Genomic DNA, 57,671 nt, shown 5'->3' on the forward strand with positions numbered 1-57,671 from the left:
CAACGGCCCAAGCGTCGTTCGGCGTTGGCGGGCGACCCCACGCCGATTTTCACGCCCGCGAGGCGTCACCCGCAGGTGAACGGCTGACTCCTATGGATGTCAGTCCTTGTAGACGTGGAGGATCTTCCCGGTCGGGCCCGCAGTGAGGTAGCCGCCGCCGTCGTAGTTGTCCGTCAGGTAGTAGAGCAGGGTGATCCCGTCGGCGAACCAGCCGTACCGCACGGTGATGTAGCGGGACTTGGGGTTCGTGACCCCCAGCTCGGTGGTGGCGGTGGCGAACACGCCCGGGGTCTGGTTCCAGTCGATCTGGCTGAGGTCCGCCACCTTGTCGAGGCTGTTGACGGTGCCTCCCGGCTCGGAGGTGACCGTGCCGTTGCGGTAGCTGACCTCGTCCCAGTGCTTGGGGTTGTCCTTGTTCACCACCTTGGCACTGGCGTAGTCCGGGTAGATCGTCATGTCCGTGACCTCGGTGCTGCCGGTGGCCTTGCGGATCGCCTCGACCAGGCTGCGGGCGCCGTCCGGGGAGAGCAGGTCCTTGCCGGCGGCGACCGTGGCGCTGGTGGCCGCGGGCGTCGGCGCGGCGGCCTTGGGGGCGCTGGAGGAGGCTGCGCCCTGGGGCGGGCCGGACACCGAGGGTGTGGTGCCCGGGCCGGTGGCGGCGTGGTTGCCGGAGCCCGGGGTGTCGTGGTTGAGCGACCAGATCAGCAGGCCGCCCGCCAGCGCGGCGCCCACCACGGCCGCCACGGCCGGGACGGCGTGCCGGCCGATGCTGCCGCGCTCGGGCTTCCGGTCGGTCAGGTCGACCGGCGGCACGGGCCCGGCCGGCCCGGCGGGCTCGGCGGGCCGCAGGGCGTAGGTGGGCGTGCCGGGGTAGCTCGGGTGGCCGGCCTGGCCCGGGTACCCGGCTTGGCCCGGGTAGCCGCCCTGGCTCGGGAGAGGGGCCTGGCTCGGGTGGGCGGGCTGCGGGATCGCGTCATTGAGGTAGGTGGGGGAGTAGGACGAGCCGCCGAGGGTGCCGTCGATGCCCTGCTCGGCCGCGGCGAGCAGCCGGTCGAGCTCTGCGGCGTCGGGCCGGGTGGCGGGGTCGCGGGCCAGCAGCGCCGCCAGGGTCGGCCCGAGCGGGCCGCAGCGGGTCGGGGGCGGGAGGGGCTCGTCCATGATGGCGGCCAGGGTCGCCAGGGTGGTGGCGCGGCGCAGCGGGTGGTGGCCCTCCACGGCGACGTACAGCATCATGCCGAGCGACCAGAGGTCGGAGGCCGGGTTGCCCTCCTGGCCGCGGATCCGCTCGGGGGCGATGTACTCGGGCGATCCGATCAGCGAGCCGGTCGCGGTCAGGCTGGTGGACTCGCTGAGGGCGGCGATGCCGAAGTCGGTGAGCACCGGGGTGCCGTCGGCGCGCATCAGCACATTGGCCGGCTTGACGTCGCGGTGCTGGATCCCGGCGGCGTGGGCGGCCCGCAGGGCGGCGAGCACGCCGCGGCCGATCCGGGCGGCCTCGGCCGGTGCGAGCGGGCCCTGCTTGAGCCGGTCGTACAGCGAGCCCCCGCGCACCAGCTCCATCACCAGCCAGGGGTGCGGGAGTTCGGCGCTGTCCACGATGTGGTAGATGATCACCACGTTGGGGTGCTGGAGCCGGGCCAGTGCCTGGGCCTCGCGCAGCACCCGCTCGCGCAGCTCGTACGCGGCGGCCGGGTCGGCGGCGAGCATGGCCGGATCCGGCGGGCGGACCTCCTTGAGCGCCACCTCGCGCTTGAGCGCGGTGTCCCGGGCACGCCAGACCAAGCCCATACCGCCGCCGCCGAGTCGTTCCAGCAGCTCGAAGCGGCCGTCGACGAGCTGGGCGTCCGCCCACCCTGTAGTCATGGCGGTCATCGTAGGGGCTCCGGCGGACAGCTTCCGAACTCGCGATCGGGCCGTACCCGGAGGACCGAACGGGCCTCCGGATACGGCCGCGAAGGCGCTCAGCGGGCCGTGCCGGTGATCTGCGCGAGGGCCGGGCTCGCACCCGGGTAGGGGATCAGGCCGGTCCGGTTGGGGCCGACCCCGTCCAGTGAGGTCACGAGCGTGTTGCCCGGGTCCGTCCAGGCGACCACCCAGCCGCCGCCGGCCGCCGGGGCCACCGCCGGGCTGGTGCCGGGCTGGTACCCGGAGCCGTTGATGAACGCGGAGCCGCCGGGATCCAGTACCCAGGTCCAGCCCTCGACACCGTTGGCGGCGATGTCGATCTCCCCGGAGGGCAGGGTGGTGATCGCCGGGCTGGTGCCGTACGCCGCCGTGATCGTGGTCGGGAAGGTCTGCGCGTGGCCCCAGTCGGCCGTGCGCACGCTGTGGTCGGGCGCCTGGTAGGCGATCTCGTAGGCGCCCTTCTGCCCGGGGACGTACGTGATCGCGGGGCTGGTACCCGGGGCGACCGGGGCGTGCGGAGTGCCGAGCCCGCCCCAGCCGCTGACGGGGTCGATCACGTCCAGGTTGCCGTTCTGGTCCGCGTACGCGATCGCGACACCGGCCGAGGTGAAGGTCACCGCCGGGCTGCTACCGGCGGCCATCCCGAAGCCGGTGCTGCGTCCGCCGGTGGCGGGCGAGTAGGTCCACAGGACGCTGTTGTTGGCCTGGAACGCGACGGTGTAGGTGTCCGGGCCGGTGGCGGTGAGGCTCGGGCTGGTCCCCGCGGCCATCCCGAGGCCGGTGTCGGCCGCGGCGCCGCTGGGCGCCACCACCCACAGGTCGCCGTTGGTGCCCTGGTAGGCGGCCTGGTAGTCGCTGCCGACGTTGGCCAGCGCGACCCGGGTGCCCGGGCTCACCGGGGCGCCCCGGCCCGGCACCCGGGCGTGGGTCTCCACCTTGGTCTCGGTGCCCGAGTCGTCGGGGAAGGCCAGCGCGGCCCCGCCCAGCCCGTTCACGGTGTACTGCGTGACGGTGACCGACTTCGAGTACAGCTCGGTCTCGCCCCCGCTGTTGGCCGCGCTCAGGGTCCAACTCGCCACGCTCGGCCCGTCCTGCGTGATCTGGACGGTCCGGGTGCCGGAGGCCGGCACGGTCTCGTCGCCGTCGAAGCCGGGGCCGGACATCCGCTCGGAGGTGATCGGGCACCCGGCGGTCCCGCTCGCCTTCCAGCTGACGGCCACCTTGCCGCCGGACATGACGGTGTTCGGATTCACCATGACCGTCCCGACCGGCTCGCACAGGGCGGCGGCCGCAGTCGCGGGGCCGGCCGCGAGGGCCAGGCTCCCGGCGGTCAGGGCCAGCGCGGCGACGAGGCCGCCGCGTCGTGCTGATGATATACGCATGTTCGTTCCTCTGATCAGTGGTAGAAGTACGGGTCGAGCACGCGGACTTCGGTGACCTGGCCGGCGGGCAGCCCGGCAGCCCGGCAGCCCGGCGGCTGGGACCGCGCCGCGGACGGCAGCGCCCGGCGCCCTTCGGGGGGCGGCCGGGGTGTGCAGCCCGTCGGCGAAGCTCCGACGGACGGGGTGTCGCGGCAGGTCGCACGCTCCTTCCCGGCCCAGAGCATCCGCCCGGCGGCGACCCGGCCGCATCGGGAGCGCCTCCCTACCTTGGGATCGCGAACTCCCCATGCCAGGCGGTGAGTCGGCGAACCTAGACTTGGCCGGTATGGGGATCCTGGAGCGGGAGGGCGAGCTGGCGGCCTTACGGGACTGCCCGCCGGGCCGGGTCGTCCTGGTCACGGGGGAGGCGGGGATCGGCAAGACCTCGCTGGTGCGGGCCTTCTGCGCCCAGGCGGGACGGCCGGTGCTGCGCGGCGCCTGCGACGCGCTCCGGACGCCCCGGCCGCTCGGCCCCTGGTACGAGCTGGCCGCCGCGGCGGGCGGGCGGCTGGCCGGGCTGGCCCGCACGGGCGGGCCGCGGCACGCGCTCTTCACCGCGCTGCTGGCGGAGTTGACGGAGCGTCAGTGGCTGACGGTGGTCGAGGACGCGCACTGGGCGGACGAAGCCACCGTCGACCTGCTGGTCTTCCTCGGGCGGCGGATCGCCACGACGGGCAGCCAACTCGTCGTCACCTACCGGGAGGAGGAGGTGGGCCCCGCCCACCCGCTGCACCGGCTGACCGGCGCACTGGCCACCGACCGGACGGTGCTCCGACTCCGGCCCGCGCCGCTGTCGGCCGCGGCCGTCGGTGAACTGGCCAGCCAGGGCGGCCCGCACGCCGCCGAACTGCACGCCAGGACCGGTGGCAACCCGTTCTTCGTGACCGAGGCGCTCGCCGACCCGGGGCGGCGCCTGCCCCGGACCGTCCGGGACGCCGTACTGGCCCGGGCGGTCGCCCTCGGCGCCGCCCGGCGCGGCGCGCTGGAGGCGGTGGCGGTGTTCCCCGACGGCGCACCGGCGGCACTGGTCCCGGCGCCGGCGGAGGCCGTCGACGCCTGCGTGGAGGCCGGGGTGCTGGAGGCGGAGGGGAGCCTGGTCCGGTTCCGCCACGAGCTGGCGCGGCTGGCTGTCGAGGAGAGCATCCCGCCCGGCCGGCGCGCCGCGCTGCACCGGCAGGCCCTGACCGGCCTGGCCGCGGCCGGTGCCGCACCGGCCCAACTGGCCCACCACGCGGAGGGATCGGCCGACGGGCCGGCGGTGCTGCGGCACGCCCCCGAGGCCGCCCGCTGCGCCGCTGCGCTCGGGGCCGACCGGCAGGCCGCCGAGCACTACGCGCAGGCGCTGCGGTTCGCCGACCTGCTGCCCCCGCCGGAGCACGCCGGGCTGCTCGAGTCCTACGCCGAGTCCTGCGGGCGCCTGTGCCGGGACGAGGAGGCCGTCGAGGCGCTGCGCAGGGCGCTGAGCCTGGGTGCCCGGCCCGAGCAGGAGGCCGCGCTGCTCGCCAGGTGCGCCTACCACCTGTGGCGCGGGGGGCAGGGCGCCGAGGCGCTGGAGACCGGCCGCGCCGCCCGCACGGCGGCCGACCGGATGCCGCCGGGGCCCGCCCAGGCCGCCGCGCACACCTGGTCGGCCATGCTGCTGATGCTGGCGCGGGAGATCCCCGAGGCCGTCCGCACCGGCTGGCGGGCGGTCTGGCTGGCCGAGCGGTACGGGCAGCGGCAGTTGCTCGCGCAGGCGCTCAACGCGATCGGCTCCGCCCAGTGGTTCTGCGCGCCCGAGGCGGCCGAGGAGACGCTGGCCCGGAGCATCGAGGCGGCCAGGAGCGCCGGGGACGACGTGGCGGTCGGAGCGGCGCTGACCAACCTCGGCTCGGGTGCCGGGGAGGTCCGGCGGTACGCCGTGGCCCAGCCCTGGCTGCAGGAGGCGGTCAGCTGGTGCGGGGACCGGGACTTCGACGGCCACCGGGCCTACGCCACCGCCTGGTTGGCGCGCTGCCTGTTCGAGCGCGGCCGGTGGGAGGAGGCCGAGGCGGCGCTCGGCGAGGTCGACACCGGCGCGGGCGCCGGCGCCCGCACGGTGGCCCTCACCGTGCTCGGCCGGCTGCAGGCCAGGCGCGGTGACCCCCGGGCCGCCGCGACGCTGGACACCGCGTGGGAGCTGGCCGCGCGTGCCGAGAGCCTGCAGCGGCTGTGGCCGGCCGCCGCGGCCCGCGCCGAGCTGCACTGGTTGGCCGGGCGGCCGACCGACCGACTGGTGCGGCCCACCTACGAGTTGGCGGTCCAGCTGGGGCATGGTTGGGCGGCCGGTGAGCTCGGCCAGTGGCTCGACCCGGCGGCGCCGCCGTCGGAGCAGGGCGGCGCGGCCGAGCCGTACCGGCTGCCTCCGGCCGAGGCGGCGGCCGCCTGGGAGCGGCTCGGCTGCCCGTACGAATCGGCGCTCGCCCTGGCCGGGGACCCGGATCAACTCCACGTGGCACTGCGGAGGTTGGAGCGGCTCGGTGCCGGCCCGGCGGCCGAGCGGATCGCCGGGCGGCTGCGCGGGCAGGGGCGGCGGCCGCCCCGCCGGTCGACCCTCGCCGACCAGGACGGGCTGACCGCCCGGCAGGCCGAGGTGCTCGCACTGGTGGCGGCCGGGCTGAGCGATGCGGAGATCGCCCGGCAGCTCGGCATCTCCCCCAAGACCGTCGGCCACCACGTCTGCGCGGTGCTCGCCAAGCTCGGGGTGCGCAGCCGGCGGGAGGCCGCCCGGCGGGCGGCGGCTCGGGCCGGGGGGCTTGACGGCTGAACGCTACGGGCCGCACGCTCTGCCGCACATGACGGCGGGGAGTGGGGAGGCGCGTGGTGGGCGGGCGGCGGTTGTGGCGGGGCGTGCTGATCGGGCTCGGAGTGCTGGCCGGGCTCTGCCTGGTGGCGGCGGTCGTGGTGGCGGCGGTGGCGGTCCGGGTGGACGGGCACAGCATGCAGCCGACGCTGGCGGACGGTCAGCGGCTGCTGACCGTGCCGGGGACGGGCGGCACGGCGCACCGGTTCGACGTGGTGCTGCTGCGCACGCCGGGGCGGGAGACCACCATCGTGAAGCGGGTGATCGGGCTGCCCGGCGACCGGGTGGAGATCACCTCGACGCCGGACCAGCCGTTCACCGTGCTGGTCCAGCCCGGCGGCAGCGGGCCCTGGTACCGGGTGGGCCAGCCGAGCTGGCCAGGCCAGGCGCACCGCAGCAGCAACTGCTGCCTGCCGGACGGGCGCCGGGACGCCACCGCGCACGCGCAGACCGTGCCGCCGGGCAAGCTGTTCTTCCTGGGCGACAACCCCGACGGCTCGGACGACGCCCGCAGCTTCGGCTGGGGTGAGCTGGCCACCGTCAGCGGCCGGGTCGGCCTGCGGGTCTGGCCGCTCGGCGCGCTGGGCGCACTGCCGGCCGCGCCCACCCTCACCGCGGTGCCGGTGCCGGTGCCGGTGCCGGTGCCGGTGTCGGCGTCCTGACCGCGATTGCGATACGGCGGGGAGCGGAATTCATTACCGTACGACCCGGAGCGGAAATACCGAACCGGCGGTGTCCGGGAGGAAATGCGAAACGCCGGGTAGCGGAATTCGGGGTCAGCCGGGGTCGACCACGCCGGAGACCCGCATGACGATCTCGGCGATCCGCTGCGCCGCCGCGGTGATCCCGTCCGGCTCCGGGTGGGCCGAGGACTGCAGCAGGTGGCTCGCGGTGAGCCGGACCACGGCCTCGACGGCGAGCGAGCGGGAGAGGGTGTCGACCTCCGGCCAGACCTCCTCGGTGTAGCCGACCAGCAAGCCGGAGAAGGTGTCGAAGGCGGCGTCCGAGCGGGTGGTCAGATAGGTGAGCAGGCCGCCCTCGTCCTCCCGGCCGGCCGTCAGCACGGCTCTGAGCAGCGGGTTCTCGGCCGCCTCGAGGAGGATGAAGCCGACGCCCGCCTCGGTGGAGGCGCGCAGCCGGCCGCGGTGCGCCTCGAGTTCGGCCAGCACGCCGAGCGCGATCCGCCCGAGCTCCCGGTTGAAGAGCTCCAGGCCCAGGCCCTCCTTGGAGCCGAACTCGTTGTAGACCGTCTGCCGGCTGACCCCGGCCTGGGTCGCGACCGCGGTCATGTGCAGCCGCCGGAACCCGCGCGCCACGATCAGCTCGGCCGCCGTGTCGAGCAGCCGGGTGCGCAGCGGCGAGCTCTCGGGTTCGTGGTGCGGGGCGGGGAGTTGAGCCATTCACGGAGTCTAGTCAGCGAATCCTGTTCATCTTATTGACGCCATGTCTGATAGTGCCTAGCGTCTGGACACACTGCCGAATGTGTAAACCAGTTCGGGTGGTTTCCAGGCGGATCCTCCCGTAATCGGCAGCTCCCTCACCCACCCCCCCGCCCCGGCGGGAAGAGAGTCGGAGTGACTCATGCTGGACAGATCCGAGGAAGGCACAGCCCAGGGCACAGACGCACGGCCGGCCGCGCAGCCCCGCGGGGTGACCCGCTGGCGGCGCAGCGCGGTGGTGGCCGTCCCGGCCGTCGTCGCGATCACCGTGATGGCGGTGGCGATGACCGAGGGTGCGCTGGCGGCGAACCTGTCGCTCACCGCCGTCCCGTTCACCCTCAGCTCGAACACCGTGGCCGCCCCCAAGGGCCTCGGCGCCGTCATGACCACGGTGAACGCGGGCACCAGCCCGACCGCCGTGACCGAGGTCGGCCTCGCGAAGGCGGGCCTGGACGGCATCTGCATCCACGCCACCCAGTCGGTCAACCTGCCGGTGGTGGGCACCGTCGGCACCTGGTCGCTCAACATCACCTCGCCGGCGGCCACCACCCCGCTGACCACCGCCCAGCTCGACGCGGGCCAGGGGCTGCAGGCCAGCAACCTGATCCTGGACGGCGGCGCGATCACCGGCGCCAGCGCGACGCTGAACGCCACCGCCACCACGCCCAACCAGATCGGTGCGGGGGCCGACAGCGCCAACATCAAGAACAGCGGCATCACCGACGGCTCCACCGGCCAGTTCGGTCTGGACGCCACCGGTGGCGAGACCGACATCAGTGGTCTCAAGGCCCACGCGAACGGCGCCACCCTGGGCGGGGCGATCACCCTGCCCAACCTCAACATCGCGCTCGTCAACGGCGACACCGCCGGGAAGGGTGCGGGCGGCGGCGACTGCTGATCCGCCGGCGGCGCGGGGGGTGGAATGAATGTTCATTCCCCGCTGCCGCTGCCGCTCCCGGTGTGTGGAATGAACATTCATTCCACCACTGGCATGCCCGGGCGGGGCGGAATGAACATTCATTCCGCCCCGCTCGAGTGGAGCCCGCCCCGCCAGGGTGGAGCCCGCACCACCGGGGCTCCACCCGTACCGACCCCCGACCCCGATGAGGTTCACGATGGCTGACGACCACCCCGGCGCCCTGAGACGGGCCCGGCTCGCCTTCCGCGGCTGGCGCCGCACCCGGCCCTTCTGGGCTGCCGTCTGGACGGCCCTCGGCGGGTTTGTCATCTTCTACCTGCCCCTGGCCCCGGTCACCGCACTGCTGCACGTGGGCCTCGGCGGCATCACCGGCATGGCCGGCGGCGCGATCCTGATGGCGCTCGCCCTGCTGATGCTGCTGCTGCCGAGCCAGCGCTACACCGCCGGGATCATCACGGTGATCGTCGGCGTCGCCTCCTTCCCGCTGACCAACCTGGGCGGGTTCTTCGTCGGCATGTTCTGCAGCGTGCTCGGCGGGGTGATGGCGGTCGGCTGGATGCCGGCCAAGCCGGCCCGCAAGTGGCGCCGCCTCCGGCGGATCGCGGCCGCCGAGGCCGCCGCCCCCAACTCCTGACACCCATTCGGACGGTACAGATGAACCTCCGTCAGTCAACGCGCCAGTGGCACACCCGCGGCCGCACCGCCGCCCTCGACTGGAACCGGCGGATGCTCGAAGAGGCCGCCGACGGCACCCGGCGCGGCACCTGCTGGGGCCGCTGTGCCGCCGTCCTGCTGCCCGCCGGGCTCGGTGCCGGGGCGCTCGGGGCGAGCATGGCCGCCGGCGTGCTCGCGGCGAGCTTCAACGTGACCAACACGCCGTTCACCCTGATGTCCAACGGGGTCTCCGGTACCGGCTTCGGCGCGATCCTCAACACGCCCACCATCGAGTCGAACACCGGCACCACCTCCAACTCCACCGCGATGGCCCGGGTCGGCTTCGCCAGCGCCAACCTGGCCGGGCTGTGCGGGATCGTCCACCAGTCCTTCGCCGGGGTGGGCTACTCGCTGCTGCTGACGGCCGGCCAGCAGGTCACCGCGACCCCGCCGGCCACCTTCACCACCGACCTGAACGCCTCCAACCTCTACATCGAGGCGCCCTCGCTGAACGCCAGCGGCAGCACCACTCTGCAGAACGCGGTGCTCGGGATGGCCGCCGACCAGGTGATGGTGGCGGGCTCCCCGCTCACCGGCGCCCAGGCGGGCGGCTTCGGCCTCGGCTCGGCCGGCTCCGGGCCGGGCGGCAGCACCGTCACGCTGGCCGGGCTCAATGCCACCGCGAACACGGCCGAGATCGCCGGTTCGCTGACCCTGCAGTCGCTCTCGATCAGGGTCGTCCCCGGATCGGCGACCTCGTGCTGAGCCGGGCCCGGGCCGGCTGGGGCTGGTTCCGGGCGTTCCGGCGGACCAGGCCGTTCTGGGGCTCGCTCTGGCTGGTGGTCGGCGGCTGGACGGTGCTCAAGTTCTCGCTCGGCGCGATCCGCCTGGTGACGGTGACCGGTTTCAACGCGCTCTCGGGCTACCTGGTCGGCGGCGGCATGATGCTGTGCGGGCTGGTCCCGCTGGTGCTGCCGCGGCAGCGGTACACCTTCGGGCTGATCGGCGTCGTGCTGGCGGTGGTCTCGCTGGTGCTGTCCAATCTCGGCGGCTTCCTGGCCGGGATGCTCTTCGGGGTGCTGGGCGGGGCGATGATGGTCGGCTGGGGGCCGCGTCGGGAGCGCAGGGTGCGGGGTGCGCAGTGAACCGGTGGCGTCAACTCCTGTCCGTCGCAGGGGCGTTCGCCCTGCTGGTCGCGGTGGCGGTGCTGCCCGGCGAGGGCCACGCGCACGCCGCCGCCCCGCAGGTGCTGCCCGGGGAGCCGGCGCCGCTCGGGATGCCGTACCTGCCGACGCCGAGCGCGATGCACGTGACCATCGACAACCTGACGGCGATCGGGCTGACGGTGAAGAACAACGTGACCATCCGGCTCTCCGACGGCACCACCGTCACCACCACCCAGTACACCTTCACCCAGCTGCAGGTGAACAGCCATATGCACGTCACCCACACCGCCCCCGACGGCACGGCGCTGACCATCGACATCCCGGCCGCCGGCTCCCTCGGCGGCCTGGACACCGCCGGGCAGCCGGAGACCACCGTGATGTGGGGCACGATCGACAACATCTGCGTCACCGTGCTGATCCCGATCTGCGGGGTGCAGGGCCTGCTCAACTTCTTCGGCTCGTTCATCAAGCTGAACGCCGGCGCCAGCGGCTTCGACGCCCGGGTCTACGGCATTCAAACCATCGACAACCACGCCGCGCTGAGCTCCACCGACAACCCCGTCCACCTGCCCGGCACGATCACGGTGACCACCCCGTGAGCGCCCCCGGGGGCGAGGAAGGCCGGACGCACTGGCGGCAGGCCTCGCTCGTGCTGCTGCCCGCACTGGTCGCGGCGGGCGGACTCGGCGGGGCGCTGGCCGACGGGGCGCTGGCCAGTTCGCTGCTGGTGCAGAGCGGCACCATCCAGCTGACCACCACCAGCCTGTACGGCACCCACTACGCCGCCGCCCTGGTCGACCAGACCTACGAGACCGCCACCGGCGCCACCGGCACCGCCCACCCGCTGCGGATGGGCTTCGCGAACGGCCTGCTGAACGGCCTCTGCCTGGCCCAGCAGCAGCAGATCCTGGGCGCCACCTACACCTTGATGATCACCCTGGGCGACACCGACCCGGGCAGCTGGGAGATCAGCACCCAGAACACCGTGCTCGACCTGCGCAGCGCCACCGGTGTGCTCGACATGGACGGCCTGGTCGATCTCAACATCAACGGCCCGGACGTCACCACGGTGAACGACGCGAACGGCGTGCCGGTGCCCAACCCGCTGCTCAGCCCCGAGCACCGCTTCGGCATCCAGGCCGGGTACGCCAAGTTCGACCGGGTGACCGCCACCGTGGACGACCTGCAGGTGCCGGGCCTGCTCACCACGCCCGGGCTGAACATCTCCGTCCATCCGGGCGCGGCGAGCTGTCCGGCCCCGCCCGCCCCGACCGGGACACCGGGCACGCCATGACCTGACGGAGCGTCAGGAAGCCTTCGGCAGGGCGCCGGTGATCTGCTGGGCGAACTTGCCGGCGGTGGCCGCACCACTGTCCTTGGGGCTGCTGGCGAGGACGGTCACCACGGCCGCACCCTTGCGCGCGGCGATCAGGGTGGTGCCGCCCTTCCAGGCGGCGCTGGTCATGGTGATCTCGTAGGCGCCGTCACCGAGGCCCGTGAGGGGCTTCTCGGTGACGCGGACCTTGGCGTGGGTCTGGTCGTCGGTGTAGGAGGGGCAGACCTTGTCGAGCATGCCGAGCGCCTTCAGCACCGTCTGGGCGGTGTCGCCCTGGTAGACGTCCACCTCCTGGGCGATCTCGGCGGAGGCGTTCTTGTCGATGTAGTCGTTCTGCGCGAACGAGACGCCGTCGATGCCGGTGATGGCCGACCAGGAGGTGCCGCCGAGCTTGGTGCAGTCCGGCTTCGGCACGTCGGCGGTGGTCGGCTCCTGGAAGGTGTCGCCGGTGTCCCGGCTGCCCGAGTCGTCCAGGGCGTAGCCGGCCGGGAAGGCGGCGGCCGGGACGAGCGCCTGCTTCAGCTGGGTGCCGGTCGGCAGGTGGGCGTTCGGGCCGGCCGGCTGCGAGGCGGTGGCCGTGGGATCCGCCCCGGCCGCGGTGGTGGCGGCCGCTGGGGCGGCGGCGGGGGCGGCGCTCTTGGCGGCGGAGGAGCAGGCGGTGAGGGCCAGTGGCAGCAGGCTCGCGGCGAGCAGACGGCGGGAGAGGGTGCGCAGGGGCATGGCGGATCGTCTTCCGGTCGGGGATGCGGAGGGCATGCGGGGGGCATGCGGGAGGAGGGGTCGCTGCGGGGGTGCGACCGAGGCGGCATCCTATAGCCGGTGAACGTCCCTGCGAGAATCGGGTCTTCGCAGGTCAGATGGGGTGTGGAGGGTGTGCGCGTGGAGTGCTGGCGCCGGGACCGGCCTTCGCAGATCGTCCCCGGGCCGTCAGGTGTCGGCCCGGGGACGGGAGGTTCAGCTCGGGGATTCGGCGCCCTTGCGGGCGTAGTACCACCAGGTGAGGGCCAGGCAGCTGAGGTAGAAGGCCACGAAGCCCCACATGGCGCTGGTGACGGCGAAGTTGGCGAACATGGCCGGGATGAAGAAGAAGCCGTAGGCGGCGATCGCGGCCGTGAAGCCGGTGACGGCGCCGGACTCGGTCTCGGCCTGCTTCAGCGCCTGGTCGTGGGCGGGGGTGCCCTCGGCCAGCCCCTTCAGGTGGCGGCTGCGGAAGATCACCGGGATCTGCCGGAAGGTCGAGCCGTTGCCGAGGCCGGAGAAGAGGAACGCGGCCAGGAAGCAGGCGAAGAAGCCGTAGAAGGAGCCCTGGTCACCGCCGGACGGCAGGAAGGCGATCACACCGACGATGGACAGCGCCATCCCCGCGAAGGACAGCAGGGTGACCCTGGCCCCGCCGAGCCGGTCGGCGATCCAGCCGCCGCCCCAGCGGGCGAGCGCGCCGAGCGCCGGGCCCATCCAGGCGTAGGTGGCCACCGAGTAGGCGGGGAAGGTGGTCTTGATGAGCAGCGGCAGGGCGGCCGCGAAGCCGATGAACGAGCCGAAGGTGCCGACGTACAGCCAGGTCATCAGCCAGGTGTGCTTGCGCCGGAAGATGACCTTCTGCCGCTTGAACGGGGTGGCGGCGGCCTTGAGGTCGTTCTGCCCGAACCAGCTGACGGCGGCCAGCAGCACCAGCAGCGGGATCCAGACGAAGGCGGCGTTCTGCAGGAAGACGGGGGTGCCGTCCGCCCTGTGCTGGGCCGAGCCGATGGCGAGCGCGGAGGAGGTGATCAGGATCGGGGTGAGCAACTGCACCACCGAGACACCCAGATTGCCCAGGCCGCCGTTGATGCCGGTCGCGCTGCCCTTCTCCCGCTTGGGGAAGAAGAAGCCGATGTTGGCCAGCGAGGAGGAGAAGTTCGCGCCGCCGAAGCCGCAGAGCGCCGCGATCGCCGCGAGCTCCAGGTAGGAGGTCGAGGTGTCCTGGATGGCGAGGCCGAGCCAGAGCAGCGGGCCGACCAGGACGAGGGTGGAGAGCGCGGTGAAGCGGCGCTGGCCGATCCGGGGGCCGAGGAAGGTGTAGAGGATCCGGGCCGTGCCGCCGGTGAGGCCGGGGATCGCGGTCAGCCAGAACAGCTGCGAGGTGGAGAGCTGGAAGCCGACGTCCTTGAGGTTGGTCGCGGTGACCGACCAGACCTGCCAGACCACGAAGGCCACCAGCAGTGCCGGGACGGCGATCCAGAGATTGCGGGTGGCCACCCGGCGGCCGACGGAGCGCCAGAAGACCTGGTCCTCGGGATCCCAGTCGGTGACGGTACGGCCCGGCCGGTACTGCTCGAGGCCGGGCCGGTCGTCGGCGGGCGGGCGGGCGGAGTGTCTGAGCGAGGTACTCACGGTGCGTCCCCTGCAATCACGAGGCATCGGTGGACTTGTCTCCACCGTGCGCCTTTACCGGGGCATTACCGAGAGCCGTAGGTCGCGTCCACCCCGGCCGAAGGTCCCGTCGGATCAGCCCAGGGTCACGCCGCGCTCCTCGGCGAGGGCCTCCAGGCCGTAACGGGCGACGTGCTCGGCGTTGCCCAGGTCGACGGTGCGGAAGCCCGCGGCCGCCAGCCGCTCGTTGATCTCGTCCAGGTGCTGCTGCACCAGCAGCTTCTCGGCATCCGTGGTGCGGCCCTTGTGCGGCCGCCCGGCGAACTCCACGCTCGCGTAGTTGACCCGCTCCTTGGCGGCGGCCGGGGCCGCGGCCTGGCCCGGCACGGTGGCCGCCACCCGCTTGGCACCGCGCAGCACCTCGGCCATCGAGCCGGCCACGGCCAGCCGGTCGAAGGTCTCGGCCTCGAGGACCATCGTCTGCGGCTCCGCCGAACCCGGCCGGTGCAGCTCGACCGTCACCAGGTCCAGCGCCAGCTCCTCCACCGAGGCCAGCTCCTCGGCCAGCGCCTCGATCTCGACCGGCCCGTGCTCCAGTTCGGGGTGCTGGCGCACCACGACGCGCACCAGGTCGTCCTCGTCCTCGACGTGCTTGCCCGTCAGGTCCGAGAACCGGATGATCTTCTGGCCCATTGTCTGCTCCTCCTGCGACTGCGATCGGCCAAGAGCCTAAGGCCCCGGGGTGGGAGCTGTTCGAGTACCAGGGGGAGCGGATGCGGGACCTGTCGTGGAGCGGGCCGGCCGGGGCACCGCGCAGGTGGCGCAGGTGGCGATCAGACAGAACACGCCGCCCCGTCCGACCGGGCCGGGCGGTCGTCGTACGGTCGCACGGACTCGGGGCGGAACGTGATCGGCGAGAACGTCGTGAACTGCCGTCAGCCGACCCGCGACCGGTTACCGCGCCTGCGCCTGTGCGGCCGGGGTGCGGGTGGTCCAGGCGACGGCGGCGAGGAGCAGGAGGCCCGGGGTGATGCCCGCGACCGTGGCGATGGCGGGGGTCGGGGCGTCGGCGAAGGCCAGGGCCAGGCCGCCGGCGCCACAGGCGCTGAGGCCGGCGGCGAGCCAGTGGACCGAGGGCATCCGCCAGACGGCCGCCAGGCCGAAGAAGTGCACGCCGACCACCAGGGCGATCCAGCCGACCGCCGCCTTCGGGGTGTCCAGCACCTGGCCTAGGACGAACAGCCCGGCGGCGCCGGCCACCACCTCGGCGGCCACCACCAGGCGGTAGCCCCGGCCGAAGGTCGCGGCCGCCTGCCCGGTCTCGGCCGGGGCGCTGCGCCGGATCAGCAGGAACAGCCGCAGGAAGGCGAGGATCGCCAGCACCCGGAGCGGGATACCGGCGCCGGAGGGGAGCTCCCCTGCGTTCCGCAGGACGAAGACGAGACCGAATATGGCGCCGATCAGGCGGCCGAGCTGGTTCTTCTGCACGGCGCGCAGGTTCTCATCCAAGTGGATCATCGTGCAAAACACTTCGGACGGCGGGCCCGGCGGGTGGCCGGGCCCGCCGGGGTCACTTGACGGTGAAGGTGGTGCCGGTGGTGCTGTCCCCGGTCAGCAGGGTGTAGGAGCCGGGGGAGACGGTGGGGCGGCCGGCGCCGGTGATGTCGCCCTGGGTGTGGGCGAGGAGGGAGACCGGGACGGTGACGGTCGCGGTGGTGGTGGCACCGGCGGCCAGGTGGACGCGGGTGAAGCCGACCAGCCACTTCGGCGGCGTGAGCACCTGGCTCACCGCCTGCGACACGTAGACCGGGACCACCAGATCGCCGTCCCGGGCCCCGGTGTTGCTGACGGGGACGCTCACCTTCAGGGTGCCGTCGGGGCGCACGGCGGTGCGGTCGAGGCTCGCCGAGCCGGTCTGCCAGCCGGTGTAGGACAGGCCCGCGCTGAACGGGAAGAGCGGGCTGTAGCCGGAGTCGGTGCCGCCGTTGGTACCGGGCAGCTGGGTGTAGAACTCCGGCTCGTTGCCGATCGCCTTCGGCCAGGAGACGGGCAGCCGGCCGGAGGGCTCGGCCTTGCCGTACAGCAGGTCGGCCACCGCGTCGCCGCCCTCGGTGCCGGGCAGCCAGGCCATCAGCAGCCCGGCGGTCGTCGCCGCGCTGCCGAGCACCAGCGGCCGGTCGGCGACCACCACCACGACCACCGGCTTGCCGGTGGCCTGGAGGGCGGCCACCTCGGCCTGCTGGTCGGCGGCGAGCGAGGGGTTGGGCTGGTCGTTCGGGCCTTCGGCGCCGGGGGTGTTGCCGACCACGACCACGGCCGCGTCGGCCGACTTCAGGGCGGTGGCGGCGGAGCCCGCGTCCGGCTGGTAGTCGATGCCGGTACCCGCCGGCGCCCCCGAGCGCAGTCCGGCCAGGACGGTGACACCGGGCACGGCCGTACCGTTCGGCACGCCCTGCCAGCCGATGCTCCAGCCGCCGAGCTGGTTGGCCATGCTGTCGGCGTTCGGGCCGGTGACCACGATCTTGTGGGTGCCGGCGCCGAACGGCAGCACCGCGTGCTCGTTGCGCAGCAGCACGGACGACTCGGTGGCGGCCTTGCGGGCCAGGCCGAGGTCGGCGCCGTTCACCTGCGCGTCCGCCCCGGCGGCGTCCACGTACGGGTGCTCGAACAGGCCCATCCGGAACTTCAGGGTGAGCACCCGGGACACGGCCTGGTCGATCCGCGCCTGCGGGAGCAGCCCGCGCTGGACGGCGGTCAGGGCGGCGGCGGTGAAGCCGGGCGCGTCGGTGGGCTCCATCGCCATGTCCACCCCGGCGTTGACCGCCTTGGCGACCGCCTCGGGGTAGTCGGCGGCGACGTGGTAGGCCGTCTGCAGGCTGCGGACGTCGCTCCAGTCGCTCACCACCACGCCGTCGAAGTGGTACTGGCCGCGCAGCACGTCGGTGAGCAGCTCGTGCGAGGCGGTGACGGGCACGCCGTTCACCGCGCCGGAGTCGGCCATCACGCTGAGCGCCCCGGCGGCGATCGCCTGCCTGTAGGCGGGCAGGACGGTGTCCTGGAGGTAGCGCGGCGAGTAGTCGGCCGGCACCCGGTCGTGTCCGTTGAGGGGCTGTGAGTACCCGGCGAAGTGCTTGACGGTGGCGGCGACCTGGGCGCCGCTGGTGCGGTCCTGGAGGCCGCGGACGGCGCTCGCGGCCATCGTGCCGGTGAGCAGCGGGTCCTCCGAGAAGGCCTCGTAGTAGCGGCCCCAGCGCTGGTCCCGCGCGACTTCGGCGACCGGGCCGAAGGCCCAGGTGGTGCCGGTGGCGGCCACCGCGCGCTGGGTGGACTGCTCAACTGCCGTCTCCAGGGCGGGATCCCAGGTCGCGCCCATGCCGATCTGCTGGGGGAACATGGTCGCGCCGAGCACGTTGTTGTGGCCGTGCACGGCGTCGATGCCGTACAGGACGGGGATGTGCAGGCGGGAGTTGGTGATCGCGTAGCTCTGCACCTGGTTGGTCAACTCGGCCCAGTCCTTGGGGGAGTTGACCTGTGGGGGCATGCCGCCGCCGGAGAGCACCGAGCCCGCCGCGTTGTCGACCAGCACGCTGTGCAGACAGTCGGGGTTGAGGGCGCCGCCGCTCCAGTTGCAGGTGCCCTGGAGGGTGACCAGGGCGAGCTGGTCCAGCTGGCCGATCTTCTCCTTGAGGGTCATCCGGCGCAGCAGGTCCGAGACCCGGTCGGGGATCGGGGCACGGGAGTTGAGGTAGGTGGCGGTGTCGGCGGCCGGTGCGGGGGCGGCGCCGAGGCCGGTGAGGGCGCCGCCGAGCAGGGCCAGGCCGGTCAGTGCGGTGAGGGGGCGGCGGAGCCGGGGTGGCGCGAAGTGCATTGGGGACCGTCCGTTCGTCCGTTCGGAGGTGGACATGACCACAAGAACTAGTGGGGGAGTTAACCCGGTGGCGGTCTTTCGGTCAATGAGTTGAACGAAAAATTGGTCCAGTCCAGTCCGGTCCAGAGCATTGACGCTGGTTTCGTACAGGAGTTGAATCCCCGTCAGTCGATTCCAGGGAGTTGCCGATGTTCAGACGAATCCTCCCCCTCGTGCTCCTGGTGGCTTTCGCGTTCGCCCCCTGGCGGGCCGAGGCCGTCTCGGTGCCGCCCGCGCCGTCCGGCTGGACCACGGTGTTCAGTGACGACTTCGCCGGCCCGGCGGGCAGTGCGCCCTCCGCCGCCCGCTGGGTCTACGACACCGGCCCCGGATCCAACTTCGGGACGGGTGAGATCGAGACCATGACCAACTCGACCGCCAACGTGCATCTCGACGGCAACGGTCACCTCGCCATCACCGCGCTTGGCAGCGGCGGGAGTTGGACCTCCGGCCGGATCCACACACCGAGCGCCCCGGCCGGGGCCCCGGCCGGCGGCAAGCTCCAGGTGACCGCCTCGATCCAGCAGCCGAACCCGGCGAGCGGCGCCGGGTACTGGCCCGCGTTCTGGATGCTGGGCCCGGGCCAGTGGCCCGAGAACGGTGAGATCGACATCATGGAGGACGTCAACGCGCGCTCCCAGGTGGCCGGGACGATCCACTGCGGCACCTACCCCGGCGGGGTGTGCAACGAGGGCAACGGCATCGGCAGCGGGTTGCGGGCCTGTGCCGGCTGCCAGGGCGGTTACCACACCTACTCGATGATCCTCGACCGCACCAACACCTCGGCCGAGTCGATCACTTGGTTCCTGGACGGCGCCGCGTACTTCTCGGTGAGCGAATCCCAGGTGGGCGCGGCGGCCTGGCAGCAGGCCTTCGACCACAACCTCACCATCATCTTCGACCTCGCCATGGGCGGCGGCTTCCCGAACGGCGTCTGCGGCTGCAACACCCCGACCGCGGCGACGAGTTCGGGTGGCACGATGAGCGTCGGGTACGTGGCCGCGTACACCACGACGGGCTCCGGCGGCACCGGCGGTGGTGGCCCGGTGGTCGGCTACGGCGGGCTCTGCCTGGACGACCGCAGCGCGAGCACCGCCGACTTCAACCCCGTGCAGGTGTACACCTGCAACGGCACGCCCGCCCAGCAGTGGACCTTCGTGCAGGCCGGGACGACCCTGCACGTGCTCGGCAAGTGCCTGGACGTCAACGGCGGCGGCACCGCCAACGGCACCACCGTCGACCTCTACACCTGCAACAACACCGGAGCCCAGGTGTGGATCCCGCAGGGCAACGGCTCGTTGTACAACCCGCAGTCCAACAAATGCCTGGACGACACGGGTTGGTCCACCACGCCGGGGACTCAGGCGGAGATCTGGGACTGCACGGGAGGGGCCAACCAGCAGTGGAAACTCCCGTGATCACCCGCCGCTCCTTCGTGCTCGGCGCCGCGCTGGCGGGCGCGGCCGGCACCGTCGGCGCACCGGCCCGGGCCGCCGCCCGGAGCCTGCCGGTCACCCTGGTGAACGCCTCCGGCAGCGGCACCGTCTACGCCTACCTCACCGGCGCCGACTCCGCCGGCTGGCCCGGATTCGTCGGCCCGGACGGGGTGTTCACCCGGCTGCCGAACCCGCCGGCCACCGTCACGCCCGTCGCGGACCACTCGATCCGGCTGGGCGCGGGCGGCAGCGCCACCGTCACGCTCACCGACTGGGTGATCGGCGGCCGGGTCTGGTTCTCGGTGGGCAAGCCGCTCCAGTTCTTCGCCAACCCGGGCAGCCCGCCCGGCCTGGTGCAGCCCGCGCTCACCCCGGGCGACCCCAACTGGGCCACGGACTGGACCTTCTGCGAGTTCACGTACAACAGCGCCAACCTCTACGCCAACATCAGCTACGTGGACATGGTGGCGCAGCCCGTCGCCATGCGGACCACCGGCAACGCCGGCCCGCAGTCGGTCAGCCCGCTGCCCGCCGGGGCGCTCGACACCCTGGCGGCCGGGCTGCGCGCCCAGCACCGGAGCGACGGCGCGCCCTGGGACAGGCTGGTGTGCACCGACAGCGGCGGGGCAGTGCTGCGGGTGCTCTCGCCGACCCACTCCCCGGTGGACTTCGGCGGGTACTGGAACCCGTACCTGGCCCAGGTCTGGTCCCGCTACCAGGGGCAGGACCTGACCGTCGACACCCAGAGCGGCTACGGCAGCTTCACCGGCCGGGTCTCGGGCGGTGTGCTGACCTTCGCGGGTCTGGACACCCACGGGGTGCCGTTCACCCAGCCGAGCGCGGCCGACATCTTCGGCTGCGCGAGCGGGCCGCTCTACAACTCCGGCGGGGACGCGCGCGGCGCCGTCGCCGCCCGGCTGGCGGCCGCGCTCAACCGCAGCAGCCTGCTGGTGAGCGGCGGCGGAGCTCAGCCCGGCGGGGTGCCGGCCGCGCAGTACTACCGGGAGAGCATCACCAACCACTACGCCCGGCTGGTGCACCAAGTCGCCAGCGTGGGTTACGCGTTCCCGTACGACGATGTGGGCCCGAGCGGGGCCGCGCCGGTGGACGGGCACCTGCAGGACGCGGCGCCGACCTCCTGGACGATCACCTTCGGCGCCGCCGCCGCGGGTGGTGTGAGTGCCCGGAGCACCGTCCAGGCGGCCTCGTTCAGCGCGCAGAGCGGGACGCAGACTGAGGCCTGCGCCGACACCGGCGGCGGCCAGGACGTCGGGTGGATCAGCGCCGGGGACTGGCTGGGCTACGGCGGCCTCGACTTCGGCGCCACCACGCCGGGGCAGTTCCTCGCCCGACTGGCCTCGGGCGCCGCCGCCGGGGTCAGCGGGGCGGTCGAGGTGCGGCTGGACTCCGTCACCGGCCCGAAGATCGCCGAGATCGACCTGGGCAGCACCGGCGGCTGGCAGTCCTGGCGGACGGTGCCCGCCAACGTCACCGGCACGGCCACCGGGGTGCACGACGTCTACCTGGTGTTCTCGGGCAGCACCAGTGACTTCGTGAACGTGCACTGGTTCACCTTCCAGTAGCTCGAACGGTGGCCCGGCGGGGTCGGAGGACGCGCAGTAAGGCTGAGGCCGGGTGGGGCCAGGCGGGTGGCGGGGCGAGCGATTCTGTTCGGACTTGTTGACTATTGGTCAACTGGGCTTCATTCTGGGCGGAATTGCTCACCCACCCAAACCCCTGGAGTCCCCCCATGGGTCGTAGAAGCATGTCCACGGCGTGCCGGGCCGTCGTGACCGCCGCCCTGACGCTGGCCGGCCTGACCGGTGCCCCGGTGGCATCGCAGGCCGCGCCGGCCGCCACCAGCACCGCCATCACCGTCAACGGCAGCAGCCCCGGCCTGACCTTCGACGGTGTCGGCGCCATCTCCGGCGGCGGCGGCAACTCCCGTCTGCTGGTCGACTATCCGGAGCCGCAGCGCAGCCAGCTGCTCGACTACCTGTTCAAGCCCGGCTACGGCGCCTCGCTGCAGGTGCTGAAGCTGGAGATCGGCGGCGACACCAACTCCACCGACGGTGCCGAATCCAGCATCGAGCACACCGCCGGGGCGATCGACTGCAACAACGGGTACGAGTGGTGGCTGGCCGAGCAGGCCCAGGCCCGCAACCCCGCCATCAAGTTCTACGGCCTCTCCTGGGGTGCCCCGGGCTGGCTCGGCAGCTTCTGGTCCCAAGGTACGGTCAACTACCTGATGGACTGGATGGGTTGCGCCACCCAGCACCACCTGGACATCAGCTACCTCGGCGGCTGGAACGAGCGCGGCTTCGACAAGACCTGGTACGAGAACCTCAAGTCGGCTCTCACCTCGCACGGTTACGCCGCCACCAAGGTGGTCGCCGCCGACGACGGCTGGAGTGTGGCGGATGCGATGGCCACCGACCCGGCGTTCAAGCAGGCCGTCGACATCGTCGGCGTGCACTACCCGTGCGGCTACCTCGGCTCGTTCAACTCCTGCCCCAGCACGGCGACTGCCCAGGGCCTGGGCAAGCCGCTGTGGGCGAGCGAGAACGGCTCGGAGGACGCCAACGACGGTGCCACCTCGGTGGCTCGCGCGATCAACCGCGACTACCTCGACGGCAGGATGACCTCGTACATCAACTGGCCCGTCATCGCCGCGCTCTACCCGAACCTCTTCTTCGGCACCGACGGGATGTCGATCGCGAGCCAGCCCTGGTCCGGCAACTACACCATCGGCAAGACGACCTGGGTCACCGCGCACACCGCCCAGTTCGCCCAGCCCGGCTGGCAGTACCTCGACTCGGGCGGCGGCTACCTGGGCGGCAACCGCTCCAACGGCAGCTACGTCACGCTGAAGTCCGGCGGGAACTACAGCACCGTGCTCGAGACCGTGGACGCGACGGCCGCGCAGACCGCCAACTTCACCGTCAGCGGCGGACTCTCCACCGGTACCGTGCACGTCTGGTCCACCGACCTGACCTCGGCCGACCCGGGCAACTGGTTCGTCCACTCGCAGGACGTCACCCCGGCGGGCGGGAAGTACTCGCTGACCCTCCAACCGGGCCGGGTCTACACCGTGACCACCACGACCGGCCAGGGCAAGGGCACCGCCACCCCGCCGGCCGCCGCCCCGCTCGCCCTGCCCTACGCCGACTCCTTCGAGACGCCGGCCACCACCACCTCGCCGAAGTACTTCACCGACATGAACGGCGCCTTCCAGACGGTGAGTTGCGGCGGCGGCCGGTCCGGCACCTGCCTGCGCCAGATGGCGGCGACCACCCCGATCCGGTGGACCGACGAGCCGTACAACGCCCCGTACACCTTCATGGGCGACGGCGGCTGGGCCAACTACACCGTCACTGCCGACACGCTGTTCGAGCAGTCGGGCACGGTCGAGCTGCTCGGCCGGGTCAACCAGCAGGGCCGCAACAACAACGGGCTGAACGCCTACCACCTGCGGGTCAGTGACACCGGTGCCTGGTCGATCGACCGGAGCGACACCAGCTGGAACTTCACCACCCTGGCGAGCGGCACCACCACCGCACCGGGGACGGGCAGTTGGCACAGTGTCGCGTTCAAGCTGGAGGGCACCACGCTCACGGCCAGCCTGGACGGGCGCACGCTCGGCAGCGCGATCGACGCCGTCTTCACCAACGGCCAGGCCGGCCTCGGGGTGACGGGCTACCGCACCGAGCAGTTCGACAACTTCGCCCTGACCGCCGGTACTTCGACCAACCACACCGGCCCGGTCAGCTCCGGTCTGGCCGGCAAGTGCATGGACGCCTCGGCGCCGACCGCGGTGGCGCTCTGGGACTGCACCGGCACCGCCGCGCAGACCTGGACCTGGTCCAACGGCACCCTGACCCACGGTGGCAAGTGCCTGGACGTCACCGGCCAGGGCACCGTCAACGGCACCCTGGTCGAGACCTGGGCCTGCAACGGCGGCGCCAACCAGCAGTGGACCCCGCAGCCGGACGGCACCCTGAAGAGCACCCAGTCCGGCCGCTGCCTGGACGACCCGGGCTTCACCACCACCAACGGCACCCAGCTGGAGATCTGGGACTGCAACGGCGGCGCCAACCAGCGCTGGACGCTGCCGTAAGGGATCAGTTGGCGGCCCGGGTCTCCGCGAGGGCGGGGATCTGGGCCGCGCTGGGGAGGATGTAGGTGTGCGGGTGGGTGGCGAGGTACTTCTCGTCCACCTTGCCCGTGAGGACACCGACCACCACGCCGGCCCCCGCGTTGGAGCCGGCCTGGAGGTCGACGGCGGTGTCCCCGGCGGCCAGCACGGCGCGGACGTCGAGGACGCCGGTCTTCTCCATCGCGCGGTGGATCATGTACGGCGCCGGGCGGCCGCGGCCGACCTCGTCGGAGGTGACCACCGCGTCGAGGTTGCCGCCCTCGCCGGTGGACCAGCCGATGGCCGCCAGCAGCGGCCCGGCGACGTCCTCGCTGAAACCGGTGGTCAGGGCGACCTTGATGCCCCGGGCGCGCAGCTCGGCCAGCGCCTGCTCGACGCCGGGCAGCGGCTGCGGGGGAGTGGCGCGGTACGCCTCGCGCAGGAACCCGGCGAAGGCCTGGTAGCTCTCCTCGACCAGGGCCGGGGTGGGGGTGCCGCCGCCGAGGCGGACCAGTGCGTCGATGGCCTCGCGCTTGTCGGTGCCCATCCAGGTCTGCAGGTCGTCGTCGGCCACGGCGACGCCGTTGCGCTCCACGGCGGCGCGCAGTGCCTGGTAGACCGCGCCCGCCTCGTCGATGGTGGTGCCGGCCATGTCCAGAACGGCGAGCTCGATCACGGTTCAGTCCTCTTCGGTGCGGTAGCGGCCGACGACGGTGCGGCCTTCGATGGTGTTGTCGATGGTGAAGGTGGCCATGGCCGGCAGGTAGCGGTCGTCGCCGTACTCCAGCGGCTCGCCCTGGCCGGAGGAGGTGAGGCGGCGGACCCGCAGAAGCGGTTCGCGCACCTCGACCTCCAACAGCTGGGCGTCCGTGGCGTCGGCGGCGACGGCGTCGATGGTGTGGCGGGCGTGGTGCAGGCCGACCCCGCGGCGCAGCAGCTCCGCGTAGACCGAGCCGGAGTCCGGGTCGAAGTCGTACAGGTGGCGGCCGACCTCGGCGATGAAGCTGGAGCGCTCCACCATCGCGGGCACCCCGTCGAGCAGCCGCAGCCGGACCAGCTCGACCACGAACTCGCCTTCGGCCAGCCCGAGTCGGGCGGCCGCCTCCGGGGAGGCCCGGCGGCGGGCGACCTCGACCGTCCGCTGGCCCGGCACCCGGCCGATCGACTCGGCCCACTGGGTGAAGGACAGGAAGGTGGCGAAGGGCTGCGAGGGTGCGGTCCGGCGGGCCACCGGCGGTTTGCCCTGGCCGCCGACCAGGCTGCCCTCGCGGCGCAGCGTGGCCAGGGCCTGGCGAACCGGCCCCCGGGAGACGCCGAACTCGGCGCACAGCTGGGCTTCGCTGGGCACCGGCCGGCCCTCGGGCCACTCGCCGCTGTTGATCCGGCGGAGGAACTCGGCGCTGAGCCGCTGGTGCAGCGGCCCGTCCGTACTTGTCTTCACAGGTCGACTATGACACCACGACGGCGGAATTCTCAAGGCGCGTCCGATGGCTGATTCCGCTGGTGATCGGCAGGTGATCTGTCGGAGAACAGGCGCTGACTTGTCTATACAGGCCTTGACAGGGGGTGCGGTCCGAGGCAACCCTGATGGCCATGAGCACCGCACCTTCAGACCTGGTCATCGTAGGAGCCGGCATCGTCGGCCTTGCGCACGCGTTCGAAGCCCTCGCCAACGGGCTGTCCGTCACCGTGGTCGAGCGCGACCGGCAGCCGGTGGGCGCGTCCGTCCGCAACTTCGGCCACTGCTGCATCGGCGCCCAGCAGGGTGAGCTGCTCGACATCGCCGAGCTCTCCCGGGGCGGCTGGCTGCGGGCCGCCGCGGCTGCCGGGTTCTGGGCGCGGGAGGCCGGGGCGCTGGTGGTGGCCCGGTCCGAGGCCGAGTCGGCGGTGCTGGAGGAGCTGCATGCCGCGCGCGGCAGCGACGTGGTGCGGCTGCGCAGCGCCGCGCAGACGGCCGAGGCATTGGGCCGCGACTCGGTGGGAGGCGTGACCGGCGGTGCCTTCCTCCCCGCCGACCTGCGGGTCAACCCGCGCGAGGCGGCGCCCGCCCTGGCGGCCTGGCTCGCGTCGCAGCCGGGGGCCCGTGTGCTGTGGGGCACCGCCGTCACCGGAGTGGAGCCCGGCACCGTGCACACGACCCGTGGCCCGGTGCACGGTTCGCAGATCCTGGTCTGCGTCGGGCACGACCTCGACTACCTCTTCCCGGAGGTGGCCGAGGCCCACGAGATCCAGCGCTGCCGCCTGAACATGGCCCGGGTGAAGGCCCCCGCCGCCTTCCGCGCCGACTCCGCCGTGCTGACGGCCACCTCGATGCTGCGCTACGACGCCTTCACCGCCCAGCCCTCCGCCGCCCGGCTGCGCGAGGAAGTCCTCGGCCACAGCCCCGAACTCCTCGAGATCGGCGCCAACGTCATGTTCACCCGCCTCCCGGACGGCACCGTCCTGGTCGGCGACTCCCACCACTACGACGCCACCACCCCGCCCTTCCTCGACGAGCGGGTCTCCCAACTGCTCCTCGACGCCATCGCCGACGTGCTCGGCGTCCCCCACCTCGAGGTACTCGAACGCTGGCAGGGCGTCTACGCCAACAGCCGCCGCGGCCCCCTCCTGGTCCGCGACCTCGCCCCCGGCGTCCGCGCCATCTCTGTCACCTCAGGCGTCGGCATGACCCTCTCCTTCGGCCTCGCCGCCCGCACCTTCGCGGGCACCCTGTCGGCTACGGCTGCCGACTGAGCCTAGTACTCCAGCTATAGATCGTGATCTTGCTGGAGGGGACCCGTCAGCGGACGCAGGCGGCCACCGTTGATCATTCGCGGCCCTGATGGCCAAGGTGGCGGGCAGGTTCGCCCGGATAGCGAGTGGTCCCGTCGGCACCCCGCGCCGACGGGACCACTCGGCTTCAGCCCTCGGGGAAGGGGGCGTGCGGAACCGGGGCGACCAGGCGGGCCCCCGCGTCGGCCACTGACCGGGGGACCTTCGGCTGCCACTCGGGGCTGTCGGCGATGGCCTGCCACCGGTCCAGCGGGACGGGCGGTTCCTGCCGGGTGGTCGCCTCCTTGTGGCCGTACGCGTTGATCGTTCCGCTGTACTCGCTGAGGACCAGCAGGTACCCGGTGGGCTGCCAGAGGGTCACCCGGTAGCCGTACAGCCCCGGCACGACGGCGTCGGTGGCGGTGACCACCGCCCAGCTGCCGTCCGCGAGGTACCCCGCGTGGCAGCTGATCGGTCCGGGCGGGGGGCCGCTGGGGCGCCGGGGCTGGAGGTCACAGCCGGGCATCCCGTCCTGGATGCCGGGGGTGCGTCCGGCGGACGGGAAGGGCTCGGACTTCTTGCGGAAGACGAGCTGGATCTCCGAGACGCCGTGTCCGTCGTCGTAGGACAGGAACGTCCCCACCTCGGGGAAGGGGCCGGTGGTCGAGGACGTGTCCTGGTACTTGACGAACCGTCCGCCCGGCGGCAGCTGGTCAGTCAGCAGCTTGACCATGGCCTCCGGGGTCAGCGGTGTGTCGGCCGGCTCGGTGGACGCGTGCGCGGAAGGAGTGGTTGCCGTCGTGACGGGTGTGGAGCTCACGACCGCCTGTTGCTGGCCGCCGTGCGGGCCGACGGTGAGGAGCGCCCCGAGGCCCAGTGCGGCGACGGCGAGCACCGCGCTGCCGGCCCGCAGTCGGCGCAGGCGCTGCCTGCGCCGGCCCAGCCGGCCGCTCTGAGTGGCGATCTCGGCCACCGGGGCGGTCAGGTCCGCGACGCCGGCGCGGAAGGCGCGGGCGAGTTCCTCGTCCAGGTCCATCTGGGAAAGCCTTTCGTAACGGAACGAACCGAACAGGACCGGTCAGTCCTGCAGCAATGCGGCCCGCTCGGGCCCGAGGATCTGCCGGAGCGCGGTCAGCGAACGGAAGCTGAGGCTCTTGACCGCGCTCACCGTGGTGTCCATGGCATCCGCGACCTCTTCGAGGCTGTAGTCCTCCAGGTAGCGCAGGACCACCGCGGCCCGGTTGCGGGGCGGCAGCCGGCTCAGCGCGTCCAGCAGCGTGATGCGCAGCGCCGCGCCCCGGTCCTCGCCGGGCCCGGGCCGGTCGGGCAGGTCGGCGACGGCCACCTCGCCGGAGCGGCGCAACCGCCGGTGTGAGATGTAGCAGTTCAGCAGCACTTTTCGGGCGTAGGCGTCCAGGCTGACCACATCTTCGCGCCTGGTCAGCCGCCCCCAGACCGGGTAGAGCCGGGACAGTGCGGTCTGCACCAGGTCTTGTGCCTGGTGGTAGTCCCCGCACATCAGGTAGGCGGTCTGGAACAAGCGTTGGGCGCGGCTGGAGGCGAACTCGTCGAAAGCGAGTCCCTCGGGCATGGCGTCTCCCCTGGACGTCGGACGATCGGACGCGGTGTTACACGCTTCGAGCCGCTGGTGCGTTGCGGGCGACTTTGCGACTTCGAGACGTCCGGAGCGGCCGGGACCCGGGCCGGTCGGCCGGAAGGCTTTCCTGGTCGGCCGGTTGGCGCTGTCTCGCCGGAGCCGGCTCGGCCTGCTTGGCGCCGCTCAGTACTCCGGCTGTCGATCGTGATCTTCATGGTTGGTGGGTAGCCTGCCGCTGGTAGTGGCTGGTGCGGGAGCGCGCTTGGTGGTGGCGGCGCCAGGCCGACCATCGCAGGTGGTGGGCGAGGTCGCGGGCGGGTCTGGGCAGCAGGGTGGTGAACAGGCGTCGGATCTCGCTGCAGCTCAGCGGGATGAGTTCGGATGACGGGGCGCTGGGGGTCCGTTCGATGGCGGCGGTGATGGCGAGGAAGGCGTGCGCGAGCATGGCCAGGGTGGTCCATCGATGCCAGGAGGTCCACCGGCGGACTTGGTGCTCGTCCAGTCCCGCCAGGCCTTTGGCGGCTTGGAAGGTCTCCTCCACCGTCCAGCGGCGCCCGGCCACCTTGACCAGTGTGGTCAGTGGGACTGGGTGGGCCGAGTAGCAGCGGTAGAAGGCGAGTTCACCGGATCGCCGGTTGCGCCGGATCAGCAGCCACCGATGGCCAGGGCGCTCTGGCGTGTGGATCTCGACCTGGGCCCAGTCGTAGAACCGGTGCCCCTTGGCGCCGGGCCCGGCGGAGAGCCGCTGCCATGCGTGTTTCGGCAGGCCGTGGGCAAGACTGCTGGCACGGAAGACGCCGGCGCGGGTGGGGACGGGGCGCTTACGGGAGACGGCCAGGACATAACCGATCCGACGCCTTTCCAACTCGGCGCTCAGGTGTGGGTCGCCGCCGTAGACCTCGTCACCGGCCACCCATCCGGCCGGGACGCCGGCGTCCAGGGCCTGGGCGATCATCTGGGTGGCAAGTGCGGGCTTGGTGGCGAACGTCAGGTCCTCGGGGATGCCGGCCGCCCGGCACCGCTCGACGTCTTGGGTCCAGGCGCGGGGGAGGTAGAGGCGGCGGTCAATGGCGGCGTGCCCGGAGTCGGTGGAGTAGACGAGGTAGACAGCGACCTGGGAGTTCTCGATCCGACCCGCGGTGCCGGTGTACTGGCGCTGGACCCCGACGGTCGCGGTGCCCTTCTTCAGGTCGCCGGTCTCGTCCACGACCAGGACGGCACCCTCCTCCCGCAGGTGTCCAACGACGAAGTCCCTGATGTGGTCCCGGACTTGGCCGGCATCCCAGGAAGCGCGGCTGAGCAGGTGCTGCATACCCGCCGGACTCGCGTCCCCGCCGTGCTCGGCGATCGTCCAGCAGTTCTTCCTCGGCAGGTCCGCGAGCAGGCCCAGGACGAACGCCCGGGCTCGGTGGCGTGGTTCCGCCCGGGCGAACCTGCCCGCCACCTTGGCCATCAGGCCCTCGAATAGCGTCTGCCACCGGGCAGGGTCTACGCCGTGGCCCACGGCCACCGGCTGATCTCCGTTTGTCGACACAACTCACGATGATCAACGGTGGTCGGCCGCGTCCGCTGACGGGTCTCATCCAGCAAGATCACGATCTACGGCTGGAGTACTAGGGACCGGCCTGGTCACGCAAACCGCCCGGGTGCCTGCGGAGGCACCCGGGCGAACTGTTTCTCAGCGATGGCCCCTATTTGGGGTTATTGACTTGGGCCTCAAATTGCACGGATGGCAACGTCGTCGGACCGGCTTTGAAATGAGTTAGTCGCGATATCTGAGCCCGAATGCGCGGACCTGATTTCAGGTGATCGATTCGGGTTCGGTTGGCCGGTGCCTGATCGTTAGGATGTGGGGCGCCCGCCGGTCTGCCAAGCTCTTCTGCGTTCGTCCTGCTGGGCAATTTTCGGGTCAGGGCTTCGGCATAGTCGGATGACGTCCGGTTTGTGATCATCTGAGCCCGAGGAGAGTGGGGCCGTCGGGGGGTCGCTGCGCCAGGTGGCCACCGCGCGGGACATGCCGTCCGGCACTGAGATGACAGTATGTGGTCTCCGGTGCAGAGGACAGGAGGTCGACATGGGTGAGACGAGCCGAAAACCACGATGGGCGCGCAGGCGTGTGGCGACCGTGTTGACCGCTTCCGCTGTCCTCGCCGGCGCCGCGGCATGGGCGGTCACCGAGATCACGGACAGCGATGTGCAGTTCCAGACGGTCTCCTCGCGTGCCGACGTGGTCGGAACCTGGCAGGGGCAAGACGGTCCCACGCGGATACGACTCGATTCCGACGGCCAGTTCACAGCGACCGCCTTGCCCAACGATGTCTTCAATTCGGCGGACAAGAGAGCAGGGAGCACGAGCACCATGGGCACCTGGATGCTCAAACCGAGCCGCGAAGGTGTAGAGCTTTCCCCGGCTGGATCACCGCCTTCTTCCTACCCCGGCCAGGGGAGCGGTCTGGGGATCGTTCAGACGGACCATGGCACGGAGCTCTGCGTGCTCTCCGGCAGTCAGGGAGTGCTCTGCGACGAACTGCTCCGACGAGTCTCTGGATAGTCGACATGCCGTCCCCATCAACTCGGCCCTCGGACACGGGATCCATTCGCCCTGTGGGGCGTCAGCCCAGTCGGCAGCCAACTGTTTCGTGACGATTCGTCACGCTCCCTGGCTGGGAGCAGGCCAGGCACGGGTTTCCAAGATCATGGAGCTCTCCAGGGAAAAGGAGTCTGTGGGGACAGGCCGCCGCCGCTAACATGCACCGACTGATTCGGATCTTGAGAGGGCAGCAGTGCGTCGAATACGGCTCGGAGTGGCGGCGGCGGTAGCGGTGGGGGTGCTCGCCTCGGGGTGTGCGTCCGGTGCCGGAGGCCCGGACCGCGCCGGTAGTGGTGCGGCGGCCGCGCCCACGTCCGCCGCGGCTGAATCCGCAGTGCCCACGTCCACCGCGGCGTCGGGGTCGGCCGACGGTGGGTACGACGCCGCGCGGAACGCGGAGACGGACATCAAGGTCGCCCTCGCCGAGGCGGCGAAGGGGAACCGGGAGGTGCTCCTCGACTTCGGTGCGAACTGGTGCCCGGACTGCCGGGCGCTGGACCTGATGTACCGTGCGCCGCAGGTGGCGCCGGTGCTGGCGAAGAACTACGTGGTGGTCCCCGTCGACGTGGGCCGGTTCGACCACAACGTCGACCTGGCCGCGCGGTACGTCGACCTGCGGACCAGCGGGATCCCGGCGCTGGTGGTCCTCGGAGCCGACGGGAAGGTGCGGACGGCGACCGACGACGGCAGCTTCTCCAGCGCCCGCTCCATGACCCCGGGCCAGGTCAGTGCCTTCCTCGCCAAGTGGGCCCCTGCCGGGCAACAGTGACAGCCATGACGCGGCGCGGCCTCGCGGCCGGGGCCGCTGCCGGAGTGCTGCTGCTCGCCGGCTGCGGCCAGAGCCGGCCGGCCGAGCCGACGGCGCACGCCAGCGCGAGCGGGGTTGCCGTCACGGCCACCCTGCTGCCGGGTGAGGGCGGGAGGCTCCGGGTGACCTTCGCTCCGGAGGAGCCCGGCTTCCACCTGTACAGCGTCGACCTCCCCGCGCAGGGCATCGACGGGCTGGGGATCCCGACCGTACTCGCCGTCCGGGGAGGCCTTGCCGCCACGGGCAGGCCGACGGCGGACCGCGCCACCCTGCTCCTGCGGCCCGCCGGGCTCACCACCGAACTGCCCGTCTACCCGGACGGGCCGGTGACCTTCACCGTGCCGGTCCGCCGGACCGGCTCCCACCAAGGTGAAGTGGTCGTCAGCTACGGCGCCTGCAGCGCGAGCCGGTGCCTCCTTCCGGTGTCGAACGAGGTGCTCCGGCTGGACCTGGACTGAGACCCGGGCCGCCCGGGCCGCCCGTTCGGGACGGGCGGGCGGCGGGAGCGGTGCCATAGCATCGCCGGGTGGACGAAGCGCGCGCGAAGGATGCCGGGGGTCGGGCGGCGGGTGGGGCGGAGCGGCCGTGGAGCCGGCAGCGGTTGCGGAGCAACAACGAGTGGTTGTTGCTGGCGCGGCTGCGGTCGCACGGGCCGCTGTCGCGGGCGCAGTTGGCGCGGGACACGGGGCTGTCGAAGCCGACGGTGTCGGCGGCGCTGGCCGCGTTGGAGGAGGCGGGGCTGGTCCGCGAGGCTGGGCGGTTCGTGCCGGAGCGCGGGCGGACCGCCGTGCTGTACGAGCCGGATCCGGCGGCCGGGTACGTGCTGGGGGTGGACATCGGCCGGGCCTGGCTGCGGGTCGCGGTGGCGGATCTGTCCGGCCAGGTGGTGGCCCGGCGGGACGTGCCGAACCGGGGGCGCTCGGCGAACGCCGTGGCGGATGCGGTGGTGGCTGCCGCGCTGGAAGCGGTGGGGGAGGCGGGGCTGACGCCGGATCGGATCGTGCATGCGGTGGTCGGCAGCCCCGGGGTGTGGGACGAGCGGCGGCGCAGTGTGCGGTTCGCCGGAAACCTGCCCGGGTGGGGGCGGCGCGGGCTCATCGACCGCATCGCGGAGGGGCTCGGGGCGGTGGTGACGGTCGCCAACGACGCCAACCTGGCGGCGGTGGGGGAGTACTCGTTCGGGGCCGGGGCGGGCAGCAGCCACTTCGTGTACGCGCTGGTGGGCACCGGGTTCGGGGTGGGCGTGGTGCAGGACGGGGACGTACTGGTGGGTGCGCACGGCGCCGCCGGTGAGGTCGGGCTGCTGCCGGTCCCGTTCGGTGGCGGTGCCGGCACGCTGGAGGAGCTGGTCTCGGGGGACGCGGTGGTGCGGGCCGCGGTCGCGGCGGGGATGAAGGCGCCGCTGACGGCGAAGGACGTGTTCGACGCGGCCAGAGGCGGTGAGGAGACCGCCCGACAGGTGGTGGCGGAGGAGGCCGAGCGGCTGGGGTACGCGCTGGCCGTGGTCTGCTCGGTGCTCGACCCGGATCTGGTGGTGCTGGGCGGGGGGCTCGGGGCGAGCGCGGATCTGCTGCTGGAGCTGGTGGAGAAGGCACTCCACCGGCTGTCGCCGTTGCGGCCGCGGCTGGCGGCGAGCGAGCTGGGTGAGGACGTGGTGCTGCTGGGGGCGTTGGCCACGGCGCTGGAGACGGCCCGCCCGGAGGTCTTCGAGCGGCGCACGGCTTAGGTGCCTGGTGGCACCAGTGGCGCCAGGGTGGTGTCAGTGGTGGTGCCACTGAGGTTTTCACAGGTCAGGGGATGTTTTGAGCGGTGTCGGCCGACGATGGTGCCGTGATGGCTTGCGGGTGGCGCCACTGTGGTGCCATGATGGCGTCATGGACCTCACGCCGTATGTGGACACCCTCCGCCGCGAGCTCGCGGTGGCCGCCGATGCCGGCGGGGACGATGCACGGGAGCTGGCGGAGCGGCTCACCGCCCCGCTCGAGTCGGCCGCCCGGCTGACGCTGCTCAACGTGCTCTCCGATGCCATGGGTGAGGTCACCCGCGAGCTTGCGCCGGGCTCCGTCGACGTACGGCTGCGCGGGCTCGACCCGGATTTCGTCGTCACGATGCCGCCGAGCGCGAGCACCTTCGAGCAGCCGGCTCTCGCGGCACCCGCCCCGGCACCCGCTCCCGTCGAGGACGCCGACGCCACCGCCCGGATCAACCTGCGCCTGCCGGCCCCGCTCAAGGCCAGGGTCGAGGAGGCCGCAAGCCGCGAGGGCCTGTCGGTCAACGCGTGGCTGGTCCGGGCCCTGTCGGCCGCCGTCGAGCCGGGTGCCGGTGCGCCGACCCGGGCGGGGGAGCGGGCCCTGACCAGCGGCCGGAGCTTCACGGGCTGGGTGCGCTGAGCACCCGCCCCACCCACTGACCCACCCCACCACCTTGCACAACCAAGCCAGGAGGACGGAACAGCCATGCCTTCTTTCGACACTCCCGACCCCGTTTCGGCCACTGTCCGGGTGGACGCCGGCTCGGTCCGGCTCATCGCCTCGGACCGCACCGACACCGAGGTCACCGTCCTGCCCCGCAGTCCCAAGAAGGACGCCGACCTGAAGGCCGCCGAGCGGACTCAGGTCGGCTACGCGGGCGGTGTCCTGACCGTCGCGGCGCCGAAGATCCGCTACCCGCTGGGCCGCGGCGGCACGGTGGACGTGGTGATCGAGCTGCCCACCGGCTCGCGGGTCGAGGTGGACGGGTCCTGGACCGAACTGCGCAGCGAGGGGCGGCTCGGCGAAGTCCGGGCCGAGATCTCCACCGGCGACGTGCACCTGGAGGCGACCGGCCCGCTGCAGCTGACCTCCTCCCACGGCAGTGTGAGCGTGGACCACGTCCAGGGGGCGGCCGAGATCAGCTCCAGCTCCGGCAACCTGCGGGTCGGCACGGTCGAGGGCAGCGCCGTGCTGAAGAACTCCCACGGCAGTACGAGCGTGGGCACCGTGACCGGCGAGCTGCGGGTCAGCGCCGCTTCGGGCGGCGTCTCCGTCGAACGGGCCGAGGGGTCCGTCCAGGCCAAGACCGCCCACGGGGCGCTGCGCATCGCCGAGATCGCGCGCGGCAGCGTCGAGTTGGAGAGCCAGAACGGTTCGATCGAGGTCGGTATCCGCCCGGGCTCCGCCGCCTGGCTCGACGTCAGTTCGGAGCGCGGCCATGTGCACAACGCGCTCACCGCCACCGACGGCCCGGAGCCGGAGGGCGGCACCGACACCGTCGAGGTCCGCGCCCACACCCGCTGGGGCAACATCGAGATCCGCCGGGCCCGCTGAGCACATCAGTCGCTGGGCACACCAGTCGCTGAGCACCGCAGTCATCTCTCTTGAGTAGGAGGGTTCCATGCGTTCATCTGTCATGCCCGCGCCAAGAAAGGCTCCCGGGCTCGCCGTCTCCGCCACCGGACTGCGCAAGTCCTACGGGGACAAGACCGTGCTCGACGGGATCGATCTGAGCATCCCCGCCGGCACCGTCTTCGCCCTGCTCGGCCCGAACGGGGCCGGGAAGACCACCGCCGTGCAGATCCTCTCGACCCTGCTGCGGGCCGACGCGGGCGAAGCGCGTGTCGCCGGGCACGATCTGGCCACCGCGCCGCAGGCGGTGCGCGCCGCGATCGGCGTCACCGGGCAGTTCTCCGCCGTGGACGGTCTGATCACCGGCGAGGAGAACATGCTCCTGATGGCCGACCTGCACCACCTCCCGCGCGCCGAGGGCCGCCGGCTCACCGCCGAGCTGCTGGCCCGGTTCGAGCTGACCGAGGCGGCGAAGAAGCCCGCCGCCGGGTACTCGGGCGGCATGAAGCGGCGTCTGGACATCGCGATGACGCTGATCGGCAGCCCGCAGGTCATCTTTCTGGACGAGCCCACCACCGGCCTGGACCCGCGGGCCCGGCACAACCTCTGGCAGATCATCCGCACCCTCGTCGCGGGAGGCGTCACCGTCTTCCTGACCACCCAGTACCTGGAGGAGGCCGACCAGCTCGCCGACCACGTCGCCGTGCTCCACGGCGGCCGGATCGTCGCCCAGGGCACGGCCGAGGAGCTCAAGCGGCTGGTCCCCGGCGGGCACGTCCGACTGCGCTTCACCGACCCCGCGGCCTACCGGCGTGCCGCCGACACCCTGGGCGAAGTCGCCCGCGACGACGACGCGTTGACGCTCCAGGTGCCGAGCGGCGGCACCCAGCGCGAGCTGCGCCACCTTCTCGACCGCCTGGACACGGCCGGCATCGAGGCGGACGGGCTCACCGTGCACACCCCCGACCTCGACGACGTGTTCTTCGCCCTCACCGGCGAAGCCCGCGCCGCCGCCCAGCCCGTAGCCCGCGCCACCGCCCAGCCCGTAGCCCAGCCCGTTGCCCAACCCGAGGAGGACGTCCGATGAGCTCGCTGTCCCTCGCCGTGCGCGACTCCGCCACCATGCTGCGCCGGAACCTCCTGCACGCCCGGCGCTACCCGTCCATGACGCTGAACCTGCTGCTCACGCCGGTCATGATGCTGCTGCTCTTCGTCTACATCTTCGGCGGCGTGATGAGCGGGGGCGCCGGCCGCGAGCGGTACCTCGCCTACGTCGTCCCCGGTGTGCTGCTGATGACGGTCGGCAGCACCGTCATCGGTGCCGCGGTCTCGGTCTCCACGGACATGGCGGAGGGCATCATCGCCCGGTTCCGCACCATGGCGATCCACCGCGGCTCCGTCATCGTCGGCCATGTCGTCGGCAGCGTGCTGCAGTCGGTTGCCAGCGTGGTGCTGGTCGGGCTGGTCGCCGTGGCCATCGGCTTCCGTTCGCACGGCGCCACCGCGCTGGACTGGCTGGCCGCCTTCGGGCTGCTCGGACTGTTCGCCCTGGCGCTGACCTGGATCGCGGTCGGCCTCGGTCTGGCCAGTCCGAATGCGGAGGCGGCCAGCAACAGCGCGATGCCGCTGATCCTGCTGCCGCTGATCTCCAGCGCCTTCACCCCCATCCACTCGATGCCGGGCTGGTTCCAACCCATCGCCGAGTACCAGCCGTTCACCCCGGCGATCGAGACGCTGCGCGGTCTTCTGCTCGGCACCCCGATCCGTACGGTCGACGCCGTGCTGGCGGTCGGCTGGTCCGTGGGGCTGACCGTGCTCGGGTACCTGTGGTCGAAGACCCAGTTCGACCGGGAGCCGCAGCGCTGACGCTCTGATGTCACCAGGCGTTCACCTTCCGGCATCTGACGGATCGCCAGGAATGTGAACGCCTGATTGCGCACTGTTCACTTCGATCTCCTGCAGACTCGTTGACTCGGCCATGACCAGGCCATACCTTCGGGCGGGACGGCGAGTGGACTGGTGGGGGTGCGTGCGTGGTGACGGAATCGGTGTCGGAAGGCGTTTCGGCTCGGTTCACCGTACTGGGGCTGCTGGCGATCGCGGATCGCAGCGAGACGGCTGTGCTCCAACCGTCAAAGCCCGCCACGCTGTTGGCCGCACTCCTGGTGCGGCCCAACCAGGTTGTGTCCGTGGAGTCCCTGCAGCGGGCGATCTGGGGCGAGACGACCCCGGCCACCGCGAAGGCGGCGCTGCACTCCTGCGTCCTGCGGCTGCGAAGACTGTTCGCCAAGTACGGCATCGCGGGCAGCACCATCGAGGCCCTGCCCGGCGGGTACCGGATGGCCGCCGACACCACCACGCTGGACCTGCTCGAGTTCCGGGTGCTGCTCGACCAGGCGGACGCCGCGACTGACCGGGCGGACGAACTGCGGTTACTGCGAGCGGCCTTGGCACTCTGGGCCCAGCCGCTGCTGGGCAACGTGCACTCCGACGTGCTGCACCGCGAGGAGGTGCCCCGGCTCGCCGAGGAGTGGCTGCGCACCGCCGAGCGGATCTACGACATCGAGCTGGCGCTCGGCCGCTGTCGCGAAGTGCTCGCCGAACTCTGGTCGGTGGCCCGCTCACACCCCGTGCACGAGCGCTTCTGGGAGCAGCTGATCGAGGCGTTGCACCGCACCGGCAGACGCGCCGACGCGCTCGCCGAGTACCGCCGGGTCCGCGATCACCTCTCGGTCGAACTCGGGGTCGATCCCGGGCCGGCCCTGCAGCGCCTCGAACTGGCCGTGCTGCGCGGCGAACCACTGCCCGAAGCCGCGCTCGGCCCCCGGCGTGCCGCCCCCGCCGCTCCCGCCGTACGTGCCGAAGCCCCTGAACCGCCGGCCGTCGCCCCCGGCGAGCTGGTGCTCGCCAGCCTGGTGCGGGCGGGCCTGCTGGCCGAGGAACCGAGCGGGCAGTACCGGATGCACGAGCTGTTGCAGACCTTCACCCGTGCAGCGGCGGCAGGCAGTTGGGACCGGTATCCGGCCGAGGGCCCGCCGGGGCCGGACCACGAGGACCGTCCGCCGCCCGCCAGTACCACCCCGTCCCCGCGGCAGTCCGCCGCTCCGTCGCGAAGCACCGAGGTGTGAGGGAAATGGCCCCCTACGAGGAGATCGCCGACAGCCGGCCGCGGATCAGACGCGACGTGCTCTACACCCGGACGCCCACCGGGGTGCTGTTCCACAACGCCCACGGCGGGTTCAGCGTGACCACCAAGGGTGCGTACCGCTTCGCCTCGCTGATCGTGCCGCATCTGGACGGCAGCCACTCCGTCGCCGAGCTGTGCGCGGGCATGGGCGAGCCGCAGCGGGCGATGGTCGCCGGGCTGGTGAAGGCGCTGTACGGGCGCGGGTTCGCCCGGGACGCCGGACCGGACGGCCAGGGGCCGGAGTTGGCGCCCGAGGTGGCAGCCCGGTTCGCCGCGCAGGTCGACTACATCGACCACTACACCGGCGGGGCGAAGGAGCGGTTCGCCCGGTTCCGCGACTGCCGGGTGGCCGTGCTCGGCGAGGGCGACCTCGCCCGGTGGTGCGTGCTGAGCCTGATCCGCAACGGCTGCGCGGCCGTCGGGGTGTCGGCGGGGCTGGTCGAGGGCCACCCGGAGACCGAGGCCGAGCTCGCGGCGCTGGCCGCGGCCGGCTGCCCGGTCGAGGTGACGGAGCTGAGCGGGCCGGGCGCCGACTGGGCCGCGCTCGACGGGTACCAGCTGGTCGTGGTGGCCGGTGGCCCGGCGGCCGCCCGGCGCACGGTACGGCTGCTCGAGATGGGCGTCCCGGCGGGCAAGCGCCTGCTGCCCGCCTGGACGGTGGGCGGCCGGGCCGTGGCCGGCCCGCTGACCGAGCCCGGCCGCCCGGGCTGCTGGACCTGCGCCGCGCTGCGGCTCGGCGCCAACGGGGACCCGGGTGAGGCCGCCGAACTCTGGTCGGGCATCGCCCCGTTGGCACCGCTCGCCGGGGCGGGCGCCCAGCCGGCGGGCCCGCTCGCCGCGATGCTCGGCAACCTGCTCGGCTACGAGGTGTTCCGGCTCGCCACCGGCGCGCTGCCCGCCGAGACCGACGGCCAGTTGATCGTGCAGGACCTGGACTCGCTGGACGTCGTCTGCGAGCCGCTGCTGCCCCACCCGCGCTGCCCCCGCTGCGCGGCGGCCGGGGACACCCTGGAAGTGCCGGACCTGGCCACCGCGCCCGGCACGGTGCAGCTGCCCGCCGACGGCGCGGCCGAGGAGGCGGCGGCCAAGGCCGCGCTGGCCGAACTGGAGAGCCGGGCCGTGCTGGTGCGGCCCAACGCGGGCGTGTTCGGCGGCTACGCCGACGACGCGTGGCAGCAGACCCCGCTCAAGGCCGGGACGGTCACGATCGGCCTGCGCCCGGGCCTGCGCCGGGAGATCACCGCCTTCGACGTGCACCACGTCGCCGGAGCCCGGCTGCGCGCACTGTACCGGGCCGCCGAGGTCTACGCCGACCACGTGGTGCCGCCGCCGGTCGCGGCGAAGGACCCGAGCCTGCGGCAGATCGCACCACGGACGATCGGCACCGCCACCGGGCTGCCGGCCGAGCCGGTGGCGGGCTGGTCCCCGGCGGTCTCCCTGTTGAGCGGCGAGCGGGTGCTGGTACCGACCGGCGCGCTGCGCCCGTTCGGCGGCGGGAGCGCCGGCTTCGAGCGGACACCCGCCGGTACGGGAGCTGGTGGCACCTTGGCGGAGGCGGTAACGCGCGGGCTGGGCACGGCGGTCGCCTACGACGCACTGCAGCTGGCGCTGCGGGGCGCGGCCGAGGTCTCGGCGGTGCCGCTGGAGCTGTTCGGCGAGGACGTCGAGCTGACCTTCCTGGCCCGGTCGGCGGCCAACCTCGGGCTGACGCCGGAGCTGTTCCGGCTCGGCGGCGCGCAGGCGCCGCTGCCGGTGGTGCTGGCCCGGGCCGGTGGGAAGTGGACGCTGGGCAGCGGACTCGGTCTGGCCGCAGCCGCGTTGGAGGCGCTGCGGGACCTGCTCGGACAGGAGCAGCTGAGCCGCGACCCAGCCTGCGCGGGCGGGGTCGACCCGGGCGACACGCTGCTGGTCGGCCTGGACCCGGCCGTGCTGGCCGCCTCCGGAGCGGTGACGGCGGCGTCGGTGGATCCGGAGCTGGACTGGCCGGCGGTGCTGGAGCGGCTGCGCGGCGCCGGCCGGGACGTGCTGATCGGCCGGGCGGGTGCGGCCGACCTGGCGGCCGGGCGTATCGAGGTGGTCAAGGTGCTGCTTGCGGACGGGACTTCAGGTGTCAGCTGAGGCGATGACCGGGCCGAGAGCCGACCGCGGCCCGGCGGTCACGGGCGGGCCGGGCGGCGAGGGCGGGCCCGGGCTGGGGGCGGCCGGCGGGTCGGTGGCTGCGGCTGCGGCTGCGGTCGAGCCCGGGCCGTGGGCGGACGTTGTGGCCGGGCTGGCCGGGCGGTTGGGCGGGGCCGAGGTGTCGGTGCTCGGGGTGCGGGACGAGCTGGCCGTCGACGGTGCGGCTGTCGGGGTGCCGGTGTACCTGTACGGGCACCAGGCGATCGTCGGCCCGGCCGCCGCCGAGGCGTGCCCGCGGTGTCTGGCCAGGCGGTGGCAGGCCGTCCGTTCGGGGCCGCTGCGGGAGGCGCTCGAACTGGGCGACGGCACCAGGGCGGTGGGCAGCCCGCCGTGGTCGGTGCCGTTCCTGGCCGACGCGCTGGCCGCGCTGCTCGCGGCCCGGCAGGAGCGGGCGGCCGGGTGGGCGCGGCCGACGGCGCAGTTGCTCGACCTGGAGACGCTGCGGGTCAGCGGCTTCCCGGTGCTGGGCGACGCCGAGTGCCCGCGCTGCGACCAGCGGGTCGAGGACAGTGCGGAGACGGCCCGGGTCGAGCTGGAGAGCCGCCCGAAGAAGGCACCGGAGGACTTCCGGCTGCGCGGGATCGAGGAGTACCGGCTGCCGCTGGCGGCCTTCGTCAACCCGGTGGCGGGGATGCTCGGCCCCTCGGTGGTGCCCGACCTGGTCTCCGCCTCGACCTCCTCCACCGTCGGCTGCTTCACGCTGCGCTCCGGCGACTACCTGCGGGAGACCTTCTGGGGCGGGCACACCGCCTCGTACGGCACCAGCACGGCCGTCGGCCTGCTCGAGGGCCTGGAGCGGCTGGCCGGGATGCGGGCCCGGGGGCGGCGGACCAGTGTGGTCGCGGCCTACGACGAGCTCGGCGGGCGGGCGCTCGACCCGCGGACCTGCGGGCTCTACCCGCCCGAGTTCCACGAAGCCGAGCCCGGCATCCGGCCGTTCGCGCCGGACCGGCCGATCCCGTGGGTCTGGGGCTGGTCGCTGCGGGACGGACAGCCGCTGCTGGTACCGGAGATCCTCACCTACTACCACGCGCCCGGCGGCCTGGCGAACCGCTTCGTGCAGGAGAGCTCCAACGGCTGCGCCTCCGGCGGCAGTCTGGAGGAGGCGGTCTACTTCGGGCTGATGGAGGCGATCGAGCGGGACGCCTTCCTGCTCGCCTGGTACGGCCGGCTCGCGCTGCCGGAGCTGGACGCCCGGGCCAGCACCAGGCCCGAAACCCGGTCGCTGGTCGACCGGTTGGAGATGTACGGCTACCGCGCCCGGTTCTTCGACACCCGGGTCAGCTTCCCCGTCCCGGTGGTCACCGCCGTGGCCGAGCGGATCGACGGCGGCCTCGGCCGGATGTGCTTCGGCGCGGGCGCGAGTCTGGACCCGGAGGCCGCACTCTGGGCCGGCTTGTGCGAGATTGCCACCGACTCGGTCAACCTGCGCCGCCGCACCGCCCGGGACGAGCGCCGACTGCGGGCCATGGCCGAGGACTTCGACCAGGTGCAGGTGCTGCACGACCACCCGCTGCTGTACGGCATCCCCGAGATGGCCCGCCACGCCGACTTCCTGCTGAGCGACTCCGGGCAGCCCCGGCCCCAGCCGCCGGCGCGGCTGGCCGAGGGCACGATCCGCCCCTCGCTCGACCTGCGGGAGGACCTGGAGGCCTGCGTCGGGGCGCTGGGCGCGGCCGGGTTCGACGTGGTCGTGGTCGACCAGACCATGCCCGAGCAGCGGGAGTTCGGCCTGCACACCGCGAGCGTCCTGGTGCCGGGCCTGCTGCCGATCGACTTCGGGCATCGCCGCCAGCGCGCGCTCACCATGCCCCGGCTGCGCACCGCCGCCCGGGCGGCGGGCCTGCGTGAGCGGGATCTGACGCCCGAGGAGTTCAACCCGGCGCCGCACCCCTTCCCCTGACCCGCTTCCCCGCGAGCCCACGAACCTGCGAACCCACGACCTAGGAGCGACCATGGGGTACGCCCACGAGTACGCCGCCGCGGTGATGCGGCGGGCCCGGGTGCCGATGGAGCCCGCCGACTTCGTGCCGAACTGGGCCGACCGGCCCCGCAAGGGCAAGCACTTCCCCGGCGCGCCGCTGCTCCCGCTGCCGGACGAGGCCGGGGTCGGGGCTGAATTGGCTCGCGGGCTCTACGGGCCGCCCGGCGAGGGCGGGTTCACCCTCCCGCTGCTCGGCGGCATGCTGCGCGACTCCTACGGGCTGACGGGTCGGCGGCTCGCGGTGCAGGCCAACTCCGACCTCGGCTCGCTGCCGTTCTACCCGCACGCCAACTGGTCGCGCGGCACTGCCTCCGGCGGCGGCCTGTATCCCGTCGGCGTCCACTGGGTGAGCGGCCCGAGCGGCCCGCTCACCCCGGGCGTGCACTACTACGCGACCGAACATCACGCGCTGCGACGGCTGTTGGCCGGGGACGTGACGGGCGAGGTGCGGGCTGCCCTCGGCGGGCTCGGGGACGGCACGGACCAGTTCCTGGTGCTGACCGTGAAGTTCTGGCAGAACGCTTTCAAGTACAACAGCTTCGCCTATCACGTGGTGACCATGGACATCGGTGCGCTGCTCGAAACCTGGCGGATCTGGGCCGGGGCGCACGGCCTGCGCCTGGACGCCGCGCTCTGGTTCGACGAGCCGCGGCTCGGGCGGCTGCTCGGGCTGGACGCCGAGGAGGAGGGCGTCTTCGCGGTGGTTCCACTGCGTTGGGAGCGTGCGGCGCCGGGCGCCGTCGCAGGCGAGGGGGCCAGGGTGCGGCTGGCCGACCAGGAGGCCTCCCGGACCGTCATCGGCTTCGAGACGGTGCGCCGGATCCATGCCGCGACGCTGGACGGGGCGGCCGACCGGCCGAGCGCCGGGGCACTGGCCGGGGCGCTGGCGCGGGAGCCGGTGGGAGACGGTGAGGGCGTCCGACTGCCGGAGCCGCCCGCGTCGGGGATGGGGGTGCGCGAGGCTCTGCGGGCCCGGCGCAGCAGCTTCGGGCGGTTCACGGCCAGTCCGCCGATGAGCGCCGGGCAGTTGTCGGCCGCGCTGGCGGCGGCCGCCGCCCCGGCCGTGCCCAGGACGGACGGACTCGCACCGGGCGGGCCGGAGCTGACCAGGCTGTACGTCTTCGTCAACAAGGTCGACGGGGTGCCGCCCGGGGCGTACGCATACGAGCCGGTTGATCACAGCCTGCGGTCGGTGGTGCCGGGAGAGCACGGCGCGTTCCTGCAGGACAACTACTTCCTGGACAACTACAACCTGGAGCAGGCCGGTGCGGTGATCGCGGTCACCGCACCGACCCCGGCGGTGGTGGACGCGGTCGGTGACCGGGGGCTGCGCCTGGTCAACGCCGTGGTGGGTGCCACCGCCCAGGCGCTCTACACGGCCGCTCCGGCGGCCGGGCTGGCCTGCGGGGTGGCGCTCGGCTTCGACTGCCTCTCCTACGCCGAGCAACTGGGCCTGCCGGCCGGGGAGATCCCGCTGCTGATCATGATGGTGGGGCAGGAGCACCGCAGCCCCGCCGACTTCGTCCACACGATCGTCTGACCCGGGGGAGGACCCGTTGACCGCCACGGAATCCGCGCGGCCGGCCCGGCGCTCCGGCCCTGAGCCGGGCCTGGCTCCGCGCTTCATGCTGCGGGTGGGCGCACTGCCGGTCGAGCTGGTGCACGGGCTGCGCTCGCCCGAGGCCTTCGGCTGGGCCGAGGAACTGGTGGCCGAGGAGGAGCGGCTGGCCGAGCTCGGGGCCCGGCTCAGCGACCCGCTCTCGCTGCTGGTCAAGGCTGCGCCGGACGCCGCCCGGCGCAGGCGGGTGCTCGAGGTCCGGCGCCAGGTGTTCAACAACCGGCTGCCCGAGCGGCCCGCCGAGGCCCTCGGTCTGATCGGCGAACTCGATCCGGCGGTGGGCGAGTTGCTGCTGCACTGGCTCTCCGCACAGCGGCGCCTCGCCGAGCTGCGGGTGGCTGGGGAGGGCCTGCTGGAGCGAGAACTCGTCCGCACTCGGGCGGAGTTGCACCGGTTGGCGGAGCTGGACGAGCTGCGGCTAGGGCTGCTGCTCGCCTCGCCGACGCTGGAGAGCCGCCTGGACCGGCTCGCCGAGCCCGGGCGGGCGGCGGACAAGCGGACCCGGAAGATGGAACGCTCGCTGCTCTCGTACCTGTACCGGACGGCCTGCAAGACCAGCCCGTTCAGCACCTTCACGCCGGTGGTGCCAGGGGTGTTCCGGGCGGGAGCGGGGGCGGGAGCAGGAGCGGGGGAGCCGGACGGGAGCGGGGCGGGCGCCGACCGGCCGGGCGCGGGCCGGGAGTGGCGGCCTTCGGCGGCGCCGACCCGGGCCGGGCAGGATGAGCTTGTGCTCGGGGCGGCCCGGCGGAGTCATCCGCGGCTGAATGTGGTGGTGCTGGCCCGGCTGGCGGAGCTGATTGCCGCCGACCCGGGACGGCGGCGGGACCTGCCGGTGGCGCTGGCCTCCGGGTGGGAGCTGACCGAGGACCGGATCCGGTACGTGCGCCGGTCGGTCACGGCGGGGGACGACCGGGCGGCGGTCAGCTTCGACGCGGCCCGGGACCGGCTGTTCTACCTGCGGCTGAGCGGACTCCTCGAGCGGCTGCTCGGGCTGTTCCGGGAGCGGCCGCTGATCCGGCACGGCGAGCTCGCCGACCGGCTGTGCGTCGCCGACGGCGGCCCGGAGGCCGGGGCGGAGGCCGAGCGGTATCTCGCCGCCCTGCTGGACGTCGGCATGCTCCAACTGCCGCTGCTGGCCACCGATGTGCACACGGGGGACCCGCTGCGGGCCTTCCGCGACGCGCTGCGCTCGCTGGAGCGCCCGTGGGCCGAGACGGTCGCTGACCGCCTCGGCGCCCCGATCGCGGCGATCGACCGCTACCCGGCGGGTGACCTGGCCGCCCGGCGGGCGCTGCTGACCGAGCTCCGAAGGGAACTCACCGAGATCCAGCGGGACTTGGGCGACGCCGAGGCCGGCCTGCCGCAGACCCTGCTCTATGAGGACGTCACCGCCGAGGAGGTGACCGCCGACCCGGCCCCCTGGCAGCAGCTGGCGGCCCGGCCGCTGCGGCAACTCGCCCCTGTCCTCCCGGTGTTCGACCTCGGACTGGCCCAGCGGCTGACGCTCAAGGGCTTCTTCCTGGCCCGCTACGGCCGGGGCGGCCGCTGCGAGGACCTGCTCCAGCTGGTGCACGACTTCCATGAGGACATCTTCAACCAGTACCTGCAGTTCACCGCCCTCAAGCCGGGCGAGGCCGTCGACGGTGGGTACCCGCCGGAGGAGAACTGGCTGCACGTGCCGGAGCTCACCGCCCTCGACCGGGCCCGTGCCGAGCTGGCGCGGCGGATGCGCTTGCACCGGGAGCAGCTGCCCGACGACGCCGAGGAGTTGGTGCTCGACTCCGCGGACCTTGCCGCCGTCGCCGCCGAACTCGGCGCGGCGGGCGGGGCTTTCGCGCCGCACAGCCACTTCGTCCAACTTGCCCGGCGCGAGGGCGATCCGATGGTGGTGCTCAACCACTCGTACGGCGGGCTGGCGTTCCCGTTCACCCGCTTCACCCACTGTCTGGAGCCCGGGCAGAACGCGGAGCTGAGCGGGAGCCTGCGGGCCGCCCAGCCCGAGGGGGCGGTGTTCGCCGAGGTCACCGCCGGTGCGGCGACCACCAACCTCAACCTGCATGTCCGGCTGACCGACTACGAGTTGGTCTGCCCCGGGGAGACCAGCACCGCGCCCGAGACCGCCCGGATCGAGCTGGACGACCTGTACGTGGTGCACGACGCGGCCGAGGACCGGCTGGTGCTGCGGTCGCGGCGGCTGCGCGCGGAGGTGATCCCGCTCTACCTCGGCTACCTGGTGCCGATGGTGCTGCCCGAGATCCCGCGCAGCCTGCTGCTGTTCTCGCCGACCTCCCGGGTCACCCCCGAGCTGTGGCGCGGGGTGCCGGCCGGGCCGGGCGAGGGCGGAGTCACCCACCGCCCGAGGGTGCGGCTGGGCAGTCTCGTGCTGCACCGGCGCAGCTGGACGGCGCAGGCCTCGGCGCTGCCTCAACCCGTGCCGGGCGAGGGCGAGTCCGAGCGGTTCCTGCGCTGGCAGCGCTGGCGCCGCCGCCACCGGCTGCCCGCGCAGCTGTTCGTCCGGGCCCGGCAGGACGGTCCCGGCCCCGCCGCCAAGCCGCAGTACCTGGACTTCGCCGGCCCGCTCTCGCTCGCCGCGCTGGAGGGCCTGGCCGCCGGTGCGGCGGAGCTGGTGCTCGAGGAGGCGCTGCCCGGCGCGGACGCCCTGCATGTGCGCTCCGAACGCGGCAGTCACGTCGCCGAGTTGGCCCTGGAGATCATCCCGAGCGCGGGCGCCGCCGCGCCCGAGCAGCAGCGAGGAGCAACCCGCCGTGACTGAGCGAGCGACCCACGACTGGCTTGCCTTCCATGTCTTCTACGCCGCCAGCCCGCGCCCGCTGCTGCTGCAGTGCGTGCGGCCGCTGGTCGGCGAGCTGCGGGAGGAGGGGCTGCTGGCGGGCTGGTTCTTCATCAACTACTGGCTGGAGGGCCCGCACCTGCGGCTCCGCCTGCGCCCGGCCAGGCCGGAGGCGGCGGAGGTGGTGCGCGACCGCACGGAGGCGGCGATCGCCGAGTTCCTGCGCCGCCGCCCGGCGCTGTACGAGGTGAAGGACAGCTTCTTCGCGGAGCTCTACAACACGATGTTCGAGCTGGAGTACCGGGAGGAGGAGCGCGAGCGCCTGCTCGGCCCGGACGGGAAGATGCGGCTGCGGGAGAACAACACCTTCAGCATCGAGCCGTACGAGCCCGAGTACGGCAAGTACGGCGGCCCGGCCGGGGTGGCGCTGGCCGAGTGGCACTTCGAGCGCTCCAGCGAGCTGGTGGTCGAGGCCACCCGCACGATGAACCTGCACCTGCGCACGGTGGTGCTCGGCCTGGCCACCCAGCTGATGATGACCATGTCCGCCTGCTTCCTCGCCGACCGGGACGAGCTGCTCACCTTCCTCGACCGCTACCACGCCTTCTGGAACGGCGCGTTCGCGGGCACCGAGTTCACCGCCCAGCGCGGCTACGACCGCGCCTACGCCAGCGCCGGGAGCACCCTGCCGGGCCGGTTCCGGGCGATCCGCGCGACGGTGGCCGAGAGCGCCACCGGGCAGCTGCCCGAGCTGCTGCGCGGCTGGGCCGAGCACTGCCTGGAACTGCGGTCGCGCGTCGTGGACTTGGCGGAGCGCGGCGAGCTGGTGTTCCGCTCCTGGGACGGCGAGCGGGACCTGCCGGTCAGCGACCTCTCGCAGGCGCTGCCGATGCTGCTCTCCCCGTACGCGCACATGACCAACAACCGCCTGTCGGTGACCGTCCGGGACGAGGCCTTCCTCTCCTACATCCTGGCCCGCGCGCTGCGTGAGCCCGAGGAGGTGGCGGCCGGGTGAGCGGGCACCAACTCCTGGAGCTGCGCCCGCAGGTCCGCCCCGAGCTGCTGGTCAGCCGGCCGCTGCGGCGCGGCGCCGCGGTGGTCCACCTGGTGCGGGACCCGCGCGCCGACCGGGTGCTCGAGCTGGGGGTCAAGGAGCGGTTCGTGATCGAGCGGCTCGACGGCACCCGCTCGCTCGCCGAGATCGGCGAGGAGTACGCCCGGGAGTTCCGGGCCCGGCTGGGGGAGGCGCAGTGGCAGCAGCTGCTGCGGCTGCTCCACGGCCGGGGGCTGCTCGCCGACGCCCAGGCGCCGGCCGCCGCCCCGAAGGTGGAAGCCCCCTCGGGCGTGCTCGCCGGGCGGGTGCGGATGGTCTCGGACCCGCCGGCCCTGCTGGCACGGCTGCACACACTGACCGGGTGGGCGTGGACGCGCTGGTTCGGCGTACTGCTCTCGGTGCTGCTGGTCGCGGAAATCATCGCCGTGGGCCTGGAGTTGGGCACACTGACGGACGAGACCGCGCGGCTGGCCCACCAGCCGGTGGCGCTGCTCGCGGTGGGCTGCCTGCTCTGGGTGAGCCTGGCGGTGCACGAGCTGGCCCACGGCCTGGTCGGGCAGCGGTACGGCGGCCGGGTGACCGAGATCGGGCTGCGCTGGCGGCTGCCGATGTCGTACCTGTACTGCGAGGTGGAGGACGTCCGGTTCTTCGCCCGCCGCCGCCATCAGGTGGCCACCGCGCTGGCCGGGGCGGTGGCGAACCTGGTGGTCCTGCTGCCGGTCTACCCGGTCTGGGCGCTGCTGCCGGAGCGGGCCCAGGCCCGGCCCTTCCTCGGCGGCCTGCTGCTGCTCGGTGTGGTGACCGCCTTCGCCAACCTGGTGCCGCTGCCCCCGCTGGACGGCTACAAGGCGCTCGGCTACGCCGCCGGCAGTCTGCGGACGGCCACCGAGAGCCGCCGCTTCGCCGCCCTGCTGGCCCGCCGCGACCGCGCGGCGCTGCGGGCGTACCCGGCGCGGCTGCGGCTGCTGTACGGCGGGTACGTCCTGGGGTGTGCGGCGCTGGCGGCGGCGGTGCTGGTGGCGGCGGGGCCGGTCTGCCGGGCGCTGCTGCCGGGGCGGCTGGCACCGGTGGCCGGGTACGCGCCGCCGGCGCTGGCCGGGGCGGCGCTCGCGCTGTGGGGGGTCGGGCGGCTGGCCCAGGCGCAGCGCAGGCGGGCGGCGGCGAAAGCAGGGTGAGGCGGGCTTGGTGTCGGAACAGGGAGAGAAGAGCGGAATGAGTGCAGCAGAGAGCCCGGCGGTGGTGCTGGACGGGGTGGGCAAGCGGTACGGGCCGGTGCAGGCCCTGGACGGGGTGTCGCTGACCGTCGGGCGCGGGGAGTTCTTCGGCATCCTGGGCCCCAACGGCGCGGGCAAGACCACCCTGGTCGAGATCGTGGAGGGCCTGCGGCAGGCGGACTCCGGCAGTGTCAGCGTGCTCGGGCAGAGCCCCTGGCCGCGCAACACCGGGCTGCTGAGGCGCCTGGGCATCCAGACCCAGAGCTCGGCCTTCTTCACCCGGCTCACCGCGCTGGAGCACCTGGAGACGGTGGCCGCGCTCTACCGGCTGGAGGCCTCGGTCGCGCACCGCGCCCTCGAGCTGGTCGGCCTGGCCGAGAAGGCGGACGCCCGGGTGGACGACCTCTCCGGTGGCCAGCGCCAACGCCTGGCGCTGGCCACCGCGTTGATCCACGAGCCCGAGCTGATCTTCCTGGACGAGCCGACCGCCGCCCTCGACCCGGCCGCCCGCCGCTCGCTCTGGGACTTGCTGCGCTCGCTCAACCGGCACGGCCGCACCGTCGTCCACACCACCCACCACCTGGACGAGGCCCAGGCGCTGTGCGACCGGGTGGCGATCATCGCGGCCGGCCGCGTCCTCGCGGTGGACACCCCGGCCAACCTGATCCGCTCGTTGGCCGCCCCGACCAGGCTGCTGGTGCCCGCGCACCGGGTCGCCGCCGAGCAGGTTCGTGACCTGGCCGGGGTGGACGCGGTGGCGGTGGAGGCCGGGGAGCTGGTCATCACCACCCGTTCGGCCAGTCAAGTGCTGCTCGGGCTCGGCGAGTTGGTCGGTTTGGAGGAGGTCCAGACCCGTACCCCCTCACTGGAGGACGCCTACCTGGCGCTGACCGGATCGGAGACCCACGCATGAGCGGCGCCTACCTCGCGGTCGCCCGGGCCGGGTACCTGGCGTACCTGCGCGACAAGACCTCGATGATCTTCACCTTCGCCTTCCCGCTGCTCTTCCTCGCGGTGTTCGGCCTGATCTTCCACGGCCAGCGGGTCAACGGCGGTGCGGCGTACATCAGTTACATCGCTCCCGGGGTGCTCTCCTGGGGCGTGGGCAACGCGGCCGTGTTCGGGGTGGCCTTCACCCTGATGCACTGGCGGCGGGACGACCTGCTGCGGCTGATCTGGCGCACCCCCACGCCGCTGGCCGCCGTCCTGGGCGCCCGCTGGGTGGTGGCGCTGGCCACCGGGGTGGTGCAGGCGGTGCTCTTCACCGTCGTCGCCGTGTTCGGTTTCGACCTGCACCTCGGCGGGTCCTGGCCGTACGCCGTGCCGGTGCTGCTGTGCGGCAGCACGGCGTTCGCCGCGCTCGGCCTGGTGGTCGGCGGGCTCGCCAACACGCCGGAGGCGGTGGCCGCGCTGGCCAACTGCCTGATGGTGCCGATGGCCTTCCTCTCCGGGGCGTTCTACCCGATCGACCTGATGCCGGGCTGGCTGCAGAGCCTCTCCCGGGTGCTGCCGCTGCGCTGGTTCGACGAAGGCGTCACCGAGGCCTTCGGCAGTGGCGGATCCCTCGCCCGCTTCGCCCTCGACTGCGGCGCCCTGATCGGCTTCGCCGTACTGCTCGGCGCCCTGGCCGCCAAGACCTTCCGCTGGAGCAACCGCACATGACTCGGACGGAGACCATGCCGGAGGCCGCTGCGCCGTTCGACGGTACGGGAGTTGATGCTGTGCGGGCCGAGGTGGCCGGGTTCACGGCGGCCGGGGAGCAGCTGGCGCGCCGGCTGGCCGAGCGGGCAGCCGCGGCCGGGGTGGCCGCGCCCGGGGTGGCCGTGCTCGGGGCGGCGGATCTGCTGCGGCCCGAGGGCGGCGACGAGTCGCGACAGCGGGCCGTGGTGCACCTGAGCGCGCAGTCGGTGCTGGTCGGCCCCTGGGGCGGCGCCCAGGGGCAGCGGGCCTGCGGCACCTGCCTGGCGATGCGCTGGCAGCGGCTGCGCAGCCGCACCGAGCGGGAGGCGCTGGAGACGGGGGCGCAGGCCACCCTGGTCGGGCCCGACTGGCCGCTGCTGCCCGAGTGGGTGGTGGACGCCGTCTGGCAGCTGTACCGGCTGGCGAGCGCGGCCGGTGAGCGGCCGGGCCTGTCGCAGGTGTCCCGGCTGGACCTGGAGACGCTGCGGGTGCAGACCGTGCCGCTGCTCGCCGAGCCGCTCTGCCCGGACTGCGGGCGCGCGCCCCAGGAGCCCTCGTACGAGCTGACCTCCCGCCCCAAGCCGGGGCCCGGCACCTACCGGCTGCGCAGCGCCGCCTCCTACCCGCTGCCCGCCGAGGCGCTGGCCAACCCGGTCTGCGGCGCGCTCGGCGCGGGCACCTGGCTCGACGTCACCTCGCCGACCACCGCGCCGGTGGCGGGCAGCGTCTTCATGCGCGGCTACGCCGGGCTGACCGACGTCACCTGGAGCGGGCAGGCCAACTCCTTCCGGGCCAGCCGCGATCTGGCCTTCCTGGAGGGCCTGGAGCGCTACGCGGGCACCCACCGCCGGTCCACCGCACCGCTGTTGGTGGACTCGTACCACAACCTGGGCGAGGAGCACGCGCTCGACCCGCGCGACTGCGGCCTGTACGCGCCGCAGACCTACCGGGACGACCCGATGCTCGCCCCCTTCGACCCGGACCGGCCGATCCCCTGGGTGCGCGGCTGGTCGCTGCGCGAAGGCCGCGAGGTGTTCGTCCCGGCCCGGCTGGTGCACTACAGCGCCGGGACGGCGGCCGACAACTTCGTCTTCGAGTGCTCCAACGGCTGCGCCATCGGCAGCTGCCTGGAGGAGGCCGTCCTGTTCGGCCTGCTCGAACTCATCGAGCGGGACGCCTTCCTGCTCGGCTGGTACGGCAACGCCACGCTGCCCGAGCTTGCCCTGGACGCCTGCGGGAGCGGCGCCCTGCGGGCGATGCTGGACCGGGCCGCGCTGCGCGGCTACGACGTGCGGGCCTTCGACAACCGGGTGGACCTCGCCGTGCCGGTGGTCACCGCCCTGGCCGTCCGGCGGGACGGCGGCCCCGGCACGCTGGCCTTCGCGGCGGCGGCCGGCTTCGACCCGGAGAGCACCATCGAGGGCGCGGTCAGCGAGATCCTCACCTACCTGCCGCACCTGCCCGGCCAGGTGGCCGAGCGCCCGGCCGAACTCGCCGCGATGGCCCGGAACTTCGACCTGGTCCGCCGCCTGCCCGACCATGCCGCGCTGTTCGGGCTGCCCGAGATGGCCCACCACGCGCGCAGCTACCTGGAGCCGGTGGCCCCCGCCCGGCCCCCGGCCGAACTGTACGCGGACTGGGAGCGGGCCCGGCCGCGCACCGGTGACCTGCTGGACGACCTGCGGTACTGCCGCGACCAGCTGGTCGGCGCCGGGCACGATGTGATCGTGGTCGACCAGACCTCGCCCGAGCAGCGGCAGTCGGGCCTGCGGACGGTCTGCACCCTGGTGCCCGGCCTGCTGCCGATCGACTTCGGCTGGACCCGCCAGCGGGCCCTGCGCCTGCCCCGGCTGCGCACCGCGCTGCGCCGCGGCGGTCTGCGCGACAGCGAGCTGACGGATAATCAATTCCGGCTGGTTCCGCACCCGTTCCCGTGACAGCACGGTGCCCTCCGCCCGGCCGGGCGGAGGGCACCGTGGTACGCCTGAGGTCAGGCGCAGCAGCTGGTGGTGCTGGTGGTGCTGGAGCAGGTCGAGGTGGAGGAGCAGCTGGTGGAGGAGCCCAGCATGACCTCGCTGGTGTCGGAGTAGTCGCTGATCTCGAAGGTCTCCGACTCGAGGTTCAGGATCTCCTCGGCGAGGGAGGCAAGGGTCTTGTCCATGGGGACTCCTTCGGGGCGCAGGGAGCGCACCGGCCGCGACGGCCAGGCACCGTGAGCTCGGCAGGGGTGGCCCCCTACCGGCCACCAGTTCTACCCCCGGCTCCTGGCCGCGGCCGGTGCGCTCCGCTGACACCTCACTGACCACCCGACCACCCGACCGCTTCACCGCTTTCGACCGAGGAGCCCGATGAGCACCCCCGCCGCCCTGAAACGGGCCGCCGCCCACTACCTGGACCTGCATGCCCACCCCGAACTCTCCGGCGCCGAGCAGCGCACCGCCGCGAGCTTCGCCGAGCAGCTGTCGGCCGCCGGGTACGCGGTGACCACCGGCATCGGCGGGCACGGCGTGGCGGCCGTGCTGCGCAACGGCCCCGGGCCCGTGGTGGCACTGCGCGCCGAGCTGGACGCCCTGCCGGTCGCCGAGCGCACCGGCCTGCCGTACGCGAGCACGGCCACCGCCGCTCTGTCCGACGGCCGTGCGGTGCCGGTGATGCACGCCTGCGGCCACGACATGCACCTGGCCTGCGCGGCCGCGGCGGCCGCCGAACTGGCGGAGAGCAGGCAGCGCTGGCGCGGCACCCTGCTGGTGATCGGCCAGCCGGCCGAGGAGACCCTGCGGGGCGCGCGGGCGATGCTCGCGGACGGTCTCTACGAGCGGACGGCGGCGCCCTCGGTGGTGCTGGCCCAGCACACCGTGCCGCTGCCCGCCGGGATGCTCGCCCACGCGCAGGGCGTGGTGACGGCCGGCAGCCGGACGCTGCGGGTGGTGCTGCACGGCCGGGGCGGGCACGCGGCGGCGCCGCAGCCGGCCTCGAGCCCACTGTCGGCGGCGGCGCGGCTGGTACCGCGCCTGGAGGAGCTCAACCGGCCCGGGGTGGTGGTCACCGTCGCCTCGCTGCAGGCGGGCGACGGCTCGGCCAACGTGGTCCCGGACCGGGCGGTGCTCACGGTGACGGTCCGGGCCTTCGAGGAGGGGGAGTTGGCGCGGATGGAGGCCCGGATCAGGACGGTGGTGGCAGGTGCGTCCGTCGAGGAGCTCTCCCGCTCCGGCGTCAACCGGCCCGACCCCGGGCTGGCCGAGGCCGTCCGGGACGCGCACCTGAAGCTGCTCGGGCCCGAGCGGGTCGCCGGGTGGCCGCCGCTGACGGCCACCGAGGACTTCCCGCTGTTCGGCCCGGACGGCTTCGAGCTGCACGGGGTCACCGGCATCCGCACCGCCTACTGGCTGCTCGGCATGGTCGGCCCCGACCAGTGGGCCGCCACCCCGGGCCCCGGCCCCGCCGAGAAGCTCGCCGCCCTCCCCGCCAACCACTCACCCGAGTTCCGCCCGCACCTGGGCCTCACCCTCCGTACCGGCGTCGCCGCGCTGCACACGGCGGCCCTGGCCTGTCTGGACCGGCCTTGACGGTCTGTTCAGAGATCGCGCCGAGCTTGGCAGTGTGTGCGTTGCCGCGGCGCCCGGCCGGGGATAGCGTGCCCGCACCTGGGAACGAGCGAAGGCAGGTCTGACGTGGCCGTGTCCACCCCCGTCAACGGCGGTGTGTCCTTCTGGCACGCCGCGCTGGGCCGCCTTGTCGAGCGGCCGGCCCTGGACGGATCCGTCGAGGTCGACGTCGCCGTGGTCGGTGGGGGGTACACCGGGCTGTGGGCGGCCTACTACCTCAAGCAGGCCGATCCCTCGCTGCGCGTCGCCGTCCTGGAGCAGCGGTTCTGCGGGTACGGCGCCTCGGGGCGCAACGGCGGCTGGCTGTACAACGGGTTCGCCGGCCGGGGCGTGTTCGCCAGGCGGCACGGCAAGGACCGGGCCGTGGCGATGCAGCGGGCGATGAACGACTCGGTGGCCGAGGTGCTGCGGGTCTGCGACGCCGAGGGCATCGACGCCGACCAGGTGCAGGGCGGCGTCCTGGAGGTGGCCCGCACCCCCGCGCAGGTGCTGCGCCTGGACGCGTTCGTGGCCGACGAACACGCCTTCGGGGAGACCGAGGTGCAGCGCCTCGGCGCCGCGGAGGCGGCCGAGCGGATCGGGGTCGACGGCGCCCTCGCGGCGAGCTGGACCCCGCACGGCGCCCGGATCCAGCCGGCCAAGCTGGTGCGCGGCCTGGCCGAGGCCGCCGAGCGGCTCGGCGTCGAGATCTACGAGCGGACCACCGTCACCGAGATCCTGCCCGCCACCGGTACGGCGCCCGCGCGGGCGCTCACGTCCGGCGGCGAGGTGCGGGCCCGGTACGTGCTGCGCTGCACGGAGGGCTTCACCGCGAACCTGCGGGGCGAGAAGCGCTCCTGGCTGCCGATGAACTCCTCGATGATCGTGACCGAGCCGCTGCCCGCCTCCTTCTGGGCGGCCGTCGGCTGGGAGGGCCGGGACACCCTCGGGGACTTCGCGCACGCCTACATGTACGCGCAGCGCACGGCGGACGACCGGATCGCGCTCGGCGGCCGGGGCGTGCCGTACCGCTTCGGCTCCCGGACGGACCACGACGGCTCCACGCCGCAGCGCACGGTCGACCAGCTGACCGAGATCCTCACCCGGTTCTTCCCGGCGGCGCGCGGCGCGGCGGTCGAGCACGCCTGGTCGGGCGTGCTCGGGGTGCCGCGCGACTGGTGCAGCACCGTCGCGCTGGACCGGGCGACCGGCCTGGGCTGGGCCGGCGGCTACGTCGGCAGCGGCGTCACCACCACCAACCTCGCCGGGCGGACCCTGCGGGACTTGGTGCTCGAGCGCCCGACCGAGCTCACCGGGCTGCCCTGGGTGGACCACACCGTCCGCCGCTGGGAGATCGAGCCGCTGCGCTGGCTCGGCGTGCACGGCCTCTACGCCGCCTACCACCTGGCCGACGCCCACGAACGCGGCGCCCGCGCCCGGACCTCCCCGGTGGCCCTGGTCGCGGACGCCGTCTCCGGTCGGCACTAGGGCCGGATCTAGGGCGACGGGTCCTCCTCCGCCGTCCCGTTGCCGGGCAGCAGGCCGAGGGCGTCGAGGAGCAGCCGGCAGTCCTGGGCGTCGCGCGCGTAGGTGGCCACGGCCAGCCGGGCCCTGCTCACGACCTCCTCGGGCCCGAGGTCACCGGCCAGACCGTACTCGTCGCCCAGGGTCTGGAGGTCACGGTTGACCTGCGTCATGATCGGACACCGCCCTTCTGACGGACATAACCGACTTTTCAGGCTACTGCGACGGTCAGGCTACTGCGTCGGCCGCCGGTGCCGCCCAACACGCCCAAGATCGATTCACTCACCGTGACCGGCATGCACTGTCGGTAGTCTCCGTGCTGCTGACCGCACCCCCACGCCGCCGAGGCCGGAGCCGCCCATCATGACGACCGATCACGCCACGCCGGAAGCCCGGAGGGGTGCGGCGGCGCGGCTCTTCGACGCCCTTGGTCTGGAGTACGAGCGGGCCTACGGCCGGCTTCCCGGGCAACTCGCCGCGCTGGACTGGCTGGCGGCCCGGCTGCCGGAGCGCGCGCGGGTGCTGGACGTGGGTTCGGGCACCGGTCGGCCGACTGCCGAGCGGCTGGCCGCGGCGGGTTGCCGGGTGACGGGTTGCGACGTGTCGGCCGTCATGGTCGAGCTCGCCAGGGCCCGGGTGCCCGGCGCCGTCTTCGAGTTGGCCGACGTCCGGGAGCTGCCCGACACCCCGGGGCAGTGGGATGCGGTCACCGCGTTCTTCCCGCTGCTGCAGATGCCCCGGGCCGACGTCGAGCACACCCTCGACCGGATCGCCGACTGGCTGGCCCCCGGCGGGCTCTTCGTCCTCGCCACCGTCCCCTTCGACGGGGAGGACGCGGAGGTGGCCTGGCTGGACCGGCGGGTGCGCTGCACCAGCTTCCCGGCCGAGCTGTACCCCAAGCTGCTGGAGGCCGCCGGCCTGGACGTGGTCCGGGTCCGGTCCGGGGTGTTCCGCCCCGACTTCCCCGGTGCGGGGGAGGAGGAGCACCTGTACCTCCACGCGGTCAAGCCCGGGGTGCCGGGCTCCTGAGGCGGCGGAGGGTGGTGCGGTGGCCGTGCGGCGGGGCTGCCGGTTTGAGCATGTCATCCGGGCTGGTGTACGTTCACGGTCGGGAAAACTACTGGCTCTAGTTTTAGGAGTCGGGGTGGGGTTCCGGCGGCTGACTGCAGCGCCGGGAAAGGCTTTTGACCATTCATCAGGCGTGCCGGCCGACGGCGGACTTCGGCCGGCGCCCTGTCTCCCCCGCCCGCTCCTCGGCCTTGCCGGTGGTGGTCCCTCCCTGCCCGCCTTTCGCCGAAGGTGACCCTCCGTATGAACAAGCGCACCCTCGCGCTCACCGCGCTCTCCGCCGTTGCCGCACTCTCGCTCAGCGCCTGCGGTCCGACCGATCCGACCCCGCCCGCCGTCAGCGTGGACGCCGCCGCCGAAGGTCCGGCAGTCACTCTGGTGGCGCCGGTCGCCGACTCCTCCTCGCCGGCCGCCACCGAGCGTCCGGCCGTCCCGGCCGTCCCGGCCGTCCCGCCCGCCGGTGCGCCGAGCGCCAAGGCCGCACCCGTGCCGTCCGCCAGCCCGTCCGCCAGCCCGTCGGGCAGCCCGTCCGGCAGCCCGGCCAAGGCGAACGCGGCCGCCGGCCCGGCCCTCAGGCTGGCCTCCTACGACCGGGGGTCCGGCACCGCCGTGCTCGCCGTCGCCCGGCCGGCCAAGGGGGCCCCGAGCCCGTCCGCCTCCGCCGCGGCCGTGGCCGCCGTCCGGCCCGGCCAGCTGATCGACAGCCCGCCGACCGCGGCCGCCCCGCACGGCGCGCTGCTGGCGGTCACCGAGGTCAGGCCGGCCGGTGCGGGCAAGGTGAAGGTGCGCACGCGCCCGGCCACCATCTCCGAACTGCTCGGCGACACCTGGGCGGACATCAGGACGGCCCTCGACCCGCACAAGATCCAGGTCACCCCCAAGCTCAAGGACCTGAAGGCCTCCTACGTCCCGAAGCCGGGCGGTGGCGGCGACGGCACCGCCTCGGCGGTGCTGCAGCTGGACGCGAACGACAGCATCCCGCTGCCCGGCGGTGCCAAGGCCACGCTCGACGGTTCGCTGGAGCTGGACCCGAGCGTGCTCTTCTCCTACCGGGGCACCCACGGTGTCCTGGCCGCCGAGCAGGCCGAGGTCGGCTTCGACCTCGGCGCCCACGCCAACTGGCACCTGACCGCCGCGCTCTCCGGCGCCACCGGCCCGGTCAAGTTCCCGATCGCCACCCTGACCGCCACGCCGACCGTCATGGTCGGCCAGCTGCCGGTGGTGATCAC

General features: G+C 73.3%; 49 protein-coding genes (1 of these 49 running past the window's edge). 34 read left to right on the forward strand and 15 right to left on the reverse strand.

The genetic code is table 11. From position 1 onward, the window contains the following. Positions 1-99: 99 nt before the first annotated feature. Both ABT095_RS18175 and ABT095_RS18180 read right to left on the reverse strand, forming a co-directional pair. Positions 100-1,863, reverse strand: coding sequence for a serine/threonine-protein kinase (locus ABT095_RS18175; RefSeq protein ID WP_350530431.1), 1,764 nt, complete (start codon positions 1,861-1,863; stop codon positions 100-102). A 98-nt stretch (positions 1,864-1,961) separates the two neighbouring features. After that, on the reverse strand, positions 1,962-3,287 hold the full coding sequence (locus ABT095_RS18180; protein ID WP_350530432.1) for a hypothetical protein: 1,326 nt from the start codon (positions 3,285-3,287) through the stop codon (positions 1,962-1,964). Positions 3,288-3,612: 325 nt separating this feature from the next. On the opposite strand from ABT095_RS18180, the gene ABT095_RS18185 reads away from it, so the two are divergent. Together ABT095_RS18185 and lepB are read left to right on the forward strand one after the other, a co-directional pair. Continuing rightward, entirely contained in the window at positions 3,613-6,111 is a 2,499-nt protein-coding gene (locus ABT095_RS18185; RefSeq protein ID WP_350530433.1) for an ATP-binding protein, read from the forward strand. 53 nt (positions 6,112-6,164) lie between these two features. Continuing rightward, positions 6,165-6,809 (forward strand): signal peptidase I, encoded by a 645-nt coding sequence (gene lepB / locus ABT095_RS18190; RefSeq protein WP_350530434.1) that lies wholly within the window; start codon positions 6,165-6,167, stop codon positions 6,807-6,809. 114 nt (positions 6,810-6,923) lie between these two features. Here lepB and ABT095_RS18195 read toward each other — a convergent pair whose 3' ends face one another. Next, complete coding sequence (locus ABT095_RS18195; protein ID WP_350530435.1) at positions 6,924-7,547, reverse strand: TetR/AcrR family transcriptional regulator; 624 nt, start codon at positions 7,545-7,547, stop codon at positions 6,924-6,926. A 181-nt stretch (positions 7,548-7,728) separates the two neighbouring features. Between ABT095_RS18195 and ABT095_RS18200 the strand changes: the two genes are divergently transcribed. The 6 genes from ABT095_RS18200 (at position 7,729) to ABT095_RS18225 (ending at position 11,619) form a co-directional block, all read left to right on the forward strand. Beyond that, the gene (locus ABT095_RS18200) at positions 7,729-8,484 is read left to right on the forward strand and encodes a cholesterol esterase (protein WP_350530436.1); all 756 of its coding nucleotides are present in this window, start codon (positions 7,729-7,731) and stop codon (positions 8,482-8,484) included. Between the two features lie 217 nt (positions 8,485-8,701). Next, complete coding sequence (locus ABT095_RS18205; protein WP_350530437.1) at positions 8,702-9,139, forward strand: DUF6114 domain-containing protein; 438 nt, start codon at positions 8,702-8,704, stop codon at positions 9,137-9,139. 20 nt (positions 9,140-9,159) lie between these two features. Continuing rightward, on the forward strand, positions 9,160-9,924 hold the full coding sequence (locus ABT095_RS18210; RefSeq protein ID WP_350530438.1) for a DUF6230 family protein: 765 nt from the start codon (positions 9,160-9,162) through the stop codon (positions 9,922-9,924). Then, a complete protein-coding gene (locus ABT095_RS18215; RefSeq protein ID WP_350530439.1) occupies positions 9,918-10,304 on the forward strand; it encodes a DUF6114 domain-containing protein in 387 nt (128 codons plus the stop codon). The genes ABT095_RS18210 and ABT095_RS18215 overlap by 7 nt, the downstream gene beginning before the upstream one ends. Next, positions 10,301-10,924: a hypothetical protein gene (locus tag ABT095_RS18220; protein WP_350530440.1), complete on the forward strand. Its 624-nt coding sequence runs from the start codon at positions 10,301-10,303 to the stop codon at positions 10,922-10,924. Before ABT095_RS18215 ends, ABT095_RS18220 begins: the two co-directional genes overlap by 4 nt. Next, positions 10,921-11,619 (forward strand): DUF6230 family protein, encoded by a 699-nt coding sequence (locus ABT095_RS18225; protein ID WP_350530441.1) that lies wholly within the window; start codon positions 10,921-10,923, stop codon positions 11,617-11,619. Before ABT095_RS18220 ends, ABT095_RS18225 begins: the two co-directional genes overlap by 4 nt. 12 nt (positions 11,620-11,631) lie before the next feature. Here the strand turns inward: ABT095_RS18225 and ABT095_RS18230 are convergent, their stop codons facing one another. From ABT095_RS18230 to ABT095_RS18250, 5 genes are all read right to left on the reverse strand, one after another. Continuing rightward, positions 11,632-12,381 (reverse strand): hypothetical protein, encoded by a 750-nt coding sequence (locus tag ABT095_RS18230; protein WP_350530442.1) that lies wholly within the window; start codon positions 12,379-12,381, stop codon positions 11,632-11,634. A 234-nt stretch (positions 12,382-12,615) separates the two neighbouring features. Further along, positions 12,616-14,034, reverse strand: coding sequence for a NarK family nitrate/nitrite MFS transporter (locus tag ABT095_RS18235; RefSeq protein ID WP_350530443.1), 1,419 nt, complete (start codon positions 14,032-14,034; stop codon positions 12,616-12,618). Between the two features lie 114 nt (positions 14,035-14,148). Next, entirely contained in the window at positions 14,149-14,706 is a 558-nt protein-coding gene (locus tag ABT095_RS18240) for a hypothetical protein (RefSeq protein WP_350530444.1), read from the reverse strand. Between the two features lie 261 nt (positions 14,707-14,967). Then, on the reverse strand, positions 14,968-15,522 hold the full coding sequence (locus ABT095_RS18245; RefSeq protein WP_350530445.1) for a hypothetical protein: 555 nt from the start codon (positions 15,520-15,522) through the stop codon (positions 14,968-14,970). 61 nt (positions 15,523-15,583) lie between these two features. Next, entirely contained in the window at positions 15,584-17,881 is a 2,298-nt protein-coding gene (locus tag ABT095_RS18250; RefSeq protein ID WP_350530446.1) for a glycoside hydrolase family 3 N-terminal domain-containing protein, read from the reverse strand. Between the two features lie 188 nt (positions 17,882-18,069). Between ABT095_RS18250 and ABT095_RS18255 the strand changes: the two genes are divergently transcribed. The 3 genes from ABT095_RS18255 (at position 18,070) to ABT095_RS18265 (ending at position 23,473) form a co-directional block, all read left to right on the forward strand. Then, positions 18,070-19,338 carry a ricin-type beta-trefoil lectin domain protein gene (locus ABT095_RS18255; RefSeq protein ID WP_350530447.1) on the forward strand — a complete coding sequence of 423 codons (1,269 nt, stop codon included), beginning with the start codon at positions 18,070-18,072 and terminating at the stop codon, positions 19,336-19,338. After that, positions 19,335-20,939, forward strand: coding sequence for a beta-1,3-glucanase family protein (locus tag ABT095_RS18260; RefSeq protein WP_502884921.1), 1,605 nt, complete (start codon positions 19,335-19,337; stop codon positions 20,937-20,939). The genes ABT095_RS18255 and ABT095_RS18260 overlap by 4 nt, the downstream gene beginning before the upstream one ends. A gap of 167 nt (positions 20,940-21,106) precedes the next feature. Then, positions 21,107-23,473: a ricin-type beta-trefoil lectin domain protein gene (locus tag ABT095_RS18265; RefSeq protein ID WP_350530449.1), complete on the forward strand. Its 2,367-nt coding sequence runs from the start codon at positions 21,107-21,109 to the stop codon at positions 23,471-23,473. A gap of 4 nt (positions 23,474-23,477) precedes the next feature. Here ABT095_RS18265 and ABT095_RS18270 read toward each other — a convergent pair whose 3' ends face one another. Further along, on the reverse strand, positions 23,478-24,167 hold the full coding sequence (locus ABT095_RS18270) for a phosphonatase-like hydrolase (protein ID WP_350530450.1): 690 nt from the start codon (positions 24,165-24,167) through the stop codon (positions 23,478-23,480). A 3-nt stretch (positions 24,168-24,170) separates the two neighbouring features. Beyond that, on the reverse strand, positions 24,171-24,932 hold the full coding sequence (locus tag ABT095_RS18275) for a GntR family transcriptional regulator (RefSeq protein ID WP_350530451.1): 762 nt from the start codon (positions 24,930-24,932) through the stop codon (positions 24,171-24,173). Between the two features lie 152 nt (positions 24,933-25,084). Between ABT095_RS18275 and ABT095_RS18280 the strand changes: the two genes are divergently transcribed. Beyond that, positions 25,085-26,224: a TIGR03364 family FAD-dependent oxidoreductase gene (locus ABT095_RS18280; protein ID WP_350530452.1), complete on the forward strand. Its 1,140-nt coding sequence runs from the start codon at positions 25,085-25,087 to the stop codon at positions 26,222-26,224. Positions 26,225-26,390: 166 nt separating this feature from the next. On the opposite strand, the gene ABT095_RS18285 is transcribed toward ABT095_RS18280, so the two are convergent. The 3 genes from ABT095_RS18285 to ABT095_RS18295 all read right to left on the reverse strand — a co-directional run bounded on the left by ABT095_RS18285 (position 26,391) and on the right by ABT095_RS18295 (position 29,292). Continuing rightward, complete coding sequence (locus ABT095_RS18285) at positions 26,391-27,278, reverse strand: hypothetical protein (RefSeq protein WP_350530453.1); 888 nt, start codon at positions 27,276-27,278, stop codon at positions 26,391-26,393. Positions 27,279-27,320: 42 nt separating this feature from the next. Continuing rightward, positions 27,321-27,833: a SigE family RNA polymerase sigma factor gene (locus tag ABT095_RS18290; RefSeq protein WP_350530454.1), complete on the reverse strand. Its 513-nt coding sequence runs from the start codon at positions 27,831-27,833 to the stop codon at positions 27,321-27,323. Between the two features lie 217 nt (positions 27,834-28,050). Further along, positions 28,051-29,292: an IS701 family transposase gene (locus tag ABT095_RS18295; RefSeq protein ID WP_350530547.1), complete on the reverse strand. Its 1,242-nt coding sequence runs from the start codon at positions 29,290-29,292 to the stop codon at positions 28,051-28,053. 621 nt (positions 29,293-29,913) lie between these two features. Between ABT095_RS18295 and ABT095_RS18300 the strand changes: the two genes are divergently transcribed. The 18 genes from ABT095_RS18300 (at position 29,914) to ABT095_RS18385 (ending at position 52,203) form a co-directional block, all read left to right on the forward strand. After that, positions 29,914-30,390 carry a hypothetical protein gene (locus ABT095_RS18300; protein ID WP_350530455.1) on the forward strand — a complete coding sequence of 159 codons (477 nt, stop codon included), beginning with the start codon at positions 29,914-29,916 and terminating at the stop codon, positions 30,388-30,390. 373 nt (positions 30,391-30,763) lie between these two features. Beyond that, a complete protein-coding gene (locus ABT095_RS18305; RefSeq protein ID WP_350530456.1) occupies positions 30,764-31,198 on the forward strand; it encodes a thioredoxin family protein in 435 nt (144 codons plus the stop codon). Between the two features lie 5 nt (positions 31,199-31,203). Next, positions 31,204-31,695 carry a hypothetical protein gene (locus tag ABT095_RS18310; RefSeq protein ID WP_350530457.1) on the forward strand — a complete coding sequence of 164 codons (492 nt, stop codon included), beginning with the start codon at positions 31,204-31,206 and terminating at the stop codon, positions 31,693-31,695. Positions 31,696-31,763: 68 nt separating this feature from the next. Then, entirely contained in the window at positions 31,764-32,963 is a 1,200-nt protein-coding gene (locus tag ABT095_RS18315; RefSeq protein WP_350530458.1) for an ROK family transcriptional regulator, read from the forward strand. 148 nt (positions 32,964-33,111) lie between these two features. Continuing rightward, positions 33,112-33,627: a toxin-antitoxin system HicB family antitoxin gene (locus ABT095_RS18320; protein ID WP_350530459.1), complete on the forward strand. Its 516-nt coding sequence runs from the start codon at positions 33,112-33,114 to the stop codon at positions 33,625-33,627. Positions 33,628-33,693: 66 nt separating this feature from the next. Then, positions 33,694-34,542 (forward strand): DUF4097 family beta strand repeat-containing protein, encoded by an 849-nt coding sequence (locus tag ABT095_RS18325; RefSeq protein WP_350530460.1) that lies wholly within the window; start codon positions 33,694-33,696, stop codon positions 34,540-34,542. A 67-nt stretch (positions 34,543-34,609) separates the two neighbouring features. Next, the gene (locus ABT095_RS18330; protein WP_350530461.1) at positions 34,610-35,647 is read left to right on the forward strand and encodes an ATP-binding cassette domain-containing protein; all 1,038 of its coding nucleotides are present in this window, start codon (positions 34,610-34,612) and stop codon (positions 35,645-35,647) included. Continuing rightward, positions 35,644-36,426, forward strand: coding sequence for an ABC transporter permease (locus ABT095_RS18335; protein ID WP_350530462.1), 783 nt, complete (start codon positions 35,644-35,646; stop codon positions 36,424-36,426). Before ABT095_RS18330 ends, ABT095_RS18335 begins: the two co-directional genes overlap by 4 nt. Before the next feature lie 254 nt (positions 36,427-36,680). After that, complete coding sequence (locus ABT095_RS18340) at positions 36,681-37,688, forward strand: AfsR/SARP family transcriptional regulator (protein ID WP_502884915.1); 1,008 nt, start codon at positions 36,681-36,683, stop codon at positions 37,686-37,688. Positions 37,689-37,693: 5 nt separating this feature from the next. After that, complete coding sequence (locus ABT095_RS18345; RefSeq protein ID WP_350530463.1) at positions 37,694-39,865, forward strand: TOMM precursor leader peptide-binding protein; 2,172 nt, start codon at positions 37,694-37,696, stop codon at positions 39,863-39,865. Between the two features lie 4 nt (positions 39,866-39,869). Continuing rightward, positions 39,870-41,828, forward strand: coding sequence for a TOMM precursor leader peptide-binding protein (locus tag ABT095_RS18350; protein ID WP_350530464.1), 1,959 nt, complete (start codon positions 39,870-39,872; stop codon positions 41,826-41,828). A gap of 52 nt (positions 41,829-41,880) precedes the next feature. Continuing rightward, the gene (locus tag ABT095_RS18355) at positions 41,881-43,449 is read left to right on the forward strand and encodes a nitroreductase family protein (RefSeq protein WP_350530465.1); all 1,569 of its coding nucleotides are present in this window, start codon (positions 41,881-41,883) and stop codon (positions 43,447-43,449) included. A gap of 16 nt (positions 43,450-43,465) precedes the next feature. After that, positions 43,466-46,300, forward strand: a complete 2,835-nt coding sequence (locus tag ABT095_RS18360; RefSeq protein ID WP_502884916.1) for a lantibiotic dehydratase — start codon at positions 43,466-43,468, stop codon at positions 46,298-46,300. Then, on the forward strand, positions 46,293-47,333 hold the full coding sequence (locus ABT095_RS18365; protein ID WP_350530466.1) for a lantibiotic dehydratase C-terminal domain-containing protein: 1,041 nt from the start codon (positions 46,293-46,295) through the stop codon (positions 47,331-47,333). Before ABT095_RS18360 ends, ABT095_RS18365 begins: the two co-directional genes overlap by 8 nt. Beyond that, a complete protein-coding gene (locus ABT095_RS18370) occupies positions 47,330-48,547 on the forward strand; it encodes a M50 family metallopeptidase (RefSeq protein WP_350530467.1) in 1,218 nt (405 codons plus the stop codon). The genes ABT095_RS18365 and ABT095_RS18370 overlap by 4 nt, the downstream gene beginning before the upstream one ends. 37 nt (positions 48,548-48,584) lie before the next feature. Next, positions 48,585-49,499, forward strand: a complete 915-nt coding sequence (locus ABT095_RS18375) for an ABC transporter ATP-binding protein (protein ID WP_350530468.1) — start codon at positions 48,585-48,587, stop codon at positions 49,497-49,499. Then, on the forward strand, positions 49,496-50,248 hold the full coding sequence (locus ABT095_RS18380) for an ABC transporter permease (protein WP_350530469.1): 753 nt from the start codon (positions 49,496-49,498) through the stop codon (positions 50,246-50,248). Before ABT095_RS18375 ends, ABT095_RS18380 begins: the two co-directional genes overlap by 4 nt. 14 nt (positions 50,249-50,262) lie before the next feature. Next, entirely contained in the window at positions 50,263-52,203 is a 1,941-nt protein-coding gene (locus ABT095_RS18385; RefSeq protein ID WP_502884922.1) for a TOMM precursor leader peptide-binding protein, read from the forward strand. Positions 52,204-52,256: 53 nt separating this feature from the next. Here the strand turns inward: ABT095_RS18385 and ABT095_RS18390 are convergent, their stop codons facing one another. Continuing rightward, positions 52,257-52,427, reverse strand: a complete 171-nt coding sequence (locus tag ABT095_RS18390; protein ID WP_350530471.1) for a thiazolylpeptide-type bacteriocin — start codon at positions 52,425-52,427, stop codon at positions 52,257-52,259. 187 nt (positions 52,428-52,614) lie between these two features. Here ABT095_RS18390 and ABT095_RS18395 point away from each other — a divergent pair, with 187 nt between their 5' ends. Further along, a complete protein-coding gene (locus ABT095_RS18395) occupies positions 52,615-53,832 on the forward strand; it encodes an amidohydrolase (RefSeq protein WP_350530472.1) in 1,218 nt (405 codons plus the stop codon). A gap of 105 nt (positions 53,833-53,937) precedes the next feature. Then, positions 53,938-55,338: an NAD(P)/FAD-dependent oxidoreductase gene (locus ABT095_RS18400; RefSeq protein ID WP_350530473.1), complete on the forward strand. Its 1,401-nt coding sequence runs from the start codon at positions 53,938-53,940 to the stop codon at positions 55,336-55,338. An 8-nt stretch (positions 55,339-55,346) separates the two neighbouring features. Here the strand turns inward: ABT095_RS18400 and ABT095_RS18405 are convergent, their stop codons facing one another. Continuing rightward, a complete protein-coding gene (locus ABT095_RS18405; RefSeq protein ID WP_350530474.1) occupies positions 55,347-55,547 on the reverse strand; it encodes a hypothetical protein in 201 nt (66 codons plus the stop codon). A 190-nt stretch (positions 55,548-55,737) separates the two neighbouring features. Between ABT095_RS18405 and ABT095_RS18410 the strand changes: the two genes are divergently transcribed. Together ABT095_RS18410 and ABT095_RS18415 are read left to right on the forward strand one after the other, a co-directional pair. Continuing rightward, positions 55,738-56,403: a class I SAM-dependent methyltransferase gene (locus tag ABT095_RS18410; protein ID WP_350530475.1), complete on the forward strand. Its 666-nt coding sequence runs from the start codon at positions 55,738-55,740 to the stop codon at positions 56,401-56,403. A gap of 282 nt (positions 56,404-56,685) precedes the next feature. Continuing rightward, positions 56,686-57,671: the 5' portion of a hypothetical protein gene (locus ABT095_RS18415; RefSeq protein WP_350530476.1), read on the forward strand. It continues 469 nt past the right edge of the window; 986 of the gene's 1,455 nt are visible here — the first part of the coding sequence; its start codon is at positions 56,686-56,688; its stop codon lies off the right edge, out of view.

The organism is Kitasatospora sp. NPDC002227 (genome assembly GCF_040296285.1).
In the GTDB taxonomy this organism is placed as follows: domain Bacteria; phylum Actinomycetota; class Actinomycetes; order Streptomycetales; family Streptomycetaceae; genus Kitasatospora.

Coding starts and splice junctions, on each gene's coding strand:
- ABT095_RS18175 (WP_350530431.1), bottom strand. CDS start 1,863: ATGACTACAGGGTGGGCGGACGCCCAGCTCGTCGACGGCCGCTTCGAG.
- ABT095_RS18180 (WP_350530432.1), bottom strand. CDS start 3,287: ATGCGTATATCATCAGCACGACGCGGCGGCCTCGTCGCCGCGCTGGCC.
- ABT095_RS18185 (WP_350530433.1), top strand. CDS start 3,613: ATGGGGATCCTGGAGCGGGAGGGCGAGCTGGCGGCCTTACGGGACTGC.
- ABT095_RS18195 (WP_350530435.1), bottom strand. CDS start 7,547: ATGGCTCAACTCCCCGCCCCGCACCACGAACCCGAGAGCTCGCCGCTG.
- ABT095_RS18200 (WP_350530436.1), top strand. CDS start 7,729: ATGCTGGACAGATCCGAGGAAGGCACAGCCCAGGGCACAGACGCACGG.
- ABT095_RS18205 (WP_350530437.1), top strand. CDS start 8,702: ATGGCTGACGACCACCCCGGCGCCCTGAGACGGGCCCGGCTCGCCTTC.
- ABT095_RS18210 (WP_350530438.1), top strand. CDS start 9,160: ATGAACCTCCGTCAGTCAACGCGCCAGTGGCACACCCGCGGCCGCACC.
- ABT095_RS18230 (WP_350530442.1), bottom strand. CDS start 12,381: ATGCCCCTGCGCACCCTCTCCCGCCGTCTGCTCGCCGCGAGCCTGCTG.
- ABT095_RS18240 (WP_350530444.1), bottom strand. CDS start 14,706: ATGGGCCAGAAGATCATCCGGTTCTCGGACCTGACGGGCAAGCACGTC.
- ABT095_RS18250 (WP_350530446.1), bottom strand. CDS start 17,881: ATGCACTTCGCGCCACCCCGGCTCCGCCGCCCCCTCACCGCACTGACC.
- ABT095_RS18255 (WP_350530447.1), top strand. CDS start 18,070: ATGTTCAGACGAATCCTCCCCCTCGTGCTCCTGGTGGCTTTCGCGTTC.
- ABT095_RS18265 (WP_350530449.1), top strand. CDS start 21,107: ATGGGTCGTAGAAGCATGTCCACGGCGTGCCGGGCCGTCGTGACCGCC.
- ABT095_RS18280 (WP_350530452.1), top strand. CDS start 25,085: ATGAGCACCGCACCTTCAGACCTGGTCATCGTAGGAGCCGGCATCGTC.
- ABT095_RS18285 (WP_350530453.1), bottom strand. CDS start 27,278: ATGGACCTGGACGAGGAACTCGCCCGCGCCTTCCGCGCCGGCGTCGCG.
- ABT095_RS18290 (WP_350530454.1), bottom strand. CDS start 27,833: ATGCCCGAGGGACTCGCTTTCGACGAGTTCGCCTCCAGCCGCGCCCAA.
- ABT095_RS18295 (WP_350530547.1), bottom strand. CDS start 29,292: ATGGCCAAGGTGGCGGGCAGGTTCGCCCGGGCGGAACCACGCCACCGA.
- ABT095_RS18300 (WP_350530455.1), top strand. CDS start 29,914: ATGGGTGAGACGAGCCGAAAACCACGATGGGCGCGCAGGCGTGTGGCG.
- ABT095_RS18310 (WP_350530457.1), top strand. CDS start 31,204: ATGACGCGGCGCGGCCTCGCGGCCGGGGCCGCTGCCGGAGTGCTGCTG.
- ABT095_RS18320 (WP_350530459.1), top strand. CDS start 33,112: ATGGACCTCACGCCGTATGTGGACACCCTCCGCCGCGAGCTCGCGGTG.
- ABT095_RS18325 (WP_350530460.1), top strand. CDS start 33,694: ATGCCTTCTTTCGACACTCCCGACCCCGTTTCGGCCACTGTCCGGGTG.
- ABT095_RS18330 (WP_350530461.1), top strand. CDS start 34,610: ATGCGTTCATCTGTCATGCCCGCGCCAAGAAAGGCTCCCGGGCTCGCC.
- ABT095_RS18335 (WP_350530462.1), top strand. CDS start 35,644: ATGAGCTCGCTGTCCCTCGCCGTGCGCGACTCCGCCACCATGCTGCGC.
- ABT095_RS18345 (WP_350530463.1), top strand. CDS start 37,694: ATGGCCCCCTACGAGGAGATCGCCGACAGCCGGCCGCGGATCAGACGC.
- ABT095_RS18350 (WP_350530464.1), top strand. CDS start 39,870: ATGACCGGGCCGAGAGCCGACCGCGGCCCGGCGGTCACGGGCGGGCCG.
- ABT095_RS18355 (WP_350530465.1), top strand. CDS start 41,881: ATGGGGTACGCCCACGAGTACGCCGCCGCGGTGATGCGGCGGGCCCGG.
- ABT095_RS18375 (WP_350530468.1), top strand. CDS start 48,585: ATGAGTGCAGCAGAGAGCCCGGCGGTGGTGCTGGACGGGGTGGGCAAG.
- ABT095_RS18380 (WP_350530469.1), top strand. CDS start 49,496: ATGAGCGGCGCCTACCTCGCGGTCGCCCGGGCCGGGTACCTGGCGTAC.
- ABT095_RS18385 (WP_502884922.1), top strand. CDS start 50,263: ATGCCGGAGGCCGCTGCGCCGTTCGACGGTACGGGAGTTGATGCTGTG.
- ABT095_RS18390 (WP_350530471.1), bottom strand. CDS start 52,427: ATGGACAAGACCCTTGCCTCCCTCGCCGAGGAGATCCTGAACCTCGAG.
- ABT095_RS18395 (WP_350530472.1), top strand. CDS start 52,615: ATGAGCACCCCCGCCGCCCTGAAACGGGCCGCCGCCCACTACCTGGAC.
- ABT095_RS18405 (WP_350530474.1), bottom strand. CDS start 55,547: ATGACGCAGGTCAACCGTGACCTCCAGACCCTGGGCGACGAGTACGGT.
- ABT095_RS18410 (WP_350530475.1), top strand. CDS start 55,738: ATGACGACCGATCACGCCACGCCGGAAGCCCGGAGGGGTGCGGCGGCG.